This is a genomic window from Streptomyces sp. NPDC085481, assembly GCF_044541845.1.
Lineage (GTDB): Bacteria > Actinomycetota > Actinomycetes > Streptomycetales > Streptomycetaceae > Streptomyces.
The window spans coordinates 113,707-157,752 of the sequence record NZ_JBITTJ010000017.1; the positions used below are offsets into that span (position 1 = coordinate 113,707).

General features: G+C 73.0%; 43 protein-coding genes and 1 pseudogene (1 of these 44 only partly in view). 22 read left to right on the forward strand and 22 right to left on the reverse strand.

All coding sequences use genetic code 11. The features are described 5' to 3' along the window. Both ACIGEZ_RS29780 and ACIGEZ_RS29785 read right to left on the reverse strand, forming a co-directional pair. Positions 1 to 63, reverse strand: partial view of a sensor histidine kinase gene (locus ACIGEZ_RS29780; protein WP_399837085.1) — the beginning only. It extends 1,212 nt beyond the left edge of the window; 63 of the gene's 1,275 nt are visible here — the first part of the coding sequence; the start codon lies at positions 61 to 63; its stop codon lies beyond the left edge, outside the window. 188 nt (positions 64 to 251) lie between these two features. Then, positions 252 to 956, reverse strand: coding sequence for a TetR/AcrR family transcriptional regulator (locus ACIGEZ_RS29785; protein ID WP_399837088.1), 705 nt, complete (start codon positions 954 to 956; stop codon positions 252 to 254). A 149-nt stretch (positions 957 to 1,105) separates the two neighbouring features. On the opposite strand from ACIGEZ_RS29785, the gene ACIGEZ_RS29790 reads away from it, so the two are divergent. Further along, on the forward strand, positions 1,106 to 1,591 hold the full coding sequence (locus ACIGEZ_RS29790; protein ID WP_399837090.1) for a nitroreductase family deazaflavin-dependent oxidoreductase: 486 nt from the start codon (positions 1,106 to 1,108) through the stop codon (positions 1,589 to 1,591). Between the two features lie 118 nt (positions 1,592 to 1,709). Here ACIGEZ_RS29790 and ACIGEZ_RS29795 read toward each other — a convergent pair whose 3' ends face one another. After that, complete coding sequence (locus tag ACIGEZ_RS29795) at positions 1,710 to 3,068, reverse strand: geranylgeranyl reductase family protein (RefSeq protein WP_399837092.1); 1,359 nt, start codon at positions 3,066 to 3,068, stop codon at positions 1,710 to 1,712. 193 nt (positions 3,069 to 3,261) lie between these two features. On the opposite strand from ACIGEZ_RS29795, the gene ACIGEZ_RS29800 reads away from it, so the two are divergent. After that, positions 3,262 to 4,629 carry a dipeptidase gene (locus ACIGEZ_RS29800; protein WP_399837095.1) on the forward strand — a complete coding sequence of 456 codons (1,368 nt, stop codon included), beginning with the start codon at positions 3,262 to 3,264 and terminating at the stop codon, positions 4,627 to 4,629. An 80-nt stretch (positions 4,630 to 4,709) separates the two neighbouring features. Beyond that, a complete protein-coding gene (locus tag ACIGEZ_RS29805) occupies positions 4,710 to 5,393 on the forward strand; it encodes an MBL fold metallo-hydrolase (protein WP_399837098.1) in 684 nt (227 codons plus the stop codon). 126 nt (positions 5,394 to 5,519) lie between these two features. Here ACIGEZ_RS29805 and ACIGEZ_RS29810 read toward each other — a convergent pair whose 3' ends face one another. Next, complete coding sequence (locus ACIGEZ_RS29810) at positions 5,520 to 6,560, reverse strand: NUDIX domain-containing protein (protein ID WP_399837100.1); 1,041 nt, start codon at positions 6,558 to 6,560, stop codon at positions 5,520 to 5,522. A 154-nt stretch (positions 6,561 to 6,714) separates the two neighbouring features. Between ACIGEZ_RS29810 and ACIGEZ_RS29815 the strand changes: the two genes are divergently transcribed. Then, a complete protein-coding gene (locus ACIGEZ_RS29815) occupies positions 6,715 to 6,894 on the forward strand; it encodes a hypothetical protein (protein WP_399837103.1) in 180 nt (59 codons plus the stop codon). Positions 6,895 to 6,916: 22 nt separating this feature from the next. Here the strand turns inward: ACIGEZ_RS29815 and ACIGEZ_RS29820 are convergent, their stop codons facing one another. After that, the gene (locus tag ACIGEZ_RS29820) at positions 6,917 to 7,882 is read right to left on the reverse strand and encodes an ROK family protein (protein WP_399837105.1); all 966 of its coding nucleotides are present in this window, start codon (positions 7,880 to 7,882) and stop codon (positions 6,917 to 6,919) included. A gap of 156 nt (positions 7,883 to 8,038) precedes the next feature. Here ACIGEZ_RS29820 and ACIGEZ_RS29825 point away from each other — a divergent pair, with 156 nt between their 5' ends. After that, a complete protein-coding gene (locus tag ACIGEZ_RS29825; protein WP_399837108.1) occupies positions 8,039 to 9,073 on the forward strand; it encodes a LacI family DNA-binding transcriptional regulator in 1,035 nt (344 codons plus the stop codon). Between the two features lie 143 nt (positions 9,074 to 9,216). Next, complete coding sequence (locus ACIGEZ_RS29830) at positions 9,217 to 10,221, forward strand: endonuclease/exonuclease/phosphatase family protein (protein ID WP_399837111.1); 1,005 nt, start codon at positions 9,217 to 9,219, stop codon at positions 10,219 to 10,221. A 75-nt stretch (positions 10,222 to 10,296) separates the two neighbouring features. Here ACIGEZ_RS29830 and ACIGEZ_RS29835 read toward each other — a convergent pair whose 3' ends face one another. The 6 genes from ACIGEZ_RS29835 to ACIGEZ_RS29860 all read right to left on the reverse strand — a co-directional run bounded on the left by ACIGEZ_RS29835 (position 10,297) and on the right by ACIGEZ_RS29860 (position 16,822). Next, a complete protein-coding gene (locus ACIGEZ_RS29835; protein WP_399837113.1) occupies positions 10,297 to 12,171 on the reverse strand; it encodes a protein kinase in 1,875 nt (624 codons plus the stop codon). Between the two features lie 81 nt (positions 12,172 to 12,252). Then, positions 12,253 to 13,542 carry a DUF6986 family protein gene (locus ACIGEZ_RS29840; protein WP_399837115.1) on the reverse strand — a complete coding sequence of 430 codons (1,290 nt, stop codon included), beginning with the start codon at positions 13,540 to 13,542 and terminating at the stop codon, positions 12,253 to 12,255. 153 nt (positions 13,543 to 13,695) lie between these two features. After that, a complete protein-coding gene (locus ACIGEZ_RS29845) occupies positions 13,696 to 14,658 on the reverse strand; it encodes an electron transfer flavoprotein subunit alpha/FixB family protein (protein WP_399837118.1) in 963 nt (320 codons plus the stop codon). Between the two features lie 65 nt (positions 14,659 to 14,723). Then, positions 14,724 to 15,509 carry an electron transfer flavoprotein subunit beta/FixA family protein gene (locus ACIGEZ_RS29850; RefSeq protein WP_399837120.1) on the reverse strand — a complete coding sequence of 262 codons (786 nt, stop codon included), beginning with the start codon at positions 15,507 to 15,509 and terminating at the stop codon, positions 14,724 to 14,726. Between the two features lie 198 nt (positions 15,510 to 15,707). Continuing rightward, a complete protein-coding gene (locus tag ACIGEZ_RS29855; RefSeq protein ID WP_399837122.1) occupies positions 15,708 to 16,241 on the reverse strand; it encodes a flavin reductase family protein in 534 nt (177 codons plus the stop codon). 269 nt (positions 16,242 to 16,510) lie between these two features. Then, complete coding sequence (locus ACIGEZ_RS29860) at positions 16,511 to 16,822, reverse strand: TlpA family protein disulfide reductase (RefSeq protein WP_399837125.1); 312 nt, start codon at positions 16,820 to 16,822, stop codon at positions 16,511 to 16,513. Between the two features lie 246 nt (positions 16,823 to 17,068). Here ACIGEZ_RS29860 and ACIGEZ_RS29865 point away from each other — a divergent pair, with 246 nt between their 5' ends. After that, positions 17,069 to 17,794 (forward strand): lysophospholipid acyltransferase family protein, encoded by a 726-nt coding sequence (locus ACIGEZ_RS29865; RefSeq protein WP_399837128.1) that lies wholly within the window; start codon positions 17,069 to 17,071, stop codon positions 17,792 to 17,794. Between the two features lie 18 nt (positions 17,795 to 17,812). Here ACIGEZ_RS29865 and ACIGEZ_RS29870 read toward each other — a convergent pair whose 3' ends face one another. The 5 genes from ACIGEZ_RS29870 to ACIGEZ_RS29890 form a co-directional block, all read right to left on the reverse strand. Further along, a complete protein-coding gene (locus ACIGEZ_RS29870) occupies positions 17,813 to 18,505 on the reverse strand; it encodes a B3/4 domain-containing protein (protein ID WP_399837130.1) in 693 nt (230 codons plus the stop codon). A gap of 26 nt (positions 18,506 to 18,531) precedes the next feature. Beyond that, positions 18,532 to 19,131, reverse strand: coding sequence for a transglutaminase family protein (locus tag ACIGEZ_RS29875; RefSeq protein ID WP_399837133.1), 600 nt, complete (start codon positions 19,129 to 19,131; stop codon positions 18,532 to 18,534). A gap of 83 nt (positions 19,132 to 19,214) precedes the next feature. Further along, a complete protein-coding gene (locus tag ACIGEZ_RS29880; protein WP_399837135.1) occupies positions 19,215 to 20,294 on the reverse strand; it encodes a threonine aldolase family protein in 1,080 nt (359 codons plus the stop codon). Next, positions 20,291 to 21,052, reverse strand: coding sequence for an SDR family NAD(P)-dependent oxidoreductase (locus ACIGEZ_RS29885; protein WP_399837137.1), 762 nt, complete (start codon positions 21,050 to 21,052; stop codon positions 20,291 to 20,293). Before ACIGEZ_RS29885 ends, ACIGEZ_RS29880 begins: the two co-directional genes overlap by 4 nt. A gap of 35 nt (positions 21,053 to 21,087) precedes the next feature. Beyond that, positions 21,088 to 22,491 (reverse strand): DUF6421 family protein, encoded by a 1,404-nt coding sequence (locus tag ACIGEZ_RS29890; protein ID WP_399837139.1) that lies wholly within the window; start codon positions 22,489 to 22,491, stop codon positions 21,088 to 21,090. 257 nt (positions 22,492 to 22,748) lie between these two features. On the opposite strand from ACIGEZ_RS29890, the gene ACIGEZ_RS29895 reads away from it, so the two are divergent. Next, positions 22,749 to 23,432 (forward strand): glycerophosphodiester phosphodiesterase, encoded by a 684-nt coding sequence (locus tag ACIGEZ_RS29895; protein WP_399837142.1) that lies wholly within the window; start codon positions 22,749 to 22,751, stop codon positions 23,430 to 23,432. 112 nt (positions 23,433 to 23,544) lie between these two features. On the opposite strand, the gene ACIGEZ_RS29900 is transcribed toward ACIGEZ_RS29895, so the two are convergent. Continuing rightward, the gene (locus ACIGEZ_RS29900) at positions 23,545 to 24,096 is read right to left on the reverse strand and encodes a GNAT family N-acetyltransferase (RefSeq protein ID WP_399837144.1); all 552 of its coding nucleotides are present in this window, start codon (positions 24,094 to 24,096) and stop codon (positions 23,545 to 23,547) included. Between the two features lie 168 nt (positions 24,097 to 24,264). On the opposite strand from ACIGEZ_RS29900, the gene ACIGEZ_RS29905 reads away from it, so the two are divergent. The 4 genes from ACIGEZ_RS29905 to ACIGEZ_RS29920 all read left to right on the forward strand — a co-directional run bounded on the left by ACIGEZ_RS29905 (position 24,265) and on the right by ACIGEZ_RS29920 (position 27,463). Beyond that, positions 24,265 to 24,879: a DUF5134 domain-containing protein gene (locus tag ACIGEZ_RS29905; protein ID WP_399837147.1), complete on the forward strand. Its 615-nt coding sequence runs from the start codon at positions 24,265 to 24,267 to the stop codon at positions 24,877 to 24,879. Positions 24,880 to 24,969: 90 nt separating this feature from the next. Continuing rightward, positions 24,970 to 25,908 (forward strand): M56 family metallopeptidase, encoded by a 939-nt coding sequence (locus tag ACIGEZ_RS29910; RefSeq protein ID WP_399837150.1) that lies wholly within the window; start codon positions 24,970 to 24,972, stop codon positions 25,906 to 25,908. 43 nt (positions 25,909 to 25,951) lie between these two features. Next, on the forward strand, positions 25,952 to 26,629 hold the full coding sequence (locus ACIGEZ_RS29915) for a phosphatase PAP2 family protein (RefSeq protein ID WP_399837153.1): 678 nt from the start codon (positions 25,952 to 25,954) through the stop codon (positions 26,627 to 26,629). 129 nt (positions 26,630 to 26,758) lie between these two features. After that, positions 26,759 to 27,463: a TetR/AcrR family transcriptional regulator gene (locus tag ACIGEZ_RS29920; RefSeq protein WP_399837157.1), complete on the forward strand. Its 705-nt coding sequence runs from the start codon at positions 26,759 to 26,761 to the stop codon at positions 27,461 to 27,463. Here ACIGEZ_RS29920 and ACIGEZ_RS29925 read toward each other — a convergent pair. Continuing rightward, entirely contained in the window at positions 27,429 to 28,937 is a 1,509-nt protein-coding gene (locus ACIGEZ_RS29925; protein WP_399837159.1) for an LVIVD repeat-containing protein, read from the reverse strand. The genes ACIGEZ_RS29920 and ACIGEZ_RS29925 overlap by 35 nt on opposite strands. A gap of 98 nt (positions 28,938 to 29,035) precedes the next feature. Here ACIGEZ_RS29925 and ACIGEZ_RS29930 point away from each other — a divergent pair, with 98 nt between their 5' ends. Beyond that, positions 29,036 to 29,761, forward strand: coding sequence for a DUF305 domain-containing protein (locus tag ACIGEZ_RS29930; RefSeq protein ID WP_399837162.1), 726 nt, complete (start codon positions 29,036 to 29,038; stop codon positions 29,759 to 29,761). Positions 29,762 to 29,834: 73 nt separating this feature from the next. Beyond that, the gene (locus tag ACIGEZ_RS29935; RefSeq protein WP_399837165.1) at positions 29,835 to 31,193 is read left to right on the forward strand and encodes an FAD-dependent oxidoreductase; all 1,359 of its coding nucleotides are present in this window, start codon (positions 29,835 to 29,837) and stop codon (positions 31,191 to 31,193) included. A gap of 75 nt (positions 31,194 to 31,268) precedes the next feature. Here ACIGEZ_RS29935 and ACIGEZ_RS29940 read toward each other — a convergent pair whose 3' ends face one another. After that, entirely contained in the window at positions 31,269 to 31,625 is a 357-nt protein-coding gene (locus tag ACIGEZ_RS29940; protein WP_399837168.1) for an ArsR/SmtB family transcription factor, read from the reverse strand. A gap of 167 nt (positions 31,626 to 31,792) precedes the next feature. On the opposite strand from ACIGEZ_RS29940, the gene ACIGEZ_RS29945 reads away from it, so the two are divergent. The 5 genes from ACIGEZ_RS29945 (at position 31,793) to ACIGEZ_RS29965 (ending at position 36,871) form a co-directional block, all read left to right on the forward strand. Beyond that, on the forward strand, positions 31,793 to 32,878 hold the full coding sequence (locus ACIGEZ_RS29945; RefSeq protein WP_399837171.1) for an NADH:flavin oxidoreductase/NADH oxidase: 1,086 nt from the start codon (positions 31,793 to 31,795) through the stop codon (positions 32,876 to 32,878). A gap of 89 nt (positions 32,879 to 32,967) precedes the next feature. Beyond that, positions 32,968 to 34,053, forward strand: coding sequence for a WD40/YVTN/BNR-like repeat-containing protein (locus ACIGEZ_RS29950; RefSeq protein WP_399837174.1), 1,086 nt, complete (start codon positions 32,968 to 32,970; stop codon positions 34,051 to 34,053). Between the two features lie 123 nt (positions 34,054 to 34,176). Then, complete coding sequence (locus tag ACIGEZ_RS29955; protein WP_399837177.1) at positions 34,177 to 34,854, forward strand: uracil-DNA glycosylase; 678 nt, start codon at positions 34,177 to 34,179, stop codon at positions 34,852 to 34,854. Beyond that, positions 34,851 to 35,855: an N-acetylglucosamine kinase gene (locus ACIGEZ_RS29960; RefSeq protein WP_399837180.1), complete on the forward strand. Its 1,005-nt coding sequence runs from the start codon at positions 34,851 to 34,853 to the stop codon at positions 35,853 to 35,855. The genes ACIGEZ_RS29955 and ACIGEZ_RS29960 overlap by 4 nt, the downstream gene beginning before the upstream one ends. Before the next feature lie 98 nt (positions 35,856 to 35,953). After that, the gene (locus ACIGEZ_RS29965; RefSeq protein WP_399837183.1) at positions 35,954 to 36,871 is read left to right on the forward strand and encodes a sirohydrochlorin chelatase; all 918 of its coding nucleotides are present in this window, start codon (positions 35,954 to 35,956) and stop codon (positions 36,869 to 36,871) included. Positions 36,872 to 37,012: 141 nt separating this feature from the next. Here the strand turns inward: ACIGEZ_RS29965 and ACIGEZ_RS29970 are convergent, their stop codons facing one another. Continuing rightward, positions 37,013 to 38,062, reverse strand: coding sequence for a lactonase family protein (locus ACIGEZ_RS29970; RefSeq protein WP_399837185.1), 1,050 nt, complete (start codon positions 38,060 to 38,062; stop codon positions 37,013 to 37,015). Positions 38,063 to 38,197: 135 nt separating this feature from the next. Further along, complete coding sequence (locus ACIGEZ_RS29975; RefSeq protein WP_399837199.1) at positions 38,198 to 39,709, reverse strand: FUSC family protein; 1,512 nt, start codon at positions 39,707 to 39,709, stop codon at positions 38,198 to 38,200. Between the two features lie 295 nt (positions 39,710 to 40,004). On the opposite strand from ACIGEZ_RS29975, the gene ACIGEZ_RS29980 reads away from it, so the two are divergent. The 3 genes and pseudogenes from ACIGEZ_RS29980 to ACIGEZ_RS29990 all read left to right on the forward strand — a co-directional run bounded on the left by ACIGEZ_RS29980 (position 40,005) and on the right by ACIGEZ_RS29990 (position 41,491). Continuing rightward, positions 40,005 to 40,478, forward strand: coding sequence for an Lrp/AsnC family transcriptional regulator (locus ACIGEZ_RS29980; RefSeq protein WP_399837188.1), 474 nt, complete (start codon positions 40,005 to 40,007; stop codon positions 40,476 to 40,478). 30 nt (positions 40,479 to 40,508) lie between these two features. Beyond that, positions 40,509 to 40,956: pseudogene (locus ACIGEZ_RS29985) on the forward strand (DinB family protein); the annotation flags it as partial. Positions 40,957 to 41,041: 85 nt separating this feature from the next. Continuing rightward, positions 41,042 to 41,491 (forward strand): SRPBCC family protein, encoded by a 450-nt coding sequence (locus tag ACIGEZ_RS29990; protein ID WP_399837191.1) that lies wholly within the window; start codon positions 41,042 to 41,044, stop codon positions 41,489 to 41,491. Between the two features lie 45 nt (positions 41,492 to 41,536). On the opposite strand, the gene ACIGEZ_RS29995 is transcribed toward ACIGEZ_RS29990, so the two are convergent. After that, positions 41,537 to 43,597 (reverse strand): SpoIIE family protein phosphatase, encoded by a 2,061-nt coding sequence (locus ACIGEZ_RS29995; protein ID WP_399837193.1) that lies wholly within the window; start codon positions 43,595 to 43,597, stop codon positions 41,537 to 41,539. Positions 43,598 to 44,046 lie beyond the last annotated feature (449 nt).

Here is a 44,046-nt window from a genome sequence, read left to right on the forward strand (position 1 = left end):
CCCTCGGTCGCCCGGCGGTCCTTCGTGGCCGGGGGCCGGTGTCCTGGTCGCCTGTTCGTCCATGCCGCCACGCTAGACGGGGCCGGGGTGCCGGGGCGTCAGCCGGGCGGGGTGATCACCCGTACTCCCCGGGGAGTACGGGTGTGGCGACGGCGTGCGGAGACGGAGCGCGCAGGCTACTGCGCGGGCCGAGGCGGAGACGACGCGGTGCCGACGTGGAGCCGACGCGGGGGCCGGCCGTCCCTCGCCTGTCACGGCTTCCGGAGGAGTCCGACCTCGCGGCCGAGGCGTTCGGCGGCGGTGGCGAAGAAGGCGTCGCGGTCCTCGACGACGTTGTTGAACTGGCCGAAGACCTCGAAGGAGATCAGCCCGAAGAGCTGGGCCCAGGCGAAGACGAGGGCGGTGGCGAGGGCCGGCGGCAGGTCGGGGGCGAGGTCGGCGGCGAGGCGCTCCGACTCGGGGTGCAGGCTCGCCGGGAGCGGCGGCGGGGCCACGCCTTTGTCGTTGTAGGCGGCGCGGGCGATGGACACGAGGAGGAGCCCGGCGCGGGAGGCGGGGACGATCGTGTCCTGGGGGGCGGTGTAGCCGGGCACCGGGGAGCCGTAGATGAGGGCGTACTCGTGGGGGTGCTCGACGGCCCAGCCGCGGATGGCGCGACAGACGGCGGTCCATCGTGCCAGGTGGTCGCCGGGTGCGGCGGACCCGGTGGCGGCGTGGGCCCGTTCGGCGGCGGCGCCGACCGCGTCGTAGGCGTCGATGATGAGCGCGGTCAGGAGGTCGTCGCGGCTGGGGAAGTAGCGGTAGAGCGCGGAGGAGACCATGCCGAGCTCGCGGGCGACGGCGCGCAGCGAGAGCTTGGCGGCGCCTTCGGCGGCGAGCTGGCGCCGGGCCTCGTCCTTGATGGCGGCGGTGATCTCGATCCGGGCGCGGGCGCGGGCTCCTTGAACGGTGGTCATGAAGAGCAGTCTGCCATGTTTCGGAGCAGCGCACTGAAACGAGAGCGGTGCTCTTGCTTGTGAGCACCGACCCATGCACACTGATCTCAAGCGAGAGCAGTGCTCACACTTTGGGGCGGTGCTCACACATCCCCGTTCAGGAGGCCCCGATGTCCGCCCAGCCCGCACAGCCCGGCCAGCCCGCTCAGCCCGCCGCCCACGTCATGAAGCCCGGCTGGTTCACGATCAACGTCGTCAACCGCGCCGTCGCCTGGGTGACCCGCCGCGGCATCAGCGTCTGGGGCTCCCGCGTCCTCGCCGTACGGGGCCGCAAGAGCGGCGAATGGCGCCGCACCCCCGTCAACCTCCTGACGGTGGACAGCGCCCAGTACCTGGTGGCCCCTCGCGGCCACGTCCAGTGGACGCACAACATGCGGGCGGCCGGCGGGGGCGAGCTGCACCTCGGCAAGCACGTACAGCCGTTCACCGCCGTCGAGATCGCGGACGACGACAAGCCCGCGCTGCTGCGCGCCTACCTCAAGCGCTGGAAGGCCGAGGTGGGGATCTTCTTCGACGGTGTCGGGCCGGACTCCACGGACGAAGAGCTGCGCGCCGTCGCGCCCAAGCACCCCGTCTTCCGCATCACCCACGCGTGAGGGCGGCGCGGACCCCGTCCGCGCCGCCCTCACCCACCGGGTCGCTCCCGGCCCGGAAAGCCCAGGGCCTCAGAAGGCCCCGGGCCTCGGAAAGCCTCGTGCCTCACATACCCGAGCCTCAGGAAGCCTCGGGCACCTGCGGCTCGGCCGCGTCCCCGCCGGCACCGCCCGCAGCCTCGTCCTTGCGCGGTGCCACCCCCCGCCCCGCCTGACCCACGCCCGTCGAGGTGTCGATCCGGCGGTCTAGCAGGTCGAGCGCGCGGTGCGCGAAGCCGTTGCCGCGGACCAGGCCGGCCAGAGTGGTCGAGCCGCGCGTGATGTCGGTGAACGCGTTCCACGCGGGGCGCAGGCCCGTGATCGTCGCGTGCAGCAGCCCCGGCCGCCGCTCGAAGATCGCCAGCATCCGCCGGCCCACGGCCATCTCGACACCGAGCCCGGCCTTGATGGCGAAGGCGTAGTTGAGCGCCTGCCGGCGCGCGTCCACCGCGTCGCCCGCCTCCGCGATCCGTACCGCCCATTCGCCGGCGAGCCGCCCCGAGCGCAGCGCGAAGGAGATGCCCTCGCGCGTCCACGGCTCAAGGAGACCGGCCGCGTCGCCGCAGACGAGGACCCGGCCGCGGGAGAGCGGCGAGTCGTCCGTGCGGCAGCGGGTCAGATGGCCGGAGGAGATGGCCGGTTCGAAGCCCGCGAGGCCGAGCCGGGCGATGAAGTCCTCCAGATAGCGCTTGGTGGCCGCGCCCTCGCCGCGGGCCGAGATGACACCGACGGTCAGGGTGTCGCCCTTGGGGAAGACCCAGCCGTAACTGCCCGGCAGCGGTCCCCAGTCGATGAGGACGCGCCCCTTCCAGTCCTCGGCCACCGACGGCGGGACCGGGATCTCCGCCTCCAGGCCGAGGTCGACCTGGCCGAGCTTCACGCCGACATGCGCCCCTATGCGGCTGGCGCTGCCGTCGGCGCCGACGACGGCGCGGGCGAGGATCGTCTCGCCGTCGGCGAGGACGACGGCGACGGTACGCCGGTCCGGGACGGCCGGACCGTGCTGCTCGACGCGGCTGACGGTGGCTCCGGTGCGCAACTCGGCGCCCGCCTTCTGGGCGTGCTCGACGAGCTGGGCGTCGAACTCGGGCCGGTTGATCAGCCCGAACAGCATGCGGCGCGAGCGGCGGGTGCGCGCGAAGCGGCCGTCGAGGGAGAACGTAACCGCGTTCACCCGGTCCTGCAGGGGCAGTTCGAAGCCGGGCGGCAGCGCGTCGCGCGACGGGCCGATGATGCCGCCGCCGCAGGTCTTGTAGCGGGGCAGCTCGGCCTTCTCCAGGAGCAGCACCCGGCGTCCGGCGACGGCCGCCGCGTACGCCGCGGAGGCTCCGGCGGGTCCGGCGCCCACCACGACCACGTCCCAGACGGTCGGGTCCCCCTCCGGGCCCCCCGCCTCCGCTCCAGCCTCTGCCGCTCCGGCGTCTGCGTTCTCGCTGCTCACGATGTGCTTCTGCTCCTGATCCGACCGGTGGTTCCTGCTCCGCACGATCTTACGGCCCGGTAGCCGGGCCCGGCCGAGCCGCCCCGTACCGCCCGCGCCGTAGGATCGGCGATGTGTTCGCCGTACAACCGAACTACGGCCGAGCACGACATCTGACACCCGTCACAACGTCGCACCCACGAGGAGCGTGCCCATGACCGCGAATCCGATCGCCGAGACCGTCGCATCCCTGATGCCCCGCGCGAAGGCGGAGCTGACGGAGCTGGTGGCCTTCCAGTCGGTCGCGGACGAGGCCGTCGCCCCGCGCAGCGAGTGCGAGGCCGCCGCGCACTGGGTGGCGGGCGCCCTGCGCTCCGAGGGCTTCCAGGACGTGGCGCTGCTCGACACCCCGGACGGCTCGCAGTCGGTGTACGGCGTGCTGCCCGGCCCGGCCGGCGCCCCGACCGTGCTGCTGTACGCGCACTACGACGTGCAGCCGATGCTGGTCGAGTCGGCGTGGCTGACCCCGCCGTTCGAGCTGACCGAGCGTGAGGACGGCCGCTGGTACGGGCGCGGCGCGGCCGACTGCAAGGGCGGCTTCGTCATGCACCTGCTCGCGCTGCGCGCCCTGAAGGCCAACGGCGGCGTGCCCGTCACGGTCAAGGTGATCGTGGAGGGCTCGGAGGAGCAGGGCACGGGCGGTCTCGAGCGGTACGCGGAGGCCCACCCCGAGCTGCTGACGGCGGACGCGATCGTCATCGGCGACGCGGGCAACTTCCGGGTCGGCCTGCCGACGGTGACGGCGACCCTGCGGGGCATGACGATGATCCGGGTCACGATCGACACGCTGCAGGGCAACCTGCACTCGGGTCAGTTCGGCGGGGCCGCGCCGGACGCGCTGGCCGCGCTGATCCGCGTCCTGGACTCGCTGCGGGACGAGGACGGTTCGACGGTCATCGACGGGCTGCCGGCGGACGCCGTGTGGGAGGGCCTGCAGTACCCGGAGGCCGACTTCCGCAAGGACGCGAAGGTCCTGGACGGTGTGGACCTGCCGGGCCGCGGCTCGGTGGCCGACCGGATCTGGGCGCGGCCCGCCGTGACGGTCATCGGCATCGACGCCCACCCGGTGGCGGGTGCCACGCCGTCGATCCCGTCGACGGCCCGCGCGCAGATCAGCCTGCGGGTGCCGCCCGGCCAGGACGCGGCGAAGGCGACGGAGCTGCTCTTCGCGCACATCGAGAAGCACACGCCGTGGAACGCGCGGGTGAGCCTGGAGCAGGTCGGCCAGGGCCAGGCGTTCCAGGCGGACACGTCGAGCCCGGCGTACACGTCGATGGCGGAGGCGATGCGGATCGCGTACCCGGGCGAGGAGATGCAGACGGCCGGCATGGGCGGCTCCATCCCGCTGTGCAACACGCTGGCCGCGCTGTACCCGGAGTCGGAGATCCTGCTGATCGGTCTGAGCGAGCCGGAGGCGCAGATCCACGCGGTGAACGAGTCGGTGTCGCCGCAGGAGCTGGAGCGCCTTTCGGTGGCGGAGGCCCACTTCCTGCTGAACTACGCGGCCTCCAAGCAGGGTTGATCCGGGCGTCACGCTCTGGGCGGAACTCGCCCAGAGCGTAGATCGTTACGGCGGGCGTGGCCGCCCCGTACCTTCGCGGCATGGACCTCGTAGAGATCACTCCTCGTCTGTACATGCTGCGCTTCTCCATCGGCCAGGCATATGTGTGGCGGGACGACACGGAACTGACCCTGATCGACGCCGGGTGGGTGGGCTCGGCGCCGGAGATCGAGTCGGCGTTGCGCGGGGCGGGCCTCGACCCGTCCCGCATACGCCGGATCGTGCTCACCCACTGCCACCGCGACCACGTGGGCTCGGCGCAGGAGCTGGCCGACCGCTTCGGTGCGGAGATCCTGGCGCACGCGCTGGACGCCCCGGTGATCCGGGGCGAGCTGCCGGTGCCCGAGCCGGATCTGCTCGACTGGGAACTGCCGCTGTACGAGCACGGGCTGACCGTTCCCGAGGCCCCGCCGACCCGGGTGGACCGCGAGGTCGCGGACGGCGAGGAGCTGGGCTTCGGCGACGGTGCGGTCGTCGTCCACACCCCGGGCCATACCGCGGGCTCGATCGCGGTCCATCTCCCCCGGCACGGCGTGCTGTTCACCGGTGACACGGTGGCGACGGACCAGGGCGTGACCTTCGGCGTCTTCCACGTGGACCGGGCCGAGGCGATGACCTCCCTCGGCCGGCTCGCGGAACTGCGGCCGTCGGTGCTGTGCTGCGGGCACGGCGAGCCGGTGACGGCCGAGGCGACGGAGCAACTGACGAAGGCGGCGGCCGGCTAGGGGGGTCGTGTCATGACCCGCCGGACAGGCCCCCGATCCCCGTCCGCCGGAACCGCGCGCGCCGGCCCCCGTCCCTCGAAACCGGCGGCGCTGAGGCCCGGCGCCGGCTGCCCGCGCCCTGGCGCCTCAGCCGACCGGTGTGCCGGCCTCCAGATTGAGGACGGTGCCGCGTTCGCGGGCACGCAGGGCCCAGCGGAGGCGTTGGTAGCGGACGGGGGGGAGCAGGTCGGCGGCCTCCTCCTCGGTGACGAAGCGCCAGGCGCGCAGTTCGGCGCCGGGCAGGAGGAGGCGGTCAGCGTCGGCGGCGGGCAGCAGGCCGCCGTCGAAGAGGAGCCGGAGTCCGCCGTAGCCGGGCGGCTGGGGGCGCTCCCAGTCGACGAGCAGCAGGCGGGGTACGGCGTCGAGTTCGAGGCCTATCTCCTCGGCGACCTCGCGCATGCCGGCGCGGGCGGGCGGCTCGCCGGGTTCGACGACGCCGCCGGGGAACTCCCAGCCGGGTTTGTACGTCGGGTCGACGAGCAGGAAGCGGTCGTGCTCGTCGAAGAGCAGGACGCCCGCGGCCAGGGTCTCGCCGGTGGGTTCGGGGGTCTGGACGATGCCGCAGGGCGCGGCGTGGCCGGCGTCGAGGGCGTCGGCGACCGCCCGCGCGGTCTCCGCGGCGGTGCGGGCCGAGTTGTCCACGACGTAGGCGTCGGCGCCGAGCCAGCCGTCGACGGCGGCCCGGAAGAGGGCGATGTGATCGTGGCACCAGCGGCGGGCGCGGGCCTTCGCACCGTCGTCGCCGGGGTGCTCGACCCGGTCGTCGATCCGCCGGCGCAGGATCGTTTCCTCCGGAGCGAGCAGGACATGCCGCACCTCGATCCGGCGGGCGGCGAGGCCGCCGAAGATCTCGTCCCGGTACTCCTGCCGCAGCAGGGTCATCGGCACCACGAGCACCCCGCCGACCTCGGCGAGCAGCGCTGCGGCGGTGTCCACGACGAGCCGGCGCCAGATCGGCAGGTCCTGGAAGTCGCTCACCTCGGCGAGACGTTTCTGCGGCACGAGCCGGCTCAACGCTCCGCCGGTGAGCTCGGGGTCGTACAGCGTGCTGTTCGGGATCAGATCGACCAGCTCGCGCGCGGTGCTCGTCTTCCCCGCACCGAACGCACCGTTGATCCAGACGATCACGATTCCCCCTCCTCGGTTGCCCCCTGTGGCTTGCCCGCAACACCCTGCCACGGAAACCCCCGCGGGGAGCAGCGGGGGAACCGGGGACGCCCCCGTCGCGTAACACATCGCGACGGACCGTCGTTGGAGACGGCGAGCACGAGGGGGTGCGGAGATGAGTCGTACGGTTCTGGAGCGGTTTCCCGCGGGAGGTCCGCGGGGCAGTCTGCCCGCCGAGGAGTTCGCGAGCGCACGGCGTGACGAGGGCCTCGCGGCGCGGGTGGTGATGGACCTGGAGACGGACGCGTTCCTGGTGATCGTGGAGCAGCGTTCGGCGGAGCGGGTACCGGGCTGAGGACAGCGCCCCGTCAGGGGGTTCAGCGCCCTACCGGTTCCTCCACCGCCGCGCGCGGGGTCACGGCCGCCGCGGCCCCGAGAAGGCCCGCGTCCGTGCCGGTCAGGGCGGGGACGACGGTCAGGTCCTGGACGAAGGAGAGGGTGGCGTAGGAGCGCAGGCTGCGCCGCAGCGGGGCGAAGAGGACCTCGCCCGCGCCGGCCACTCCCCCGCCGACGACGGCGATGTCGATCTCCACGAGGGTGGCGGTGGCGGCGATTCCGGCGGCGAGCGCCTGTGCGGCGCGCTCGAAGGAGGCGACGGCCACCGGGTCACCCGCGCGGGCCGCTGCGGCCACCGCGGCGGCGGAGGCGTCGCCGTCGGGGCCCGGACGCCAGCCGTTCTCCAGGGCGCGGCGGGCGATGTGCGGGCCGCTGGCGATCCTTTCGACGCAGCCGCGGCCGCCGCAGGCGCAGGGCTCGCCGTCGAGGTCGACGCTGATGTGGCCGATGTGACCGGCATTGCCGGTGGGGCCAGGGTGGACGCGCCCGCCGAGGACGAGACCGCCGCCGACACCCGTGGAGACGACGAGGCACAGCGCGTTGTCGTGGCCGCGGGCCGCGCCCTGCCAGTGTTCGGCGGCCGTCATGGCGACGCCGTCGCCGACGAGGGTGACGGGGCGGCCGCCGGCCGCCCGCTGGACTCGTTCGACGAGCGGAAAGGCCCGCCATCCGGGGACGTTGACCGGGCTGACCGTGCCGAGGGAGGCGTCGACGGGCCCGGCGCTGCCGACGCCGACGGCGCCCGCCGAGTCCCAGAGGGGTGAGCGGGCGAGCTCGTCGAGGACCGCCCCGACGGCCCTCATCACCGTCTCGCCGTCCTCCCGCGCGGGCGTGGGCCGCTGTGCCCGCACCAGGATCCGGCCGCCGCCGTCGACCAGCGCTCCGGCGATCTTGGTGCCGCCGATGTCGAGGGCGACGACAAGGCCGGTGACGAGGTCGGTAGGCATGGGCTCGTGTCTCCATCGGGGCAGGCGGACGGAACGTGGGTGTGACCTACAGTCTTCCCCGCTCTGACAACGTTGTCCAGGGCCTATGCTCGACAGCAACGAGATCGAGACGCACGTGATCGCGGGATCACGCACCCGACGGAGGAACCGCACACCGTGGCCGACATCGCCCGCCGCCCCGAGCACCGCTACGGCAATCGGCCCACCATGAAGGACGTCGCCGCCCGGGCGGGCGTCGGGCTCAAGACCGTCTCACGGGTCGTCAACGGGGAGCCGGGCGTCACGCCCGACACCGAACGGCGCGTGCAGGAGGCGATCGACTCGCTCGGCTTCCGCCGCAACGACAGCGCGCGCGTGCTGCGCAAGGGGCGTACGGCGTCGGTCGGTCTGGTCCTCGAAGACCTGGCCGACCCGTTCTACGGCCCCCTCAGCCGCGCCGTCGAGGAGGTCGCCCGGGCGCACGGGGCACTGCTCATCAACGGCTCCAGCGCGGAGGACCCCGACCGGGAGCAGGAACTGGCGCTGGCGCTCTGCGCGCGGCGCGTCGACGGACTGATCGTCATCCCGGCGGGCACCGACCACCGTTATCTGGAGCCGGAGATACGGGCGGGCGTCGCCACCGTCTTCGTCGACCGCCCGGCGGGCGGGATCGACGCGGACGTCGTGCTCTCCGACAGCTTCGGCGGCGCGCGGGCGGGCGTGGCGCATCTGATCGCCCACGGCCACCGCCGGATCGGCTTCATCGGCGACCGGCCCCGCATCCACACGGCCACCGAGCGGCTGCGCGGCTACCGGGCGGCGATGGAGGACGCGGAGCTGGACGTGGCCGACGCGTGGGTGTCGCTCGGGCCGACGGACCCGGTGCGGGTGGCGCGGGCGGCGGAGGCGATGCTGTCGGGTCCCGAGCCGGTGACGGCGCTGTTCGCGGGCAACAACCGGGTGACGGTGACGGCGGTACGCGTGCTCGCCGGGCGCGAACGGCCGGTCGCCCTCGTCGGTTTCGACGACATCGAGCTCGCGGATCTGCTGGGCATCACGGTCATCGCGCAGGACGCGGCTGCGCTCGGACGGACGGCGGCCGAGTTGCTCTTCCGGCGCCTCGACGGGGCCGACGAGGCGCCGTCGACGGTGGTGCTCGGGACGACGCTGATCGCCCGGGGCTCGGGCGAGATCGCGCCGCCTGAGGTCTAGGCGCCCCCAGGCCCTGTCGCACAGCGCGGCCACCGGGCCCCCTGACGACCCAGGCGCTGGCCTTCTCTTGACGCTCTTGATCATTCCGCCAAGAATCGCCCGGGAATCCACGGGGAATCGACCGGACGTGTGACGGGGAGATCATGACAAGGCTACGTACCTTCATCGTGCTGGCGGCCACGCTGCTGGGCCTGACGGTGTGGACCGCGCCCGCCGGAACGGCGAGCGCGGCCGCCGGAACGGCCTCCGGCTCCGTCGGGACGAGCGCCGCGTCCGGCACGGCGACGTACAAGATCTGGCAGTGGAACATCGCCGGCCATGCGATCAACCGCGGGTCGACCGACAACGGACTCGTGAAGGCGATCCTCGGGTCGGTGAGCTACCGGAACCCCGACTTCATCGCCCTCAACGAGGTCTGTCCCGACCAGTACCGGGCCATCCTCAAGGGCCTGCAGGACGCCGGATGGCCGCAGAGCCCGACCAACTTCGCCCGGTTCGAGCCCATGCCCGACGTGGACGCCGATCTGTGCGGGAACGACGGCGGCGGCCCCGATCAGGACCCGTACGGCGTCGCCGTGTTCAGCCGCTTCCCGCCCAGCGGCACCGACCGGATCACCCTGCCGTACGACGGGGACAAGGCCCGCAAGCTGCTCTGCACGCCCCTCGCCACCCAGCCGGGCAGCCCCAGGTTCTGCACCACGCACATCACCTTCAAGAGCGCGCACAAGCAGGCCCAACTCGACGCGGTGCGCGCCAAGATGGAGGAGTGGACGGCGGCGGGCGGCACGGTGATCACCGCGGGGGACTTCAACGTCCAGCCCCATGACCCGCTGCTCGACGCCTGGTACGCGCCGTCCGTCGCCACCGCCGCCAACGCGGGCAACACCGGTCTGTTCCGCGAACTCGACGACCTGGATCCGCTGTGCCCCGGCTGGGGCGAGCAGACCACCGAGGGCACGCTGGCCGGCGCGTGCGGGCAGCCCGCCAAGGTGGACCTGGCCTTCGCGGCGGAGAGCCGCCTGGTCTCCTACGGGGCGGACGCCCACCCCATCGCCCAGGACCGCTGCCTCAACGGTGCCGGGACCGCGTACATCGCCTGCTCCGACCACCGCATCGTCGACGCCACGGTGACCGTCACCACTCCGTAGCCGCCGGCGTGCGAGGTGACGAGGTCACAGCTCCGTGGGCTGTGACCTCGTCGCGTGCGGGGGCGGGTACGGGCCCTAGCAGACGGGCAGGCCCGGGAGGGGCTGGTCGTTGTCGCCGCCCTTGAGGTACACGACGCTGACGTAGACGTTCGTGTTGCCGCTGTCGTCGTCGGTCCTGGCCCACCAGACGTTGGTCCACTGGCCGTAGGTCTCGCGGCGGCCCAGGTCGACCTGGCAGTAGAAGTAGTTCGTCCCGGCGTTGAGGACGCCCATCTCGCCGCCGCCGTGGCTGTACGTCTTGGCGGTGCGCCACACCTGGCAGTCGTACCTGCCGCCGCCCTTGGAGAAGCACACGGGCGTGGGCTGCGGTGGCGTTCCGCCACCGCCGGTGGTCGTGGTGGAGGCGCCGGTGGTTCCGCCCCCGCCGGCCGCAGCGCCGGTGGTGCCTCCGGTGCCCCCGCCCGTCGTCGTACGGCCGCCCGCCCCGCCCGGCAGAGGCGCCTTCGTGGTTGCCGGGGCCGACGGGGACGCGGAGTCCTTCGCGCCGTCCTTCGAGGGCGTCGCGGACGCGGACGGGCTCCCGGTGGCGCTCGCCCCGGTCCCGGGGGCACCCGGGTCGAGGACCCGGCCGGGGTCGGCGCCGGGGCTCGTCGGCGCCTGCCCGCCGGCCAGTTGCTCGTGCTCCGTACCGCCTTCGCGGTCCAGCAGGGCGTACGTGACACCCCCGCCGGCCAGCAGGACGGCGGCGGTCGCGGCGGCGACCAGCACGGACGAGCGCTTGCGGCGGGGGCTCTCGGTCTGCCGCGTCGGCGTGCCCGCACCCGCGTACGGAGCGGGCGCGCCACCCACCGGCGCGCCACCCACCGACGCGCCACCCACCGGCGGGACACCCGCCTGCCCCGTCGCGGCAGACGCCGGGGGCACGGCCGGGCCGAAGCCCTCGGGGCGGGGCGGCACGGCGGTGGGCTCGGTCGGCACCCAGAGATGCGCCGGGACGGTCGGCGCTGCGACCGGGGCGGTGGGCGACCCGACCGGGCCGGCCTCCGCCGCGGTGGGTGCGCCGGGCGCCGTCGGCGTCGCCTGGGGGTTCGCCGGCGCGGGCTCGGCAGGAGTGTGCCCCCCGGCCACGGCGGTCAGCAGGCGCGCCGCCGTCCGTGCGTCGGGGCGCTGGGCCGGGTCCTTGTGCAGGAGCCGGGGCAGGACCGGACCGAGCGGACCCGCGCGGTGCGACTCGGGCAGCGCTTCCGTGACGATGGCGTTCAGGGTCGACCAGGTCGAGGTGCGGCGGAAGGGCGAGGCGCCCTCGACGGCCGCGTACAGGGTGGCGCCGAGCGCCCACACGTCGGAGGCGGGGCCCGGCTGTTGGCCCTGGGCGCGCTCGGGGGCCAGGTAGTCGAGCGAGCCGACGATCTCGCCGCTGCGCGTGAGGTGGGTGGCCGAGCCGTCGCCGGGGTCGTCCATCGCGGCGATGCCGAAGTCGGTGAGGACCACGCGTCCGCTCCGGTCGAGCAGCACGTTGCCCGGCTTCACGTCGCGGTGGAGCACCCCCGCGTCGTGCGCGGCGGCCAGTGCCTCCAGGACGGCGGCGCCGATGGCCGCGACCTCCCGTGGCTCCATGGGGCCGCGCTCGCTGAGGACGCCCTCGAGCGACGGCCCGTCGACGAGCTCCATGACGATGACGGGGCGGCCCTGATGGTCGGTCACGTCGTGGACGGCGACGACTCCGGGATGGCGGACCCGCGCCGCCGCGCGCGCCTCGCGCTGCATCCGGAGCCGCAGGTCGTCCAGCTCGGGCCCCGAGGCGTCGTTGTACGTCCGCAGTTCCTTGACGGCCACCTCGCGGCCGAGGACCTCGTCGACCGCGCACCAGACGACTCCCATGCCGCCGCGGCCGAGCCGGCGTACGACCCTGTAGCGGCCGGCGAGCCGCTCGTACTCCCCCGAAGACACCGGTGCCCCGTTCTCTGTCGGCTGTGCTGAACGCGTACAGAGTACGGGGCGCGGGTGACGGCCCCGTGCGGGCCGCCGTGGCTACTGGGCGGTCGCCGTCAGGTCGCCTCGGCGCGGGGCGGCGAAGCGGTCCAGGTCGGCGCGGGTCAGGCCGGTGAGGGCGTCGACCTCGGCGGTGTCGAGGGCGCCGCAGTCGATGCCGCGCAGCAGGTAGGAGCTCAGGGCCTTGGCGGTGGCGGGCTCGTCCATGACGTCGCCGCCCGCGTGGTTGGCGTAGGCCGACAGGCGCTTGGCGGCGGCCTGGAAGCCCTCGCGGTAGAAGGCGAAGACAGCGGCGTAGCGGGTGGGGATGTGGCCGGGGTGCATGTCCCAGCCCTGGTAGTACGCGCGGGCGAGGGCGCGGCGGGTGAGGCCGTAGTGGAGCTTCCAGGCCTCGTGGACGTGCGCGGTGGAGCCGATCGGCAGCACGTTGGTGGAGCCGTCGGACACACGTACGCCGGTGCCGGCGGCGGCGACCTGCATGATCGCCTTGGCGTGGTCGGCGGCGGGGTGGTCGCTGGCCTGGTAGGCGGCGGAGACGCCGAGGCAGGCGCTGTAGTCGAAGGTGCCGTAGTGCAGGCCGGTGGCGCGGCCCTCGGCGGCGTCGATCATGCGGGCGACGGTGGCGGTGCCGTCGGCGGCGAGGATGGCCTGGCTGGTCTCGATCTGGATCTCGAAGCCGAGGCGTCCTTCGTCGAGGCCGTGGGCCTTCTCGAAGGCTTCGAGGAGCCGGACGAAGGCGGAGACCTGCTCGGGGTAGGTGACCTTGGGGAGGGTGAGGACGAGGCCGTCGGGCAGTCCGCCGTTCTCCATGAGGCCGGTGAGGAAGACGTCGGTGGTGCGGATGCCGCGGTCGCGTACGGCGGCCTCCATGCACTTCATGCGGATGCCCATGTACGGGGCGGCGCTGAGGTCCGCGTACGCCTCGGTGATGATCCGGGCGGCGCGGGCGGCGTCGTGGTCCTCGTCGGTGCCGGCGTAGCCGTCCTCGAAGTCGACCCGCAGGTCCTCGATGGGCTCGCGCTCCAGCTTGGCGCGTACGCGGCCGTAGACGTCCTCGGCGAGGTCGTCGGCGAGGCCGAGGACGGCGGCGAAGGTGGCGGCGTCGGGGGCGTGCTCGTCGAGGGCGGCGAGGGCCTGGTCGCCCCAGGAGCGGATGGTTCCGGCGTCGAAGAGGTTGCCGGGGACGTAGACGGTGTGGACGGGCTGGCGGGTGCCGGGGTCTCCCGGGTAGCGCCGGTCGAGCTCCGCGTCCACGCCGGTGAGGGAGGCGCTGATGCCCTCGCTGACCGCGCCGGCGAGGCTCGTCGACACCTTCTCCTGCTGACCCATCCCAGATCCTCCTGTTTTCCGCTTCACGGAATCAACAATCCGTATAGCGAAGTTAGTAGTCCGGCTCCACTTGCGTCAATGGGTGTCCGAAACGGCCGGGGGCCGCGCGGTGAAGATCACCACGCGGCCCCCGGACCGTAGAAGAACCGCAGGTCAGGCCTTGCGGGCCCGGACCTCGTCGGTCAGCTGCGGCACGACGTCGAACAGGTCGCCCACCACGCCGTAGTCGACCAGGTCGAAGATCGGGGCCTCGGCGTCCTTGTTGATGGCCACGATGGTCTTCGAGGTCTGCATACCCGCGCGGTGCTGGATCGCACCGGAGATGCCGGAGGCGATGTACAGCTGCGGCGAGACCGACTTGCCGGTCTGGCCGACCTGGTTGGAGTGCGGGTACCAGCCGGCGTCGACGGCGGCGCGGGAGGCGCCGACGGCGGCACCGAGGGAGTCGGCGAGCGCCTCGATGATCGCGAAGTTCTCGGCGCCGTTGACGCCGCGGCCGCCGGAGACCACGATCGCGGCCTCGGTCAGCTCGGGGCGGCCGGTCGACTCGCGCGGGGTGCGGGCGACGACCTTGGCGCCCTGGGCCTTCTCCGAGAAGGAGACGGCGAGCGCCTCGACGGCGCCGGCGGCCGGCGCGGCCTCCACGGGGGCCGAGTTCGGCTTGACCGTGATGACCGGGGTGCCCTTGGAGACACGGGACTTGGTGGTGAAGGAGGCGGCGAACGCGGACTGCGTCGCGACCGGGCCCTCGTCACCGGCCTCCAGGTCGATGGCGTCGGTGATGATGCCGGAGCCGATGCGCACCGCGAGGCGGGCGGCGATCTCCTTGCCCTCGGCGGAGGACGGGACGAGCACGGCGGCCGGGGACACGGCGTCGTACGCGGCCTGCAGGGCCTCCACCTTGGGGACGACGAGGTACTCGGCGAACTCGGGCGCGTCGGCGGTCAGGACCTTGACGGCGCCGTGCTCGGCGAGGGCCGCGGCGGTGTCGGCGGCGCCGTTGCCGAGCGCGACGGCGACGGGCTCGCCGAGGCGGCGGGCCAGGGTCAGCAGCTCGAGGGTGGGCTTGCGGACGGCTCCGTCGACGTGGTCGACGTAGACGAGAATCTCAGCCATGGGACTTCAATCTCCTGCGGAAGGAAGGGGGACGGCCTGGGTGGGCAGCGGGCTCGCGCGAGCCTTTAGATGAACTTCTGGCTCGCGAGGAACTCGGCCAGCTGCTTGCCGCCCTCACCCTCGTCCTTGACGATCGTGCCCGCGGTGCGCGCCGGGCGCTCGGCGGCCGAGTCGACCTGGGTCCAGGAGCCCTCAAGGCCGACCTCCTCGGCCTCGATGTCGAGGTCGGAGAGGTCCAGGGACTCCACCGGCTTCTTCTTGGCGGCCATGATGCCCTTGAAGGACGGGTAGCGGGCCTCGCCCGACTGGTCCGTCACGGACACGACGGCCGGCAGCGCGGCCTCCAGCTGCTCGGAGGCGGTGTCGCCGTCGCGGCGGCCCTTCACGGTGCCGTCCTCGACCTTGACCTCGGAGAGCAGGGTGACCTGCGGGACGCCAAGGCGCTCGGCGAGGATGGCCGGGAGGACACCCATGGTGCCGTCGGTGGAGGCCATGCCGGCGATGACCAGGTCGTAGCCGGTCTTCTCGATCGCCTTGGCGAGGACCAGCGAGGTGCCCATGACGTCGGTGCCGTGCAGATCGTCGTCCTCGACGTGGACGGCCTTGTCGGCGCCCATCGAAAGCGCCTTGCGCAGCGCGTCCTTGGCGTCCTCGGGGCCGACCGTCAGCACGGTGACCTCGGCGTCGTCGGCCTCTTCGGCGATCTGCAGCGCCTGCTCGACGGCGTACTCGTCGAGCTCGGACAGCAGACCGTCGACGTCGTCGCGGTCGACGGTCAGGTCATCGGCGAACTTCCGGTCGCCCGTGGCGTCCGGCACGTACTTCACACAGACAACGATCCTCAAGCTCACGCCGGCTCTCCTACTGCTTCTCATAACTGGGCTGCGTTCTTGCTCGCAGCATAGGCGCCTGAAGGGCGGGTTTCCGATCGGGGCGCCAGACGCCCCGACCGGAATATTACTCGTCAGTACAGCCAGTTCGTTACCCCTGAGCAAGCGCTCAGCCGTGTGACCTTGACAACGCCCCCGCGGGGGCTCGCACGGGAACTCTCAGTCGCGCAGAGCGTTGAAGCGACCCTGGTGGTAGAGCAGGGGCCGGCCCGCTCCGTCCGGGTCGCCGGCGACGGCCTCGGCTATGACGATCCGGTGGTCACCGGCCGGTACCCGGGCCACCACCCGGCACACCAGCCAGGCCAGCACGCCGTCCAGCACCGGGACGCCCTCCGGGCCGCGGCTCCAGCGGGTGGGGGCGGCGAAGCGGTCGGCGCCGCTGCGGGCGAAGGTGGCGGCCAGCTCCTGCTGGTGTTCGCCGAGTATGTGGACGCCGATGTGCCCGGCCTCGGACACCACGGGCCAGCTGGAGGAGCCGGTCCCCACGCCGAAGGAGATCAGCGGAGGTTCGGCGGCGACGGAGCTGAGCGAGGTGGCCGTGAAACCGACCGGGCGCTCGCCGTGCGCGGTGATCACGGCGACGCCGGCGGCGTGCTGCCGGAAGACGGAACGGAGCAGGTCGGGCGAGGCCTGCCGGGGTGCGCCGAGGGAGGGAATCGTCGGGAGCGTGTGGAGCTCGGGCGAGACCGTCATGGAATTGTCCTTCTGCGAGGGCGGCGTGGAAGAGGTCGCGGATTCGTCAGACACCCGGACAGCGCGCGCTCGCGTTGCGGGCCAGGTCGACATGGGCCCGCCCGTAGAGAAGGAGTTCTGAGGGCACCGTGCAAGCCTGGCGATCGGTGGCTTGTGCAGTCAAGTGCGTACCGGGATGTGGGAGATGCGTCACCGCTGCGGACCCGGCTGCGGGCAGGGCTTCGGACCCCGCTGCGAACCCCGCTGCGACCCCCGCTTCGGACACCTCGTCAGACCGCCTGGCCGAGCGCGGCGATGACATCGGCCTTGCGGGGCTGCCCGGCGGCCCTGCGCACGATCCGGCCCGCCCGGTCGAGCACGAGCACGGTGGGCGTACGGACGATGCCGAGGTCCCGTACGAGGTCCAGGCGCTCCTCGGCGTCGATCTCGACGTGGCCGACGCCCTCGACCATGGCGGCGACCTCGGCGAGCGTCCTCCGGGTGGCCCGGCAGGGCTGGCAGAAGGCGGTGGAGAACTGGACCAGGGTGGCCCGCTCCCCCAGCTCGGCGCCCAGTGCCGACGCGCCCACGACCTCGGTCATTCCTCGTCCTCCTCGTGTGGTCCGTACGGTGGTACGTGACGGTCGTCCGTACGGTGTGCAGCGTCGCGCGACGCCGATCGATTCCCGCCACGACCACCGGGAGTGACGAGAATCTCCCCGTACGAAGCCGTCAGGACTGGTCACCAGCCCCCACATGGGGCACGATCTGCCCAAAGCCGAAAACCTACGGCCGCGTAACTTCGCCGGGAGAACCCTCCCCAGGCACAGACGAAGGGTTCCTACCAGATGGCAGAGCTCGTCTATCGGCCGGTCATCGGCGCCGCACTGACCATGTTCAAGGCGCTGGACCTCAAGATCGACACTCAGGGTTCGCACCACATCCCCCGCCAGGGCGGGGCGGTGATCGTGAGCAACCACATCAGCTATCTGGACTTCATCTTCACCGGTCTGGCCGCACTGCCGCAGAAGCGCCTGGTGCGCTTCATGGCCAAGGAGTCGGTGTTCCGGCACAAGGTGTCCGGACCGCTGATGCGGGCGATGAAGCACATCCCGGTGGACCGCGCGCAGGGCGAGCAGGCGTACGAGCACGCGCTGAAGGCGCTGCGGTCGGGCGAGCTCGTGGGCGTCTTCCCGGAGGCGACCATCTCGCAGTCCTTCACGCTCAAGAGCTTCAAGTCCGGTGCCGCGCGGCTCGCCCAGGAGGCGGGCGTCCCGCTGATCCCGATGGCGCTGTGGGGCACCCAGCGGCTGTGGACCAAGGGGCGGCCGCGGAACTTCAGGCGCAGCCACATCCCGGTCACCATCCGGGTCGGCGAGCCGATGGAGGCGCCGGCCGACCAGTACGCGGGGGCCATCACCCGGCGGCTGCGCGGGCGGGTCCAGGAGCTCCTGGAGGCCGCGCAGCGCGCGTACCCCGTGCGCCCCAAGGACGCGGGAGACACCTGGTGGGTGCCCGCGCACCTCGGGGGCACGGCGCCGACGCCGGAAGAGGTCAAGGACGCCGAGAAGTAGGCGCCCGGCGGTCGGACGTCACTCCGGGTCGCGGACGGTGATCCGGGCCCCGGGGCTGACCTTCTGCAGCGCCTCGGCGAGCTCCTCGCCGGCCGTGCGCAGCTCGTCGAGGGTCATCGGCGTGAGGGACTCCAGGAGGAAGACGGCGTCGGTGGTGTCGTCGTCGATCCGCGTGCGCGGGCCCTGGCGCCAGTTCCAGCGGCGGCAGGTGACGCCCGCCTCGTCGCACCAGATGACCTCGCCGGGCTCGGGGTGCTCCACGGTCTCCTCGCCGCCGGCGACGGTGACGAACTCCTCCTCGCCGGTGGCCCGGACGAGCCGCATCGCGCCCTGGATCTTGTTCAGGTCCTCGCCGCCGACCGGGATGAGGTGGGCGACGCTGATCGCGTTGTAGGCGTCGACGAGCCGGTTGATCCGGGGCAGTCCGCCGTCGGCGAGTGCCCGCTTGGCCAGCGCCTCGGCGGAGTTGCGGGTACGGGAGGGCTTGGCACCGAACGCGGAGTACGCGGCGCGCCAGGCGGCGACGTGCGGGTCCTTGTCCGGCGCCTGTCCGTCAAGACGCTCGGCCAGGCGTCGGGCGGCCTCGTCGAGCAGGGCCGAACTGGTCTCGTCGCTGGGCCCGTTGACGAGTCCGCGGGCCTCGACCGCGAGGTGGGTGAAGCCGGGCACGAGGGTGCGCACCTCGTCGGAGACGGTGAGCGTCAGGGTCATGATCCGCCGTTCGAATTTTCCGGAATTCACAGTTCCGTGGGGAGCGTCTGCCAGAGGTACGGCCGGTCGGGCGCCGCTTGCAGCGCCGCGAGAACGGCCGGATGCGGTTCAGCATAGAGCACCGGATAATCCAGTTCACTGAACTCCGGTCGAGCGGTCCACGCCAACCGCTCCTCCCCCAGGGAGAATTGGGCGTCGACGCCGGGCTTGTTCCCCCGGACGTCCTGCCGGGCCCACTCCGCCGCGCCCGGCAGCCGGACGGCGACCAGGCCGTGGACGACCGGATCGGAGCCGTCGTCGTCGGCGAGCCGCTGGTAGCAGAGGGCGGCCGGGATGCCGCGGGCCCTCAGCAGGGCCGCGTACGCGATGGACTTGGCGTAGCAGATGCCGGTGCCCTGCTCCAGGACGTCGGAGGCGCGCCAGGTGACGCGCAGATCCCCGGAGTCCTGGGAGTGGGGAATGGTGTCGCGGACGAACTCGTAGGCCGCTTTCGCGTATGAGTATGCATCGGGATGCCCTGCGGAGAGCCGTTCGGTGGCGGCCCGGACCGTCGGGTGATCATGGTCGACTGCCTCACCCACGGCCAGGTAGGCGGCGATGTCGGGGTTCTGCTGGATGAGTTCCATGCGGCGCGAGCATACGAATGCGGCCGGACGGAAGTCAATGACTTTCCATCCGACCGCATATTCATACCTCAAGGGGAGTGGCGCTATCGCGCCATCTCCTCCTTCAGCGCCTGGAGGAAGGCGTCCACGTCGTCCTCCGTGGTGTCGAAGGAGCACATCCAGCGCACGTCGCCGGCCGCCTCGTCCCAGAAGTAGAAGCGGAAGCGTTCCTGCAGCCGTCGGGTGACCTCCTGCGGCAGTCGCGCGAAGACCGCGTTGGCCTGGACCGGGTAGAGGATCTCCACCCCGTCCACGCCCCTCACACCGGCCGCGAGGCGTTGCGCCATCGCGTTGGAGTGGCGGGCGTTGCGCAGCCACAGGTCCTTGGCGAGGAGCGCCTCCAGCTGGACCGACACGAAGCGCATCTTCGAGGCGAGCTGCATGGACAGCTTGCGCAGGTGCTTCATGTGGCTGACCGCGTCCGGGTTCAGGACGACCACGGCCTCGCCGAAGAGCATGCCGTTCTTCGTCCCGCCGTACGAGATGACGTCGACGCCCACCGCGTTGGTGAACGCTCGCATCGGCACGTCGAGGGAGGCGGCCGCGTTGGCTATGCGGGCACCGTCGAGGTGGACCTTCATGCCCTTGGAGTGGGCGTGCTCCACGATCGCCCGGATCTCGTCCACCGTGTAGACGGTGCCGAGCTCGGTGTTCTGGGTGATCGAGACGACCTGCGGCATCGCGCGGTGCTCGTCCTCCCAGCCCCAGGCCTGCCGGTCGATCAGCTCGGGGGTGAGCTTGCCGTCCGGAGTGGGCACGGTGAGCAGCTTGAGGCCGCCCATCCGCTCCGGCGCGCCGCCCTCGTCCACGTTGATGTGGGCGGACTCGGCGCAGATCACCGCGCCCCAGCGGTCGGTGAGCGCCTGGAGCGCGGTCACGTTGGCCCCGGTCCCGTTGAAGACCGGGAAGGCCTCGGCCGAGGGGCCGAAGTGGCTGTGCATGATCCGCTGCAGGTGCTCGGTGTACTGGTCCTCGCCGTAAGCGACCTGGTGGCCGCCGTTCGCGAGGGCGAGGGCCGCGAGGACCTCGGGGTGGGCGCCGGCGTAGTTGTCGCTGGCGAAGCCCCGGACCGACGGGTCGTGGTGACGACGGGCGTCGGTCCTGGGGCCCAGGGCCGCTGTCACGGCTTGGGGGTCAGCCACAGGCGCTGTCCATTCACTTCCTGAGCGGGCCGGTCCCAGAGTCCGGCGATGGCGTCGGCCAGTTCCTTGACGTCGGTGAAGCCCGCGAACTTCGCATTGGGGCGTTCGGCGCGCATGGCGTCGTGCACCAGTGCCTTGATCACCAGGATCGCAGCAGCCGCCTGCGGGCCCTCGTCGCCCCCCGCCTTGCGGAAGGAGTCGGCCATGGCGAGGGTCCAGGCCTCGGCGGCCGCCTTGCCCGCGTTGTACGCGGCGTTGTTGGCCAGCGGCTTGTGCGCGCCGACCTGGCTGACCAGGGCGTAGCGGCCGCGGCCGCCGCTGCGCAGCAGGCCGTCGTGGAAGGCGATGGAGGTGTGCTGGACCGTGCGGATCAGCAGCTTCTCCAGGAGCTCCCAGTCGCGGGGGTCGCTCTCCGTGAAGGAGGGGGCGCCGCGCCAGCCGCCGACGAGATGGACGAGGCCGTCGATGCGGCCGAACTCCTTCTCGGTCTTGTCGGCCCATTCGCGCGTGGCGGCCAGGTCCAGCAGGTCCACCGTGTCGCCGACGACCGTGGCGCCGCCGTGGGCGTAGCGGGCGTCGTCGACCGCCTCGGCCAGCCGCGCCGGGTCGGCGTCGGACGCGACCACGGTCGCACCGGCCTCGGCGAGGCGCAGCAGGGCGGCCCGGCCGGCCGGCCCGGCCGCGCCCGCGACCGCGATGACCGCGCCGTCGAGCGGCCCACCGTTTCCGTTCGCGTTCATGGGCGACGCCTCCTCCGTGTCCTCCGTACGTGCGCTCACGCGGCGGCCTGCTCGGTCCGCGAAACGTCCGAGCGGATCCCCTTGGTCGCGGCGATCACGCCCTTGAGCTTCTTGGCGAGGGCCTCATAGAACATGCTGAGCGGAAACTCGTCCGGAAGCACGTCGTCGACGAGCTTGCGCGGCGGGAGGGTCAGGTCGAGGGCGTCGGGGCCCTTGGCCCAGGTGGAGCCGGGGTGCGGGGCGAGGTAGGTGGAGACCAGCTCGTACGCCTTGAACCAGTGGACGAGCTTGGGGCGGTCGATGCCGTCGCGGTACAGCTTCTCGATCTCGGCGCAGAGCTGGTTGGTGATCTCCGGAGCGCGCAGCCAGTCGATCTTCAGCTTGTTGTCGGTCCAGCGGATCACGTCGTGCTTGTGCAGGTACGCGAAGAGCAGCTGGCCGCCGAGGCCGTCGTAGTTGCGGTTGCGGTCGCCGGAGAGCGGGAAGCGGAACATGCGGTCGAAGAGCACCGCGTACTGCACGTCACGGCCGTGGGCGTTGCCCTCGGCCTCCAGCTTCACGGCCTCCTTGAAGGCGGTGAGGTCGCAGCGCAGCTCCTCGAGGCCGTACATCCAGAACGGCTGGCGCTGCTTGATCATGAACGGGTCGAAGGGCAGGTCGCCGTGGCTGTGGGTGCGGTCGTGGACCATGTCCCACAGGACGAACGCCTTCTCGCAGCGGTCCTGGTCCTCGACCATGGCGGCGATGTCCGCGGGCAGCTGGATGCCGAGGGTGTCGACGGCGGCCTCGGTGACCTTGCGGAAGCGGGCGGCCTCGCGGTCGCAGAAGATGCCGCCCCAGCTGAAGCGCTCGGGCGCCTCGCGCACGGCGATGGTCTCCGGGAAGAGGACGGCCGAGTTGGTGTCGTAACCGGCGGTGAAGTCCTCGAAGGTGATGCCGCAGAACAGCGGGTTGTCGTAGCGGGTCGCCTCGAGCTCGGCGAGCCACTCCGGCCACACCATGCGCAGCACGACGGCTTCCAGGTTGCGGTCCGGGTTGCCGTTCTGGGTGTACATGGGGAAGACGACCAGGTGCTGGAGCCCGTCCCGGCGGTCGGCGGCCGGCTGGAAGGCGAGCAGCGCGTCGAGGAAGTCGGGGACCTCGAAGCCGCCCTCGGACCACTTGCGCAGGTCGGCGACGAGCGCGCGGTGGTAGGCGGCGTCGTGCGGGAGCAGCGGGGAGAGCCGCTCGACCGCGGCGACGATGCGCTCGACGGTCCGCCCGGCCAGGTCGCGCGCCGGCGCGCCCTCGGCCTCGAAGTCGATGGAGCCGTCCGCGCTCTGCCAGGGGCGGAGCTCCTCCACGGCATTCTTGAGCTCGGGCCAGGCAGGGTGGTCGACTACAAGAGCGTCGGCGGATATCCCCCCACCGGTCACGTCCTGCACAAGAATTTCCGTCATTCCTCTTCCTCCACAGGAGAACCTTGCGTCAGGACACCGTAACCGTCCACGGATCTTTCCTACAAGGGGGTGAAGGGAAAATCTCCTGCACTACCCCCCATCGGGCCGCGTTTTTTCCTGTCCGACGGGGTAGAAAGCCGAGAAATACGGGGTTCCGCGTGGACGCTTCCGGTTTCGGCCCCAGCGATTAGGCTGCGCCCCGAGCCGCACCGGGCCCGGCGGAGCCGGGGCCGGACATCGACGGAAGCGAGAAGATCTTGAGTTTCCTCACCATCGGTCATCGCGGAGTCATGGGCGTCGCGCCCGAGAACACCCTGCGCTCCTTCGTCCGTGCCGAGCAGGCCGGCATGGACGCGATCGAACTCGACCTCCATCTCAGCAAGGACGGCGCCCTCGTCGTCATGCACGACGCCGACGTCGACCGCACCACCGACGGCACCGGGCCGATCGCCGAGAAGACCCTCTCCGAGCTGCGGGAGCTCGACGCGGGCGACGGCGAGCGCGTCCCCGTCTTCGAGGAGGTCCTGGACGCGGTGCGCGCCCCGCTCCAGGCCGAGATCAAGGACGTCGCGGCGGCCCGGGCGCTGGCCCGGGTGCTCAACGGGCGCGATCTGACCGGGCGGGTGGAGGTGCTCTCCTTCCACGACGAGGCGCTCGCGGAGATCCGCGGGCTCGTGCCCGGGGTGCGCACGGCGCTCGTCGCCGACCACTGGGGCGCCGACGTGGTGGACCGGGCGCTCGCGGTGGGCGCCGGGGCCCTGGTCCTCAACATCCGGCACCTCACCCAGGAGACCGTCGAGCGGGCGCACGCGGCGGGGCTGCGCGTCATCGGATGGGTGGTGAACACCCAGGACGATCTGCGCCTGGCGCGCGCCCTTGAGCTGGACGGCGCGACGACCGACCACCCGGAGATCCGGCGCACGGGGCGCTTCACCGCGTGAGCGGGGGCGCGCCGCGCCCACGCGGGCGCGCCCCCGGCCGGTGCGCTCGGGCGCGGCCTGGTGCGCCGGCGCGGCACGGCCGGTGCGCTCAGGCGCGGCCTCATGCCTCCGCTCAGACGAGTTCCTTGACCAGGAGCTCGAATTCCAGGTCGTCGCGCTGCGGCACGCCGAAGCGCTCGTCGCCGTACGGGAAGGGCGTCATCCGGCCCGTACGGCGGTAGCCGCGCCGCTCGTACCAGGCGATGAGCTCCTCGCGCACCGAGATCACCGTCATGTGCATCTCTCGCACGTCCCACAATTCGCGCACCCGGCGCTCCGCCTCGGTGATGATCTGCCGGCCGAGACCGGCGCCCTGGAGCTCGGGGCGGACCGCGAACATGCCGAAGTAGGCTGCCTCGCCCCGGTGTTCGAGCTGGCAGCAGGCCACGATCACGCCGTCCTGCTCCACCACCATCAGCCGGCTTCCGGGCGTGGTGATGACGGCCTCGACGCCCTCGGGGTCGGTGCGCCGGCCCTGCAGGATGTCCGCCTCGGTGGTCCAGCCGGCCCGGCTCGAGTCACCCCGGTAGGCCGACTCGACGAGCGGGACGAGCGCCGGGACGTCGTCCGTGACGGCGTCGCGGTAGGTGATCCGGCCGGTCTGCTGGGGTGCGGCGGTGTCCATGTGTGCGGGTCTCCCCTCGGGCGCTGGCGATCGGCGTACGCGATCGCCCCGAGCCTAGCGCGCCGCGCACTCCCCCCTCGTACACCCGTGCGCGCCCGTGCGCCCGCGTGGGTACGGCGGGGGCCGGGCATGCACCCGGAGTCGGGACGGCGAGGAGGGGGGTCTGCCGTGCACGGACCGGGTCCGTCCGGCTGGCTGCTCGTGGCACTGTGCGCGGCCGGCGGGGCGTACTGCCTGCTGCGGATGCGGCGCAGCGCCGGCCGGGAACGCAGGGCGGCCGGGAGCGAGGCCGTCATGGGCTTCGGGATGGCGGCGATGGCGCTGCCCGCCGCGGCCCTGACACCGCCTGGCTGGGTGCCTCCGCTGTACGCGGGGGTGTTCGGGCTCGCGGCGGTGTACGGGCTGGCCGGCGCGGTACGGCGCGGGGGCGACCATCTGCACCATCTGCACCATCTGGTCGGCTCGTTGGCCATGGTCTACATGGCGGTGGCGATGGCGGCCGCGCCCCCGCCGGCCTCGACGGCCGAGGGCCACGCAGGACACGCGGCGGCCGGCACCGGGGGCATACCCGTGGTGACGGGGGTGCTGCTCGCGTATTACGGGGTGTACGTGCTGCGCTCCGGCACGCGGCTGGTGCCGGTGGCGGTGCAGGCGGTGCCCGCGGGGCCGGCCCGGTCGGCCGGCGTCCCGGCCGGCGGGGCCTTCGCGGTCCTGCCGGAGCTGACGCTGGTGTGCCGGCTGTCCATGGCGCTCGCGATGCTGGCGATGCTCCTCACCCTCTGAGTGGCGCGCGGGGCGGGAGCGGACCGTGGCGTGCGTCACTTGATCCGCAAGGGCATACCCCCGCGTAGTACCGGCTCATAGGCTGGCGCCATGTTGGTCTCCCTCGCGCTGCTCGCGCTCGGCGTCCTGACCGCCGTCGTGGCCCCGCGGCTCCTGTCGCGGACCGACTGGGCGGAACGGGAACCCGTGGTGGCGCTGTGGGTGTGGCAGTGCGTCGTGGCGGCGGTGCTGCTGAGCTTCGCGCTGTCCATGACCTTCAGCGCGGCGGCCGCCTGGCAGGCGGTGCGCGGCCAGGTCTTCGCGGGCGCGCCGCACGCGGTGGTCGAGGCGTACGAACTCGGCGCGAACGGCCCCTGGTCGGCCGTGCTCGCCGTGCTGCTCGCCGCGGGCGGGGTGTGGACCGGGGCGATGCTGGGGCGCGAGATCGGCCGGGCGCGGGCCCGCCGCAAGCGCCGCCGCTGCGAACTGCTCGTGCGGGCGCCGGTGTTGCCCGGCGAGGAGGTCTCGGGCACGGAGCGCCTGGTGATCCTCGAAGGCGAGCGCGCGGACGCCTGGTGGCTGCCGGGCGGCACGCCACGGCTGGTCATCACCACGGGCGCGCTGGGCCGGCTGAAGGGCCGGCAGCTCGACGCGGTCCTGGCGCACGAGCAGGGACACGCCCGGGCGCGGCACGACTGGCTGTTGCATTGCGCGTCGGCACTGGCGGGCGGCTTCCCCGGGGTGCCGGTCTTCGCGGCCTTCCGCGGCGAGATGCACCGGCTGGTGGAGCTGGCGGCGGACGACGTGGCCTCGCGCCGGTTCGGCCGGCTGACGATCGCCCTCGCCCTGGTCGAACTCAACGAGGACCGTGGGGTGTTCGGGCCGGGACCGGCCACGGACGCCGACCTGCCGCAGCGCGTCAACCGCCTCCTGACGGCCACGCCCCGCCTTGACCCCGCCCGCCGGCTCCGGCTGACGGCCGTGGCGGCTCTGGTGCCCGCGGTGCCCGTCCTTGTGGCGTTCGTGCCCGCCCTGTCGGCGCTCGGCTGACCCGCGTACACGACACTCCGGGGCCGTCGGGCAGGATCGGCCCATGCGCATCTCCGCCGCCGTCTCCGGCGTCCTGGCCGTGCTGTTGCTCGTCCTGGTGGCCGTGGGGTGGCCTCCGCTGCTCGGCCTCGACCGGGACGTGGCCGACGCGCTGCACCGCCATGCGGTCGCCGAACCGGGGTTCACGCGGTTCAACCGGGTGCTGTCGGACTGGGTCTGGGACCCGTGGACCATGCGCGCGACGGCCGCCGCCGTGGTGGTGGCGCTGTGGTGGCGGCGCGAGCGTCTCCTCGCGCTCTGGGTGGCGGGCACGAGTCTGCTCGCGGCGGGCCTCCAGCAGGGGCTGAAGGAGCTGGTGGGCCGGGAGCGGCCGAGCTGGTCGGATCCGGTCGATTCGGCGCGGTACGCGGCGTTCCCCTCGGGGCACGCCATGACGGCCACAGTCACCTGCGGGCTGCTGCTGTGGGTGCTCGCGCTCCACTGGCGCGAGGGGTGGCGCGGCTGGGGCACGATCGCCGGCGCCGCCGTGGTGTCGGTCGTCGGGGTGGGGTGGACCCGGGTGTACCTGGGCGTCCACTGGCCGTCGGACGTGGTGGGCGGCTGGCTGTTCGGCTGGACCGCCGTGGCGGTGGCGATCATCACGTTCCGCCGCGTGAGCCCCGGGCGCCGACCACCGGCCGCCGATACGGACACCGGAGGCAGAATGGGAGATACACAGTGAAGCCGCCTGTTCTGGACGATCCCCCGCGTCGCCCAGAACAGACGGCATGTCCCGCTTCCGGCCACGAGGGCGCGACAGCAGGACGCGCTGAGTATATTGGCTGGGAGCCAGTCAACGCAGGAGTCCAGCATGTCCCCGCGTAGCGCATCGGTCAATGAAGAGCTTCGGAGGCGTTCGCGCGAGCGGATCCTGCAGGCGACCGTGGAGCTGGTCGACGAGCGTGGCTACGAGGCGACGACCCTGGCCGACATCGCCGCCCGCGCCGGTTCGGCACGTGGCCTGATCTCGTACTACTTCCCCGGCAAGCGCCAGCTCCTGCAGTCGGCGGTGCACCGGCTGATGCACCTGACCCTGGACGAGGCGCTGGAGCGCGAGCCGCGCACGGAGGACGGCAGGGAGCGCCTGGCGCGGGCCATCGACGCGATCCTGGGGCTGGCCCGGGACCGCCCGGTCCTCATGCGGACGCACATGGCGGGCATCCTCCAGGCGGAGGGCTTCGTGCAGTGCCCGGAGCAGCAGCGGCTCGCGGCGCTGCTGCGCGACACCGTCGAGCGGCACAGCGCCGAGAACGCCAAGAACGGTGAGAACGGTGAGAACGGTGAGAACGCCGGGAACACGGAAACGGACTACCCGCTGCTGCGGGCGCTCCTGATGGGCGCGGTGTTCGCCGTGCTGCTGCCGGGGGCGCCGATGCCGATTCCCCGGCTGCGGGCCGAGCTGTTCCAGCGCTACGGGCTCGACTGGGAGCAGGGCATGCCGCCGGACGGGGGTCCGCCCGGCGGCGGCGGGTCGATCCCTGCTAGTCGAAGTAGTCAGGCTGCGTCTGGACGTTGAGCTCGTCCAGCCGGACCTTCCTCGCCTTGTCCGTGCGCTTGTCGCTGAGCTTCAGGACGTCGAAGCCCTTGGCGATGTCGTTCGAGTAGATGTAACCGTTGTAGTAGTACGCGGACCAGGAACCGCCGGTGGTGAGGGTGGTCGCCGACACCGGGCCGCGCTCGAAGAAGGCGATCTCCTGGGGGCGGCGGGAGTCGGTGAAGTCCCAGACCGAGACACCGCCCTGGTACCAGGCCTGGACCATGATGTCCTTGCCCTTGACCGGGATCAGCGAGCCGTTGTGGGCGACGCAGTTCTCGGTGTCGGCCTGGTGGCGCGGGATCTTGAAGTAGCTGCGGAAGACCAGCTTGCGCTTGTCGCCCTTGCCGACGATGTCGTAGATGCCGTCCGCGCCGCGGTTCGGGCCGGTGGCCTCGTTGCAGGTGGCGCCGACGCCGCCGCCGAGCTCGTCGGTGAAGACGACCTTGTCCGCCTTCTGGTTGAAGGTCGCGGAGTGCCAGAACGCGAAGTTGACGTTGTCCTGCACCTGGTCGATGACCCGCGGGCGCTCCGGGTCCTTGATGTCGAACAGGATGCCGTCGCCCATGCAGGCGCCGGCGGCCAGGTCCTCACCGGGCAGCACGGTGATGTCGTGGCAGCCGGTGGTCTTGGAGACACCCGGGTTGGCGGGACCGCCGGGGTTGCCGCCGCCGTCCGGGCCCTCGCCGGGGAAGAGGACCGGGAAGTTGACGACCCTGGCCTGCTCGGGCGCCTTGCGCGGCACCTTGATGACCGAGATGCCGTCGTGCGGGGGCTGGCAGTCCGGGAAGGCCGCGTTGGGCGAGTACGAGGAGACGTAGACGTACACGTCCTTGCGCTTGGGCACCAGCGTGTGGGTGTGCGAACCGCAGTTGGTCTCCACGGCGGCGACGTACTTCGGGTTCGCGATGTCGCTGATGTCGAAGATCTTCATGCCCTCCCAGGACTCCTTGACGGAGGCCGGCTGCGACACGCTGGCGCAGGAGTTGTCGCTGCGGGAGGAGTCGGTGGACAGGAAGAGCAGGTTTCCGGAGACGGAGACGTCGTTCTGGGAGCCCGGACACAGCACCTGCGCGACGGTCCTGGGGGACTTCGGGTTGCTGACGTCGAAGATCCGGAAGCCGTCGTAGTTGCCGGCGAAGGCGTACTTGCCCTGGAAGGCCAGGTCGGAGTTGGTGCCCTGGAGGGCGTCCTTGGGGAGGTTGACGAGGTGTTCGATGTTGGGGCTGTGGACGACCTCGTCCACGCCGGGTATCTCACCGCTCTGGATGGCGGTTCGGGCGTCGGCCGCCTGCTGCCCGGTGACCGTCCCCTGCACCGTGGCGTCGCCGGGGTCGGGTGTGGCGGCCGCGGGTCCGGCGGCGAGCAGGCTGACCAGCAGTCCGGCGGCGGCGGTCGCCACACCCAGGCCTCTGATCCGTGCGCGCGGGGTACTCGTGGTACGCAACGAAGTCACTCCGTCCTCATCGATATCCGTTCGCGGTTGAACGGTGGATGGACCCCGGCAGTATCTTCCTTAGCGTGCACATCTCAACAGATGGCAACAGAGACGTAATGAAGAAACTCCAGCTCCAGCCGGTCGAAGTCGCGGAAACTGTCGAAAAGGTCGAACTGCCCGTGGAGGTCTCGTTGTTGAACCGCCGTGTCCGTGGTTCCGTCGCCCTGGCGCTTGGCGCCGCCGCCGTGTTCGCCCTGGCCGCCTGCGAGTCGGGGCCGGACGCGGGGACGTCCGCACCGCAGGCCAAGGGTTCCGGCGTGGTGGTGGCCCCGGGCAAGCCGGGCGAGCCGGCGAAGAAGCTGTCCCCCGAGGAGGCGGCCAGGCTGCTGCCCGACGAGCGGCCCAACGGCGCCGACTTCACCTACGTACAGATGATGATCGAACACCACAAGCAGGCGCTCACGATGACCGCGCTGGTGCCGCAGCGGGCGGAGTCACCGAAGGTGAAGAAGGTCGCGGAGCGGATCTCCGCGGCGCAGGGGCCGGAGATCGGGGCGATGGAGGGCTGGCTGAAGAACAACGGCGGGCCGCGCCCGCAGACCGGCCACGACCACCACTCCATGCCGGGGATGGCGACCGAGGCGCAGCTGGCCGAGTTGCGCACCGCCAGGGGCAAGGCCTTCGACACGCTCTTCCTGCAGCTGATGATCACCCATCACGAGGGTGCGGTGACGATGGCCGCGGAGGTCCTGAGCCAGGGGAACAACGTGCTCGTGGAGGAGATGGCCGGCGACGTGATCGCCCAGCAGACGGCGGAGATCAACCGGATGCGCGCCTTGTAGGGCCTGCGCGCCCACTCCCCCGCCGGGCCCCGCGGTGCCATGCTGGAATCCTCCCGGCGGGAAGGGGTGTCTCGTGCTTCGCGTCGCCGTCGTCGGCTCGGGTCCCAGTGGGGTCTACACCGCGCAGGCACTGGTCCAGCAGACGGCCGTGCCCGGGATCAGGGTCGACGTCCTTGACCGGCTGCCCTGCCCGTACGGTCTCGTACGGTACGGGGTCGCGCCCGACCACGAGAAGATCAAGTCGCTCCAGGGCAACCTGCGGACGGTCCTGGAGGACGAGCGCGTCGCCTTCCTCGGCGACGTGGAGGTCGGAGCGCACGGGCTCACCCCGGCGCGGCTCCTGGAGCTGTACCACGCGGTGGTCTACTGCGTCGGCGCCGCGCGCGACCGGAAGCTCGGGGTGCCCGGCGAGGACCTCGCGGGCAGCTTCTCGGCCACCGAGTTCGTCTCCTGGTACAGCGCGCACCCGGACGCCGTGCACGACGGATTCGGCCTCGACGGGCCCGGCGCCGTGGTCGTCGGGGCGGGGAACGTGGCCGTGGACGTGGCCCGGGTCCTGGTGCGGCGGGCCGAGGAGCTGCGCCCGACCGACGTGCCGCAGGACGCGCTCGCGGCGCTGGCGGCGAGCGGGGTGCGCGAGGTGCACATGGTCGCCCGGCGCGGGCCCGCGCAGGCGAAGTTCACCACCAAGGAGCTGCGCGAGCTGGGCGCCCTGCCGGACACCCGGGTGCTGGTCGACCCGGCGGAGCTCGCCCTCGACCCGGCCTACGCCGACCCGTCGGGCCTGCCCGCGGTCAACCGGCGCAATCTGGAGGTCGTACGGGGCTGGGCGGCCGCCCCCGCCGACGGCGCCGCCGCGGCCGGGCGGGGCATCCGGCTGCGCTTCTTCCTGCGGCCGGTGGAGATCCTCGGCGAGGCCGGCCGGGTCACCGGGGTCCGCTTCGAGCGCACGGCACCGGACGGCACCGGGGGCGTACGGGGCACCGGGCGGTACGAGGAGATCCCGGCCGGCCTCGTGCTGCGGGCGGTCGGCTACACGGGGGCGCTCCTGCCCGGGCTCCCCTTCGACCCGGCGCACGGCACGGTCCCGCACGCGGCGGGCCGGGTACTGCGGGACGGCGAGCCGTCGCCGGGGGAGTACGTGGCGGGCTGGATCAAGCGCGGCCCGACCGGCGTGATCGGCACCAACCGCCCTTGCGCCAAGGAGACCGCGACCTCCCTCCTGGCCGACGCCCCGGCCCTCGCCCGGCGCCCGGTCGCGGACGACCCGGTGGCCGCCCTGCGCGCGCTCGGGCACCGGCCGGTGGAGTGGCGGGGGTGGCTGGCGATCGAGCGGGCGGAGGCGGCGCTCGGCAGCTCGCTGGGCCGGGACCGGGTGAAGATCCCGGACTGGGCGGGACTGCGGGACGCGGCGCGGGAGGCGACGGGCTGACCCGGGGCTCGGGCGGCGGCGCGCTTCCCGTGCACCGGCACGCGCCGTTGCGGTCGCGTCCGACCGACGGGAGGGCTACCGCTCGCCGAGGCGTTCCGCCTGGGCGCCGGCGGCCGTCAGGATGCTGTCGATGAGGCCGGGGAAGAGGGCGTCGAGGTCGTCGCGGCGGAGCATGTTGAGCTTGGCGGTGCCCCGGTAGATCTGCCGGATCACGCCGCTCTCGCGGAGCACGCGGAAGTGGTGGGTGCTGGTCGACTTGGTGACCGGGAGCTCGAAGTACGAGCAGCTGAGCTCGGCACCGTCCTCGGCCAGGGTCATGGCGCGCACGATGCGCAGCCGGACGGCGTCCGACAGGGCGTGCAGCACGGGTTCGAGCCGGATGTCCTCACGCGCGGGGTGTTCGAGCACCCTGGGGTTGGTCGCGGTCGTCACGGCTGCGGCTCCACTTCTGTCCGGGTGTGCGGGCTGCCGGGCGGCTCTCGGGAATGTGTGCGGTCATTGTACGAGCATCCTCGTAGTTTGACAGGCGCCGTACTACGACGGGTATCGTACGAAGCCCCCCTCCAGGAAGTACCCGAGACGCCGAAACGGAGTCCGCCATGAGCGCCGCGCTCTTCGAGCCCCTCTCCCTCAGGTCCCTGACCGTGCCGAACCGCGTGTGGATGGCCCCGATGTGCCAGTACTCGGCGGAGCCGGCCGGCCCCGCCGCCGGCGTGGCGAACGACTGGCACTTCGCCCACTACGCGGCCCGCGCCACCGGCGGCACCGGTCTCATCCTGACCGAGGCCACCGCCGTCGCCGCCGAGGGCCGGATCAGCCCGTACGACCTCGGGATCTGGGACGACGCCCAGATCGAGGGCCTGCGGCGGATCACCGGGTTCCTGAAGGAGCACGGCGCCGTCCCCGGCATCCAGATCGCGCACGCGGGCCGCAAGGCCTCGACCGACCGGCCGTGGGGCGGCCGGGGGCCCGTCGACCCCGCCACCGGTCTCGGCTGGCAGCCGGTAGGCCCAAGCCCGGTCGCGTTCGCCGACGACCACCCCGTACCGACCGAGCTCACGACCGAGCGGATCCACGAGATCACCGGGCAGTTCGCCGACGCGGCCCGCCGCGCGCTCGCCGCCGGATTCCAGGTCGTCGAGGTGCACGGCGCCCACGGCTACCTCATCGGCGAGTTCCTCTCCCCGTACAGCAACCGGCGCACCGACGAGTACGGCGGCTCCTTCGGGAACCGCACCCGCTTCGCCCTCGAAGTCGTCGACGCCGTACGGGCCGTGTGGCCCGAGGAACTGCCGCTGTTCTTCCGGATCTCCGCCACCGACTGGCTCGACGAGCAGGGCTGGACGCCGGACGACACCGTCCGCTTCGCCGCCCTGCTGCGCGCGCACGGCGTCGACCTGCTCGACGTGTCCAGCGGCGGCAACGGCGGCGCGGCCCGGATCCCGGTGGCCCCCGGCTACCAGGTGCCGTTCGCCGCCCGCGTCAAGGCGGAGACCGGGCTTCCGGTCGCCGCGGTCGGGCTGATCACGGAGAGCGGCCAGGCGGAGAAGATCGTCGCCAACGGGGAGGCGGACGCCGTCCTGCTCGGCCGCGAACTGCTCCGCGACGCCTCCTGGGCCCGCCGCGCCGCGCGCGAGCTGGAAGCCCGGACGCACGCCCCGACGCCGTACGCCTGGGCGATCTGACGCGCCGGGCCGCGCCACGGGGCGCCGTTGTCAGTGGCCGGGTGCAGACTGGCCCGTATCCGCGACAACGGCGTCCTGGAGGTGTCGGCATGACCGACGTGCTACTGACCGTGGGCACCCGCAAGGGTCTCTTCCTCGGCCGCAGGCGAGACGGCCACTGGTCGTTCGGCGATCCGTGCTTCAACGCCCAGGCGATCTACTCGATCGGGATCGACAAGCGCCGCCCGGTCCCCAGGATCCTCGTCGGAGGGGACAGCTCGCACTGGGGCCCCTCCGTCTTCCACTCCGACGACCTGGGCACCACCTGGACCGAACCGGCGCGGCCCCCGGTCAAGTTCCCGCAGGACACCGGGGCTTCGCTGGAGCGGGTCTGGCAGCTGCACCCGGCGCCCGCGCACTCCCCCGACGTCGTGTACGCGGGGACGGAGCCCGCGGCCCTGTTCCGGTCCGCCGACGGCGGGGAGTCCTTCGAGCTGGTGCGGCCCCTGTGGGACCACCCCACCCGCAGGCGCTGGGAGCCGGGCGGCGGTGGCGAGGCGGTGCACACCGTCGTCACCGACGCGCGCGACCCGGACGCCGTGACGGTCGCCGTCTCGACCGCGGGCGTGTTCCGCTCCCTCGACGGCGGGGCGAGCTGGGCGCCCGCCAACCAGGGCGTGTCCGCGGTGTTCCGGCCCGACCCGCACCCGGAGTTCGGCCAGTGCGTGCACAAGATCGCCCAGGACGCGGGCGACCTTGACCGGCTCTATCTGCAGAACCACTGGGGCGTGTTCCGCAGCGACGACGCCGGCGGGAAGTGGACCGACATCGGCTCGGGGCTGCCCTCCGACTTCGGCTTCGCCGTGGCCGCCCACCCCCACCGCCCGGACACCGCCTACGTCTTCCCCATCACCGCCGACTCCGACCGCGTCCCCGCCGGCCGGCGCTGCCGGGTCTTCCGCACCACCGACGCCGGCGCGAGCTGGGAGCCGCTGACCCAGGGCCTGCCGGAGGGCGACCACTACGGCACGGTGCTGCGCGACGCCCTGTGCACGGACGACGGCGACCCGGCCGGCGTCTACTTCGGCAACCGCAACGGCGAGGTGTACGCGAGCGCCGACGACGGGGACAGCTGGCAGCTCCTCGCCGAGCACCTGCCGGACGTGCTGTGCGTGCGGGCGACGGTGATCGGATGAGCGGCAGCGCCCACGGGGGCCGTGGTGACCGGATGAGCGGCAGCGCCCACGGCGGCCGTGGTGACCGGCCGGCCGGACGGTGAGCGGACCCGGGTGTCCGGCTGCGCCAGTAGAGTGACGGGCGTGGCAGCACGACCGTTGAACGAAATCGTCGAGGCCGGGTGGGCGCACGCGCTCGCGCCGGTGGCCGAACGCATCGCCTCGATGGGCGACTTCCTCCGGCAGGAGATCGCCTCCGGGCGCACGTACCTGCCCGCCGGGGCCAACGTCCTCAGGGCCTTCCAGCAACCCTTCGACGAGGTGCGGGTCCTCATCGTCGGACAGGACCCCTACCCGACGCCCGGGCACGCGGTGGGCCTGAGCTTCTCCGTGGCGCCTGACGTGCATCCGCTGCCGCCGAGCCTGGAGAACATCTACCGGGAGATGCACACCGACCTGGGGCTCCCGCGGCCCTCGAACGGCGATCTGACCCCCTGGACCCGGCAGGGCGTCCTGCTGCTCAACAGGGCGCTCACCACGGCCCCGCGACGGCCGGGCGCCCACCGCGACAAGGGCTGGGAGGCGGTCACCGAGCAGGCCATCAAGGCGCTGGCGGCGCGCGGGAAGCCGCTCGTGTCGGTGCTGTGGGGGCGCGACGCCCGCAATCTGCGGCCGCTGCTCGGCAACCTCCCCGCCATCGAGTCCTCGCACCCCTCGCCGATGTCCGCCGACCGCGGCTTCTTCGGCTCGCGGCCGTTCAGCCGCACCAACGAACTGCTGCTCCGGCAGGGCGCGCAGCCCGTGGACTGGCAACTGCCGTGACCACGGGAGGCGGGCGGGCCGCGGACGACCTGGTCGTCGGCGTCGACTCGGGCGGGTCGGGCCTGCGGATCGCGCTCGCGCGCGCCGCGGACGGCCACGTCCTGGGCACCGTCGCGTCCCGCGAACCGGTACGCACCGGCCCCGGCGGGATCGACGCCGGCCATCTCCTCGACCTGCTGCTGCCCGCCGTCGCGACGCTGACGACGAAGGCCCACGGCACGGCGACGGCCCGCGGCGCCGTCGTCGCGGCCGCCGTCGGCGCGGCCGGGATGGCGACGCTCGGCGACCGGCTGCGGGCCGAACTGCCCGGTGCCCTCGAACGGGCCTGGGGCGTACGGCGGCTCGCGCTGGCCGCGGACGCCGTCACCGCGTACGCCGGGGCGCTCGGTCAGCGGCCGGGCGCCGTCGTCGCGGGCGGCACCGGTCTCGTCGCCATCGGCACCGATCTGTCCGGCTGGCGCCGGGCCGACGGCTGGGGGCATCTGCTCGGCGACTGCGGCAGCGGCGCGTGGATCGGCCGCGCCGGGCTCGAGGCGGCGATGCGCGCGTACGACGGGAGGCACGGCGGCTCGGCCGCGCTCTTGGCGCGCGCCGAGGAACGTTTCGGTCCTGCGGCCGGTCTGCCGGGCGCGCTGTACCCGAGGAGCGACCGGCCGGCCGTACTGGCCTCCTTCGCGCCGGACGTGGCGGCCTGCGCCGCCGAAGGCGACCCGGTGGCGGTGGCGGTCATCGAGCGCGCCGCAAGGCACATCGCGGAGGCCGCGGCAGCCGTCTGCCCGGCCGGGGAGGACGGCGAAGTGGCACTGACGGGTGGGCTGTTCAAGACGGGCGAGCCGCTCCTCGGCCCGCTGCGGAAGGAACTCGGCGTGCTGCTGCCGCAGGCGCGCGAAGTAACCGCCGCGGGCGATCCGCTGGCCGGAGCGGTGACGATCGCCGCCGCGCTCGCCGCAGGAACGCTGCGGCTGCCCGAGGATCCACGGCTGCTCCGACTCACCAGGTAAGCGGCGGTTCCCGTTCAGTTCGGACATAGAGGGACGGAATTCGCTCAGCCGCACCTCACCGAACTGCGCGACAGGCAAAACCAGTAGCATGCGGCGCCATGAGCTCCCCCACTGGGCCCACTCCCGGCCTGCCTGTACGAATGCCGCGACCCCGCCAGTCCGGGCGGCACCGTCGCCCTGAACCCGTGGCGGCGCCCGAGGGCGCTCCCGCGCTGGTTCTCGCCGTCCCCGGCGTGCCGTCGGCCGCCATACGCTCGCTGGCCGAGGAGGTCGTGAGCATCGCCCGCTCGGAGCTGCCCGGCCTGGAGGCCGTGATCGGCTACCTGGACGGCGACGACACCGAGTACCCCACCCTCGCCACGGTCCTCGCGCGGGCCGCGGCGCTGCGCACCGAGCGGTACGAGCTGGCCCTGGCCGCCGGCCGCGAGGTCACCGCCCCCGAAGGCCCGGCCGCGGTCGTGGTCCCGCTGCTCGCGGGCCCGGACAGCGCCCTGCTGCGGCAGGTCCGGCAGGCCGTCCTGGACAGCGGCGGCACCGCCGAGCTGACCGATGTGCTCGGCCCGCACCCGCTGCTGGCCGAGGCGCTGCACGTGCGCCTCTCGGAGGCCGGTCTGGCCCGCGCCGACCGCGCCCGGCTGTTCACGGTCGCCACGGCGGCCGACGGCATCATCCTGGCGACGGTGGGCGGCGACGAGGCGGTCCAGGCCGCCGGTATCACCGGCATGCTGCTCGCGGCGCGGCTGGCCGTGCCCGTGATCGCGGCCGCCCTCGACCAGGAGGGTTCGATCGCGGCGGTCGCCGAGCAGCTGCGCGGCTCCGGCTCGGAGCAGCTCGCGCTCGCCCCCTACCTGATCGGCCCCGAGCTGGCCGAGGGCCTGCTCGACGCGGCCGCCAAGGACGCGGGCTGCGCCTCGGCCGAGGCGCTGGGCGCGTATCCGGCGATCGGCAAGCTGGTGCTCTCGCAGTACGCGGCGACGCTCGGCATCAACCCGCAGCAGGGCTCGCCGGTCCAGTGACCTGAGGCCGTGCAGGCCGACCGTGACGGGAAGGGCCCGCACCGGATGCGCTTGGGTGCGTCCGGTGCGGGCCCCTCCCGTGTGCCGGGTTCGTGTGACCGGGCTCGTGTACCCGCGTTCGGGCCTCGGCCGGTGTCCGCCTCAGCCGAAGACGACGCAGGACGCGGCGGGGGCCGGGAGGGAGCCCGTACGGGTCGGCAGGCCGGTCTCCGGGTCGAGCGTGAACCAGGTGACGTCACCGGAGCGCTCGTTCGCCGCGTACAGGTGGTGGCCGGAGGGCGCGAGGGCGAGGTCGCGGGGCCAGTGGCCGCCACAGGGCACGGAGGCGACCAGGCGGGCGTTCTCACCGGTCTCGTAGAGGGCGAGGACGGCGAGGGTGTCGTCGCCGCGTACGGCGGCCCACAGGAAGCGCCCGCCGGGGTCGACGACGACCTCGGAGGGGTAGCTGGGCCCCACACCGCCCTCGGGGACGACGGGGGTCTCGCCGAGCGGTTCCAGGACGCCGTCCTGGGCGTCCCAGCGGCACACGGTGAGGGTGGGCTCCAGCTCGTTCAGGACGTAGGCGTGGCGGCCGTCCGGGTGGAAGGCGAGGTGGCGCGGCCCGGTGCCGGGGCGCAGGGGGGTCGCGCCGTGCGGGCGCAGCGCGCCGGTGGCGGGGTCGAGGGCGCTGACGGCGACGGAGTCGGTGCCGAGGTCCACCGCCAGCACCCAGCGGCCGCTCGGGTCGGGCAGCACCTGGTGGGCGTGCGGGGCGGCCTGGCGGTCGGTGACGGGTCCGGAGCCCTCGTGGCGCACGAGGCCGGTGGCGGCCCCGAGGGAGCCGTCGGCGGTACGGGGCAGGGAGGTGACGCTGCCGGAGCCGTAGTTCGCCGTGAGGACGTGTCCGCCCGCCACGGCGAGGTGGGTGGGGCCCGAGGCGCCGACGGGCACGGGGGCGCCGAGTAGCCGGGGCGCTGGGCCGGTGACGTCAAAGGCGGCCGCGGCGCCGGCGTCGGTCTCGGAGACGGCGTACAGCACGTCACGGGGGCCGTCGAGGGCGAGGGCGAGGAAGGACGGGTCGGCGACGGCGTCACTCGCTCCGGTGACGCTCAGCGCGCCGGTGTCCTGGTCCACCTCCGCGGCGAGCACGCCCCGGCCCCCCGCCGAGGTGAACGATCCGATGAATGCCCGCGTACGGCGTGTGTCGCCCACGGCGCCTCCCCTGTCCGGTGCCGGTCACGGCAGACCGGCCGTCGTTCCGGCCGACGGTAGCAGGCGGTCTAGACCAAGTTGGATCAGTGGGGTGCGCCGGGCAGGGACGCGGCCCCGCCCGGTCGGGCGGGAAGGTCAGGCCGCCGGGACCAGCGGGGCGCGCGGGGACGTGCGCAGCGGGGCGGCCAGGTCGACCAGGGCGCGCTCCAGGCCGTGGAGGTGGCCGAGGGCCGCTTCGGCGCCCGGGTGGTGCGGGAGCAGGCCCGCGGGCGTCACGGCCTGGACGCCCTTGCCGCGCACCTCGCCCGCCGGCGGGACCAGGGCGTGGACGGCGGCCTCGACGCGCCAGGCGGCCGCGACCAGGCGGGCGTCGTGCGAGGCGTCGGGGTCGGCGGCGACGGCGGTGAGGCCGCGGGTCTCGCGGGCGCAGTCGTCGAGCAGCGCGAGGACCCGGCGTGCGCGGGCCTTGCGGGCGCGCAGCGGGCTCAGCGGGTGCACGAGGGGCGCGAGCGAGAGCCGGGCGCGGCCGAGGAGAAGGTCGAGCTCGGCGGCGTGCGGCGCCGGGTCGGCCTCCGGGTCGCCCGCGAGTCGCCGTGCGGCGGCGGTGGTGCAGGCGTGCACGCAGCTCACGGCCCGCTGGATCCAGGCGTTGGTCGCCGCGTGCGTGGTGACGGGCAGCAGCGCCACGCCGACGGCCGCGCCCAGGGCGCCGACCGCGGTCTCCTCGAAGCGGAGCAGGAGCAGTCCCGGGTGCAGGACGCCGAGGAGCCCGTACAGCAGTCCCGCCATGACGGTGACGAAGAACATCATCCAGCTGTACGAGAGCGGCGCCGTGTAGAAGATCCCGAACACGCAGACGGCGACGAGCGCGGCCGTCGGCGCGGCGGCGCCGCCCAGCGGCAGGGCGATGAGCAGGCCGGCGGCGATGCCGGTGACGGTGCCGACGACCCGGCGGAAGCCGCGGACGAGGGTCTCGCCGCGCGAGGCGGTGTTCACGAAGATCCACCACGCGGTGCCGACCGCCCAGTACCAGCGCTCCTGCGACAGGATCTGGCCCGCGGCGAGCGCGACCGCGCAGGCCGCGGTGGCCTGGAAGGCCTGCCGGGTGGTGGGCCGGGCGAGCCCGGTGCCGGGCAGCGGGGCGGGGGCCGCGGGCGGCGGGACCCGCCGCTCGATGCACCAGGCGACGAAGCGGACGGCACCGGCCGAGCCGAGCGCGAGCAGCACCGCGGCGAACAGCTCCGGCAGCTGCGCGGGCAGCGCGTGCAGGAACTGGGTCACGAAGAACTGCATGAAGGCGAAGATGCCGAGCGCGTGGCCGCGCGGCCCCCAGCGTCGCGCGTACACGCCCACGAAGACGACGAGCAGCCAGGCACTGTCGCGCAGCAGCGGTACGCCGTGCAGGGCGGTCGCGAGGGCGAGGACGGGGAAGCCGGCGAGCGGCAGCAGGGCCGTGGTGACCATCTGGCGGCGCACGGTGGGGTCGCCCACGGTGAACAGGGCGAGGAGCGCCGCGAGTCCCGCGGTGATGGAGGCGGTCAGGGAGAGACCGGCCAGCTCGGCCACGGCGACGGCGAGGCCGGTGCCGAGGACGGCACGCGTGGCCACGCGCAGCCGTACCCTGCCCGGGTCGGGCGCCACGCACACCTGACGGAGCAGTCGGCCACCGGCCGCCAGGCCCTTCTTCACGACGGTCGTTCCGCCCCCGCTGCCGTACACACACCCTCTTCGTCGTCGCCGTGACTCGCGCGGACATGACGATGGCGCCGCGGGGCCGGGGCCCGGCCACCTCGCCGGTCCGGCGCTTGCGCGGCGCCATCTGTCCACTTCTCTCACAATAGGAAACCATCCGTCCGCCCACTGGCTCAACCGGTGGGCTGGAAGGTGGGCCATTGGTACAGTCGAAGTCCCGGAGCATCGGCCAGAAGGGGGCCAACGGACCATGACGGTGGACGAGCTCGACACCCGCATCCTGCGACTCCTCATCGAACAGCCGCGCACCAGCGTGCGCGAGTACGCGCGGATCCTCGGCATCGCCAGAGGCACCGTCCAGGCCCGGATCGACCGGCTCGAACGGGACGGGGTGATCACCGCGACGGGACCCGTGCTCTCCCCGGCGGCGCTCGGGCACCCCGTGCTCGCCTTCGTGCACATCGAAGTGACGCAGGGACATCTCGACGAGGTCGGGGACGCCCTGGCGACCGTCCCGGAGATCGTGGAGGCGTTCTCGATCACGGGCGGCGGCGATCTGCTGACCCGGGTGGTCGCGCGCGACGCGGGCCACCTGGAGGACGTGATCCAGCGCCTGATCCAGCTGCCCGGGGTGGTGCGCACCCGGACCGAGATCGCCCTGCGCGAGCGGGTGCCGCACCGGCTGCTTCCGCTGGTGGAGGCGGTGGGGCGGGGGGCTTCGTAGCGGGACGGAGGTCTCGGGACGCTCCACGCGTGGTTCCCGTGCCGACAAGGCGAGGCGGGCCCCGGTGCGCGGGCCACCGTCCTGACCGGAGCCGGCGACTGCGGCCGCGACGCGACGCCCCCGCCGCACCCCGAGCCGGCGCCGTTCACCACGATCGCCTGGCGGCTCAGCCACCTGAACGAGATGTTCGCGCTGCGCACCGACCACACGGCCGGCAGCCGCAGCCTGACCCGCGACGACTTCCACAGCCGGGGTGACGCGTCCGCCGCGCTCGCGGACTTCGAGGCGGCCACCGACGCCTGGCACGCGCTGCTGCTCTCGCTGGACGACGCGACCCTCGACACGGTGGGGTACAGCTCGTACCCGCACGGCAGCGACCCGGAGGACCTGTTTCCTGGACGTCGTGTGGTGGATGAACCAGGAACTCCTCCACCACGGCGCGGAGATCGCCCTGCTCAGGGACCTGTACCGGGCGCGGGGCGCAGCCCGCTGGCCCTGCCGTGCCGGGGCCTCGCGTGGGACGATGGGAGGGATCCGTTCCTCGCGCGAGCAAGGAGGCGACCATGTCGAGGATCAACGCCTCGGTGGACATCGACCGTCGTCCCGAAGAGGTCTTCGCCTACGTGACCGACCCCACGCACCTGCCGGAATGGCAGGAGAGCGCGGTCGCCGTGCGGCACACCGGCGGCACCATCGGCCATGTCGGCCAGCAGGTCTCGGTCACCCGGCGGATGGGACGCCGGGACGTCCACACGACCATGGAGCTGACCGAGATCGACCCGCCGCGGAGCTGGCACGTCCACGGCGTGGACGGCCCCGTACGCGGCGACATCCAGGGCACCATCGAGCCGCTCGACGGAGGCGCGCGCTCGCGCCTGACGCTGTCCCTCGACTTCGAGGGCCACGGCATCGGCAAGGCGCTCGTCCCCCTCGTCGTCAAGCCGGCGGCCCGCAAGGAGATGCCGGTGGACGAGCAGAAGCTGAAGGGAATCCTGGAGCGGGGCGGCGTCTGACAGGCGTGCGGGTGCGGATACGGGGCAGCTCCGTGCGGGTGCGGGTCAGCTCGGCATCGTACGGGCGAGCAGCACCGCCACGTCGTCCTGGGCCGGTACCGGCAGCAGGCCGGACAGCACGTCGTCGCACAGGTCGTCCAGGGGTCGGTCCGTGTCCCGTAGCGCCTCGGCGAGTTCGGTCATGCCCTGGTCGAGGTCGCGGTCCCGGGCCTCGATGAGGCCGTCGGTGTAGAGGACGAGCAGGCCGCCGGGCGGCAGGGCGACCTTCTGGGTGCCGAACTCGTGGGCGCCGGTTCCCAGCGGCGTGCCGGGAGGCCCGTCGAGGAAGGTGATCGCGCCGTCCGGGGTGACCACGGCGGGCGGGGGGTGGCCCGCGCGGGCGATGGTCCAGACGTGGGTGGCGGGGTCGTGGACCGCGTACACGCAGGTGGCCATCTCGTCCTCGCCGAGGTCGCCGACGACCGCGTCCAGGGAACGGAGCATCCGTGCGGGCGCGATGTCGTGGCGGGCCAGGGTGCGTACGGCGGTGCGGAGTTGACCCATGACTGCGGCGGCGTGGATGCCGTGGCCCATGACGTCGCCGATGACGAGACCGGTGCGGCCGCCGGGGAGCGCGACGACGTCGAACCAGTCGCCGCCGACGTCGTGGTCGCTCGCGGGCAGGTAGCGGCCGGTGAGCTCCAGGCCCTTGACGTCGGGCAGCGCGTTGTTGGTGAGGCTGCGCTGGAGGGTGAGGGCGGCCTGCCGCTGGGTGGTGTAGAGGCGCGCGTTGTCGATGTTGAGCGCGGCCCTGGCCGCGATCTCGTCCATCAGGACGCGGTCCTCCTCGTCGAAGGGTTCGCGGGTACGCAGCCGGGTCACCGAGACGGTGCCGAGCACCTTGCCGCGGGCGACAAGCGGGATGAGGCGGGCCGAGCCGATGCGGGTGGCGAGGTAGCTGCGCAGGGACTCGAGGCGCGGGTCCCTGATGAGGGCCGGGATGTCGGCGGTGAAGAGGTCCATGGCGCGGGCGTCGGTGATGACCTCCTCGTAGACGGAGTCGAGCGGTATCTGGAAGGTGCGGCCGACGCCGAGCAGCGCGGTGGGTGCGGTCGGGTCGGGGAAGGCGGCGGCGAGGCGGCGCAGCACCCCTCGCGTGGCGGCGGTGGACTCGTCGGGCTCCAGGACGGATTCGAGGAGCTGGACGTCGGCGGAGTCGGCCAGCTGGGGGACGAGGAAGGCGACGACCTCCTCGGCCGTCTGCCGCAGGTCGAGGGTGGTGCCGATCCTGGCTCCGGCCTCGGCGAGCAGGGCGAAGCGGTGCCGGGCGCGTTCGACCTCGATGTGGGCCTGCTGGCTGTCGGTGATGTCGATGAGGGAGGCGATCACCCCGAGGGGCCGGCCGGCGTGGTCGAGGAGGGGCGCGTAGGAGTTGGACCAGATGTGGTCGTGGCCGGGGTCGGCGGGGGTGCGGCCGACCCTGCGGGCGTCCACGACGGCGGTGCCGGTGTCGAGCACCTGGCGCATCAGCGCCTCCAGCGCGCCGGCGTTCACGCCGGGCACGACCTCGGTGAGCCGTCGGCCGATGTGGTCGGCGGTCGGGACGCCGTTCATCCGGGCGAGGGCGTCGTTGACGCGCAGGAAGCGCAGGTCGGGGCCGAGGGTGGCGAGGCCGATGGGCGACTGGGTGAAGAGGGACTCGAGGGCGGCGAGCGACTCGCGCATGCGCAGGACCTGCGAGGTCTCGACGGCGATCAGCATGGCGCCGGGGCGGCCCTGCGGGTCGGCGGCGGGCACGATCCACATCTCCATGACGACGTGGTGGCCGTCGCGGTGCCGTACGGGCAGGGTGCCGACGACGGTCTCGCCGGCCTGCACCCTGACGGTCAGGCGCTCGGCGAGCTCGCGGTTGCCGTCGGGGACGAGGAGCGGGGTGGCCAGACGCCCGATCACGTCCTCCGGACGGTGCCCGAGGAGGTCCTGGGCGGCCAGGGACCACTCGACGATCCGGCCCTGCGTGTCCTCCCGCCACAGAGCGATGGGGAGCAGGTCGTTGAGCACGCCCGCGTATCCGACGGCCGCCCGGGGCGGCTGCGGAACCCTGCTCGGCGACTGGTGAGTGTGCAACGCATCGACCTACGCATCAGCCTGGCCCCGAGGGGCGCAATCACGACCGCGATCATGTCCGCAATCACGACCGATTACCTATCGAATCACCCTATCCGAGACATCTCAGACGGGCGCTGTGTGGCTGGGCCGAGCGGTGAGGGGCGGGGGTTCGCCACCCGCTCCGCCGCCTCCGCTATGGGGATACCCCCCGGGGGTCGGATTCCGTAGTTCTACGGATGTGCGGGCGCGGGCCGCTCTGCCAGAGTCGGGGAACACGTCCCTGAAGCGATGCCCAGCCAGGATGTACGCCCATCCAAGATGCATGCGCATCCAAATGACCTCGAGGAATCCGAGATCGCCCCGCACAAGTCCCACACGTTCCAGGTCGATCTGCGTGGCCTGGTGGATCTGCTCTCCCACCACCTCTACTCCAGCCCCCGGGTCTACCTGCGCGAACTGCTGCAGAA

Coding starts and splice junctions, on each gene's coding strand:
- ACIGEZ_RS29790 (WP_399837090.1), top strand. CDS start 1,106: ATGTCCGCCCAGCCCGCACAGCCCGGCCAGCCCGCTCAGCCCGCCGCC.
- ACIGEZ_RS29885 (WP_399837137.1), bottom strand. CDS start 21,052: ATGAACGCGAACGGAAACGGTGGGCCGCTCGACGGCGCGGTCATCGCG.
- ACIGEZ_RS29870 (WP_399837130.1), bottom strand. CDS start 18,505: ATGACCCTGACGCTCACCGTCTCCGACGAGGTGCGCACCCTCGTGCCC.
- ACIGEZ_RS29945 (WP_399837171.1), top strand. CDS start 31,793: ATGAGCGCCGCGCTCTTCGAGCCCCTCTCCCTCAGGTCCCTGACCGTG.
- ACIGEZ_RS29865 (WP_399837128.1), top strand. CDS start 17,069: ATGGCAGAGCTCGTCTATCGGCCGGTCATCGGCGCCGCACTGACCATG.
- ACIGEZ_RS29805 (WP_399837098.1), top strand. CDS start 4,710: ATGGACCTCGTAGAGATCACTCCTCGTCTGTACATGCTGCGCTTCTCC.
- ACIGEZ_RS29820 (WP_399837105.1), bottom strand. CDS start 7,882: ATGCCTACCGACCTCGTCACCGGCCTTGTCGTCGCCCTCGACATCGGC.
- ACIGEZ_RS29845 (WP_399837118.1), bottom strand. CDS start 14,658: ATGGCTGAGATTCTCGTCTACGTCGACCACGTCGACGGAGCCGTCCGC.
- ACIGEZ_RS29930 (WP_399837162.1), top strand. CDS start 29,036: ATGAAGAAACTCCAGCTCCAGCCGGTCGAAGTCGCGGAAACTGTCGAA.
- ACIGEZ_RS29785 (WP_399837088.1), bottom strand. CDS start 956: ATGACCACCGTTCAAGGAGCCCGCGCCCGCGCCCGGATCGAGATCACC.
- ACIGEZ_RS29915 (WP_399837153.1), top strand. CDS start 25,952: ATGCGCATCTCCGCCGCCGTCTCCGGCGTCCTGGCCGTGCTGTTGCTC.
- ACIGEZ_RS29950 (WP_399837174.1), top strand. CDS start 32,968: ATGACCGACGTGCTACTGACCGTGGGCACCCGCAAGGGTCTCTTCCTC.
- ACIGEZ_RS29815 (WP_399837103.1), top strand. CDS start 6,715: ATGAGTCGTACGGTTCTGGAGCGGTTTCCCGCGGGAGGTCCGCGGGGC.
- ACIGEZ_RS29990 (WP_399837191.1), top strand. CDS start 41,042: ATGTCGAGGATCAACGCCTCGGTGGACATCGACCGTCGTCCCGAAGAG.
- ACIGEZ_RS29900 (WP_399837144.1), bottom strand. CDS start 24,096: ATGGACACCGCCGCACCCCAGCAGACCGGCCGGATCACCTACCGCGAC.
- ACIGEZ_RS29855 (WP_399837122.1), bottom strand. CDS start 16,241: ATGACGGTCTCGCCCGAGCTCCACACGCTCCCGACGATTCCCTCCCTC.
- ACIGEZ_RS29860 (WP_399837125.1), bottom strand. CDS start 16,822: ATGACCGAGGTCGTGGGCGCGTCGGCACTGGGCGCCGAGCTGGGGGAG.
- ACIGEZ_RS29830 (WP_399837111.1), top strand. CDS start 9,217: ATGACAAGGCTACGTACCTTCATCGTGCTGGCGGCCACGCTGCTGGGC.
- ACIGEZ_RS29920 (WP_399837157.1), top strand. CDS start 26,759: ATGTCCCCGCGTAGCGCATCGGTCAATGAAGAGCTTCGGAGGCGTTCG.
- ACIGEZ_RS29875 (WP_399837133.1), bottom strand. CDS start 19,131: ATGGAACTCATCCAGCAGAACCCCGACATCGCCGCCTACCTGGCCGTG.
- ACIGEZ_RS29890 (WP_399837139.1), bottom strand. CDS start 22,491: ATGACGGAAATTCTTGTGCAGGACGTGACCGGTGGGGGGATATCCGCC.
- ACIGEZ_RS29800 (WP_399837095.1), top strand. CDS start 3,262: ATGACCGCGAATCCGATCGCCGAGACCGTCGCATCCCTGATGCCCCGC.
- ACIGEZ_RS29910 (WP_399837150.1), top strand. CDS start 24,970: ATGTTGGTCTCCCTCGCGCTGCTCGCGCTCGGCGTCCTGACCGCCGTC.
- ACIGEZ_RS29965 (WP_399837183.1), top strand. CDS start 35,954: ATGAGCTCCCCCACTGGGCCCACTCCCGGCCTGCCTGTACGAATGCCG.
- ACIGEZ_RS29980 (WP_399837188.1), top strand. CDS start 40,005: ATGACGGTGGACGAGCTCGACACCCGCATCCTGCGACTCCTCATCGAA.
- ACIGEZ_RS29840 (WP_399837115.1), bottom strand. CDS start 13,542: ATGGGTCAGCAGGAGAAGGTGTCGACGAGCCTCGCCGGCGCGGTCAGC.